Origin of the sequence: Photobacterium japonica (genome assembly GCF_050337005.1) — a bacterium.
Classification (GTDB): Bacteria; Pseudomonadota; Gammaproteobacteria; order Enterobacterales; family Vibrionaceae; genus Photobacterium; species Photobacterium japonica.
On the sequence record NZ_JAKJSN010000037.1, the window covers coordinates 1 to 57671 of the forward strand.

Sequence of the window (57671 nt, forward strand, 5' to 3'; positions counted from 1 at the left end):
CACTAAGGCATGTTCCCAGGCATTACTCACCCGTCCGCCGCTCGTCAGCAAAAGAAGCAAGCTTCTTTCCTGTTACCGCTCGACTTGCATGTGTTAGGCCTGCCGCCAGCGTTCAATCTGAGCCATGATCAAACTCTTCAATTAAAAGTGTTTGCTGCTATAAATAGCGACTCAATGAAAAACTGTTTTTGTTCATTACCGAAGTAACGAACGAATTGACTGTGCCAAATCATAAGTAAACTTATCATTTGTATTGGTCACTCAGTATCATTGATAATTCTTTTGTTGACTATCATTTCACGAGTGCCCACACAGATTGCATGGTCAAATTGTTAAAGAACAATACTGAATTACGTCACCGGCTAGCGCCGCTGTCCGTGTCAGTGAGGTCGCATTATAGGGACTTCGCGCACGCTGACAAGTGTAAAAAGTAAAAAAAATGAATAAAAACGACCGACCGAGCAAAATACATACAAATATGATTTATCAGCATAAAAAATACAAAAAAAGGCACAGCGCATGCTGTGCCTTCGTGCCGCCATTACCCTTTTTTACCGCGAATAGATAATGACAACCACTATTGAGGTTTGTACTTCGTGTCCATTATCGTCACAGGTTCAAACGTCACACCTTTTTTCATCGCTTTTTTGGTTTCTTTCTTTAAATCGTTATCGATCCAATACTGCCCTAAGTCATACAGCCCACCAATGGTGAACAATAACTGAGATTTTTTTTGCATGGGTTGATCGGGGTATTTAATCCACCGCCAGTGCGCTTCTCGGGTATAAGGCGACATGACCCCTGGCACTATAACGGTAGCATCATGCACGATTTGTTGAATTTGACGTGATAAACGCGCTTTCTCTGTGGTAGAGAACGCGGTGCGAAACTCAATGATCAACTTATCAAGCTCTGGAGTCGCGAAATTTGTGAAGTTATTGTTTTGCGGCTTACCGGCATTATCACTGTGGAAATACCCCCAATATTGTGGTCTTGGGGATATGCCCATACCGTGATAAGAAATGTCATGCTTTTTTTCTAACACGTACTTGAAGGCAGACGAACCATCCACTAGGTTCATGACCAGTTCCAGTCCAGCGGCCTTAGCTTGCTCTCTCAAATACGCCAGTTGCGGGGTTTGCGTTTGATAACTGTACGTCACCGCAAAACTCAAACGTTGCTTCTTATCATTTTCACGAATGCCATCACTGCCAACAGTGGTAAAGCCTGCAGCTTCAAACGCCGCAATCGCTTTAGCGGGGTCAAACGGTAGTGGTGAAATACTCTCATTAGTAAAGGCGCCCGCCCCCACACCCAAACCATTCGGCTTACGGACAAAATCGCCGCGCAGCACATTTTTATTCAAACCGTCAACATCCAACGCCTGCGCAACGCCCTGACGGACCAAAATATCATCGAGTAATGGCTTATCCGTATTTAGCCAAAAGTTACCCGCCCCCACTTCCATCTGGTTATACCCCCAAAACTTGTGAATATAGCCTTTCTGGAACGGTTCGGTATTGGACTTATCATGCCAGAGCGCAGGGCGCCCCAATGAATACACATCCAGATCGCCCTTTTGAAAGTGCTTATAAGCAATATCGGAGTCACGGATCACTTTGACTCGTATTTTTTCCACATTATAACGGTTCTGATAGTAGCGGTTAGTGTAACCCCACCAGTCTTTCCCCGCGTGTTGCATTGTGATGGACTTGCCTTTCCTCACCTTACCGACATGGTATGCCCCGAGTGTCGGTTCTGCCTTAAAGTTAAATCGACGGACATAGTTGTCATCAACCCCGTCATTATTTTCATCTTTCGTTGGTTGATAAAAATGCGCAGGACGAGGTCGTAAACCATGCGCAAAGTACATTAAATCCGCTTTGTCTCTGGCCTTAGAAAACACCACTTCTAGCGTATGGTCATCTAACGCGGTAATACGATCGAGGTGTTCACTGTAGTAAGTGTTATACCATGGAGCCACGATATCTTTTGAACGATAAAAAGACAGCATATAGCTATAGTCAGAAGCCGTTAACGGCTTACCGTCAGACCACTTTGCAGCAGGGTTTAATTTAAAATAGATACTTTTGTTATCCTCCCCCACGGCCCAATGGGTCGCCACATCGGGAATGTACTTCAACGTATCAGGGTGACGCTGTAAAAGTTGCGGCTGGCCATCCAATAACCAAACGCGAAACGCCCCATTACTATCAGGGCCCGCTGTACGGAATGTTTGGGGGAAGCTGGGAATTTCCGTACGCAGTGTGCCACCAAATTGCGCCTCTGATGAAGCAAACAACGGTTCACTATTGTTGGTTTCCCACACGAGATTGTCAGGCACTGCCGCCCATGACAGGGCCGGCAATAGCATGGCTGTTACAAGTAAAGTCCGTCTCATCATCTTTTCTTCCTTTTCAGAGCCGCTTGTTATGCTGGCTTCTTGTCATTCTTATTGTTTTAACGCCGTGAACACCTTACGCGGGTTGATTCTCTGCCATTACACATGCTCACTAGGCGACATGGGGTTTCGTTTCCGCCCGTCGCTTACGTTTCCTGTCTTTCGGATGCGTGATCGGAATCGCCGAGAGCAATGTTTTGGTGTAATCCGCCTGAGGGTTAGCGTAAATCTCTTGTGCCGGGCCCATTTCAACGACTTTACCGAAGTACATCACCACCACATTATCAGAGATGTGTTTCACCACTGACAGGTCGTGAGAAATGAAGATGATCGCCAAGTTCATTTCTTTTTGCAGTTGCAGCAATAAGTTGAGGATCTGCGCCTGTACCGACACATCAAGTGCCGACACCGATTCATCACAAATCAACAGTTTGGGTTTAAGTGCAATCGCACGCGCAATACCGATCCGCTGACGCTGCCCGCCCGAGAACTCATGGGGATAACGGTTGACGGCGGTTTCTGGCAGCCCCACTTTTACCAGCAGTTCTTTCACCCATGTTTTACGTTCATTTGGCGTACCGACTTTGTGAATAATGAACGGCTCTTCCAGAATCATACCAATGGTATGGCGCTGATTAAGCGATTCCATTGGGTCTTGAAAGACAATCTGCATATCTTTGCGCAATGGGCGCATCGCTTTGGTCGATAAATCGGTGATGTCTTGGCCTTCGAAGAAAATCTTGCCTTCTGTCGGCTCATACAATTTTAAGATGGTACGGCCCAAGGTGCTTTTGCCACAGCCTGATTCCCCGACCAAGCCCAAGGTTTCACCTCGGGCAACGGAGAATGACACCCCATCAACGGCTTTCACGGTGTAGCCTTTTTTGAGGAGCCCTTTACCTGACACAAAATGCTGTTTGAGGTTTTCTATCCGTAATACTTCTGTCATAACGTCCTCTTTACATCGCCTCATTCCGTGGGCTTACCCTTTAAACTCAGGAAACAGTGACACATCAATCGGTTTAATCTCGATCGGCTGTTTTGGCTTGCTGTCCAAGCTGGGCATCAGCCCCATTAAGCGGGCGGTATAGGGGTGCTGCGGGTTATCGAACAGGTCAAAAATATCCGCAAATTCCACCACTTTCCCTGCGTACATCACGGCGACATCATCACAAATTTCCGCTACGACCCCCAAATCATGGGTAATAAAGATCATAGCCATGCCCGTTTCTTCCTGTAACTCATTCATCAGTTCCAGAATGGATGCCTGCACAGTCACATCCAACGCCGTTGTCGGCTCGTCACAAATAAGTATGTCAGGTTTACACGCCAGCGCCATGGCGATCATCACACGCTGACGCATGCCGCCCGACAAATTATGTGGGTATTCGTTGAGCCGCTTCTCCGGCATCGGGATTTTGACTTTTTTCAGCATCTCCAACGAATACGCATTGCGCTGGGCTTTATCCAAATCCGGACGGTGCAACTCCAGCACTTCATTGATCTGACGGCCAATGGTATGCACCGGGTTAAGCGCAGTCATCGGATCCTGAAAAATCACCGAGATCTTATTGCCACGCATGGCGTACATCTCTTCCGGCGGCAATGTCACCAAATCCGTACCGCGATATAAAATTTGCCCGTTGGTAATTTGCCCATACGGTTTCGGCAATAGCCCCATGATGGACATCGAGGTGACGCTTTTTCCACAACCGGACTCGCCCACCAATCCCAGTGTTCTGCCCTTTCGCACGTCAAAATTAACGCCATGAAGGATCTTCACTACGCCGTCGTCGGTGGTGAATTCCGTTTCTAAATCACGCACACTTAAAATGATATCGTCCTGCATCTCTCACCTCCCTACTGTTACGGCTTGTAGGTGTCGTCAACGACAACCACGGGTTCAAAGGTTTTCTTTTTCTTCATCGCTGATTTAGTTTGTTTTTTCACGTCCTTATCGATCCAGTACGTGCCCAGCGTGAGATACCCTTCATTAGAAAACAAGTATCGGGTGTCTTTCGTCATCGCGGGCGTAGGGAACTTCATCCAACGCCAGTACGCTTCACGGGTAAAGGGCGCCATGTAGCCCGGCACAATCACATGCGCGTCTGTCACCATTTGCTGGATCTCATGGGAGATCCTCTGCTTTTTAGCCGTGTTAAATTCCGCCAAATACGCTGCGATTTTTTCATCCATCACTGGCGAACGGAAGTTAGTGTGATTATTGGTTTGTGGCTTCGCATTCACCGAATGGAGGTATTCCCAATACGCTGGAATTTTCCCGCCGCCCATGGTCAGGTAAGCCAACTCATGTTTTTTCTCAAGAATGTATTTAAACGCCGATGAACCATCGACCAAGTTCAGTGTTAACTCCAAGCCAGCTTGCTTGGCCTGCTCTTTCAAGTACGCCACACGCGGCGTACGTGCGGGACGGCTGTATGTCACGGCGAAGGATAAACGCTGGCCTTCTTTATTGAGACGAATACCGTCTGCACCCATCTCGGTAAAGCCCGCCAATTCAAAGTATTCCACCGCTTTTTCAGGCTGAAAAGCCGGTGGGGTGCGTTCAGGGTGATCGTAGTCCCCATGTCCGGTGCCCAATCCATGCGATTTACGCAGGTAATCCCCTCGCAATACGTTTTTGATCAAACCATCAAAATCGGTCGCATAGGTGATCCCTTTCCGCACATTGAGATCATCGAGCATGGGCTTGGCGGTGTTCATCCACACGCCACCCGCACCTTGCACCACTTCGTTATAGCCCCACAATTTATGGATATAGCCATTTTGATACGATGTCGTGTTTGACTTGTCGTGCCATAACTCAGGTTGAATCAACCTAAAGGCATCTAAATCGCCTTTTTCAAAGTGCTTTTTCGCAATATCCGCATCACGGATCACGCGTAAACGGATCTTGTCCACGTTATAGCGATGCTGGTAATAACGATTGCTGTATCCCCACCAATCATCCCCGACGTGTTTAAAGGTCACACTCTTGCCTTTTTTCACTTTATCGAGGTAGTACGGCCCCGTGGTCGGCTCCGCTTTGAAATTAAATTTACGGACGAAGTTATCGTCCATGCCGTCGTTATTCTCATCCGTGATATTGGTAAAGAAGTGATCGGGACGCGGCTGCAAACCATTGCTTGGCAAGGTCATCATATACAGCAACTCATCATCACTTTTCGCCACTTTCGATGTGATCACGATCGTGTGCTCATCGATCTTCTCGACAGTGTCAATCTGGTTGGTGAAGAAATCGGTGTACCACGGATCAATAATGTCTTTTGACCGATAATACTTCAGCATGAAGACATAATCCCCTGCCGTCACCTTCTCGCCATCCGACCAACGTGCGTTCGGATCCAACTGGAAGTACACCGTTTTATGATCATCGCCAAACGCCCATGCTCGGGCTAACTGTGGGATCCATTTTCCGGTGTTCGGGTGGCGCTGCGCTAACTTCGGGGTTTCATCCATGAAATATTGGCGTAATCCTGAGTTCGCATCCGGCCCGACTGAGCGCAGAGTTTGCGGGAAGCTGCGCATAGAGTTACGGTATGTCCCCCCGCGCTTCGCGTCCGGAGACGCAAATAACGGCTCATCGAGGTTTGTCTCCCACGCAATATCAGCAGGCAACTGTGCCGCCCATAAAGAGGGGCTCAACGCCGTGATTGCGATCGCCAATGCCGACAGGGCGTACTTATTGTTATTTTTCATATGACATCCTTGTTTCGCCAAGCGATTACACGTAGCGCGTGAATTTTTTCGGATCAAACGCGGCACGGATCGCTTCACCGATAAACGTCACCATCACCAACACCAACACAATCGAGCTTACTACTGAGCCCACAATCCACGGTGAATCCAGGTTCGATTTACCCTGCTGCAACAACTCGCCCCAACTTGGTGTCGGAGGCATCAAGCCAAGTCCTAAATAATCCAACGCCGTCAGTGCTGTGATGTTAGCGGCAATGGTGAACGGCGCGAGCGTCACAATCATGACCATGGTATTGGGCAAAATATGGTTAAACAAAATACGTGCTGTTGACGCCCCCAATGCTTTGGCGGCCATGACATACTCACGTGCCGATTCTTTATAGGTCATGGTACGCATGTACCAAGTCATCCCCATCCACCCGAAGAGCACATTGATCCCGACAAACAATGAAAACGTGGGTTGGGTGATCGAGACGAGAATCATGATCACGTACAGGAACGGTACCATCGACCACACTTCAATCAGTCGCTGGACGAACAAATCAAACTTGCCACCGAAAAAGCCCATGGCACACCCGACAGCGGTACCAATGGCATAGGAGATCGCCATGGTCAGTAACGCAAAGCCCATCGCGGTACGGAAGCCATAAACAAGACGCGCCAAAATATCACGCCCGATAATATCGGTACCCAGATAATGCTTATTATCGGCACTCGGTGGATTGGGCGGATAATCACCGGAGAAATCCTGTTCATACGGGTTCCACGGCACAATCGGCATAATGACAAAGTTATCGCCACCTTCTGCCTCAAACGTCGTTTTCAGTAGGCGGTAATCGGCCTCACTGGCCTTGGGTTGACCAAATTCATTACCCAAGCGCACATCTGAAAAGACGGGGAAGCTGTACGACCCGTTATATTTCACCACCAGCGCTTTACTGTTGATCAGCAATTCAGCAAACAGCGATAACACGAGCAACACGGACAAAATAACGAATGACCAGTAACCACGCTTAATTTCCTTAAAGCGTTTGATCTTTTTTAGCGTTAGGGGATTAAGATTCAACATATTAAGCTCCAAACTTCACGCGAGGGTCGACCAAGGCCACACACACATCCGACAAAATATTCCCGATCAACAGCATCACAGCATTAATCGCCACAATCCCCATCACTACCGGATAATCACGTTCAATAATGGATTCATACCCCAGCAGGCCAATACCATCGATATTGAAGATCACCTCTATCAAGAAAGAACCGGTCATGAAGAACAACAATGAATTACCGAAATGGCTGGCAATCGGAATTAAACTATTTCGCAGTGCATGTTTACGTACGGCTTGCTGGAAAGGCAGGCCTTTAGCAATCGCAGTCCGGATATAATCTGAAGACAGATTTTCCATCAGGTTATTTTTCATGGTCATGGTGAGCGTAGCGAAGTCACCGATCAAATAACAGATCAGCGGTAATACCGCATGCCACATCACATCTTTGGCGCGTTCAAGCACGGTTTCATAGTCATCAAAATCATCCCCGACAAACCCGCCCATCGGAAACCATTCCAAGTGATAACTGAACAAAGTGATCAACAACACACCCACCACATAACCGGGCAAGGCATAGCCGACGAAAATCAGGATAGACGAACCAGAATCAAACACCGAACCGTGTTTAAGTGCTTTGTAATAACCGAGCGGAATAGAAATGAAGTAACTAATAAAGAAAGTCATTCCGCCATAAAAGAGAGAAACCGGGAGGCGCTCCGCGATCATATCGTAGACCGGCTCGTAGTAGCGCGTCGACTCACCAAAATCGAGCACCATCAATTTGCTGACCCAATCAATATAGGCTTCAGCCACTGGCTTATCTAAGCCATAAAACGCATTTAACTCTGCGATTTGATCTTCAGAGAGGGCAGAATTACCACCTGCAGAGGTCATTGCAGCAGCGCCATCCCCTTGTGCCTGCATATTCGCAAGCATTCTTTCTACTGGGCCTCCAGGCACAAATCGTGTGATAGTAAAAATTAAAATCGTAATGCCGAGAAACGTCGGGATCACCAACGCCATACGACGTAGAAAATATGACAACATACTTACATCAACTCCATGTCTATTCGGCGGAGACAGACAGATGCATGGCTTATTTCACCTTTGCCTGCTTATCAGCTCGCAATTCACCATGAATATTTGCTCATCCTGAACAATTTCACTTTCTCAGCATCCAACTTGAACACCATTTATTTTTCTTAACGCCATAATTACAGTGATTTGTACCTGCCATCAAGTTAGCTTAACTATTTTGACCCAATCGTGTCACATTTTGCGACCAATGTGCTTCAACGGTAAATAAAAGATAAAAATCTAAAAACACCCTCAAAAACAGCGCAATAACACCACATACAAACAAGGCCAATAGCGCAAAAACATGACAATTTGATGAACCCTTCCTCGTACCAGCTAATACCCTGTAAGCACAATGCACGGTAAAAAGCCCAACCCACAAGGGATGAGAATGATTAACATTATATACCCTTAAGGAATTTACCCATCAACTGACCAACTTGTTAATTTACGGTTAATAAAACCACCGGCAGCATAAAATACAGTGAATTGAACCATTATTTAGATCTAACACGACATTTACCAAGCCTTTCAACAAATCCATCAAAACCCATTCACAATTAATCAATAATCCCTCTATAAGTAACAGAGTCGACAATAAATTTTGTAATAGTTAAATACGCAGCATTTAATATTGTTTTATTATTTCTTGCACATAAAACTCACTGGTTTGACTTCAAGTTTCAGCTTCATGTATATCTTCCATACAACGTTAACGAAACGTTAATGTTCGCTTCGGCAATTGACTGCCGGGTACAGGAAGAATAATAAAGAAATGGAGCAGCAAGGATGAATAAAAAGACAACAGCCTTATCTGTTGCTATCAGTCTGGCGCTGGGATCGAGTTTTGTCGCCTCAGCCGCTTATGCTGAAGAACAGCAAGTAGAAAAACTTCAAAAGATGAAAGTAACCGGTTCTCGTTTGACGCGAGCTTCCATGGAAGGAAGTACACCCGTTGCTGTTATTGGCCGCGCAGAAATTGAACGTGCGGGTGATGTGTCGATTGCCGATGTACTGCGCAAAACCTCTTACAACTCATTCGGCTCTTACAGTGAAAGTTCGGGTAGCTCATGGCAGAGTCAGGCGACCGTCTCCCTACGAGGCCTAGGCGCATCACGTACCCTCGTACTGGTAAACGGTAAACGTCTTCCTGGTTCTGCGACCATGGGTGGCGGTGCTGCGAACATTAACGTGATCCCTGCTGCTATCGTTGAACGCGTTGAAGTCATGGCCGACGGCGGCTCTGCGGTCTACGGTTCTGATGCTGTAGCCGGTGTCGTCAACATCATCCTGAAAGATGAATTTGATGGCCTGAACGTCACCGTGGGTGGCGGTATCCCTTCTCGTGAAGGCGGCGATGAGAAGAATGTCTCCTTCGTGGCGGGTACGTCTGGCGAAAAAGGCAACATTTATTTCTCGTTTGAGCATGACTCAAAAGATGAAATCTACCTGCGTGACCGTGATTACCTCCGCTCGACAAATACCGACTCTTCAAACTTTTTTGACATGTCTGGCGTGAGTATCTTTGGCCGCAATGTGTACCACAATGGCGAACTAAAGCCGATTGCAGGCTCATTCGACGCAGCTACAGGCAAGTGTAACGGTGACGGTTTTGTTGGCGTAACTAACTACCCAGGCCTGGGCGACATGTGTGGTTACGACTACACAGCAGAGGCTGCACAGAGTGCCTCTCTAGAGCGTAATACCGTCTTTGTTAACGGTAACTTGTTCCTGACTGACACAACGACCTTTAACTCGCAAATTTTGCTAAGCCGTAACGAAAGCTTTGGTCGTTTCGCCCCTGCGGCAGGCCTTTTCTCTGTAGACCCCACCACGGCCGGTGGTGCGGACTTCTTCGCTGATAATGGCTTAGATCCTGCAGCAGGTCCGGCATCGGTGTACTACCGTTTCACAAACGTAGGTACTCGTGATACCAGCGTGACGGACTTTCAGGCCGACATGAAATTTGGTCTCGATGGCAGCGTTGAGACTGACGCTGTGGGTGAAATCATCTGGGATGCGGGCTACCACCTGAACTTCTCTAACAGCCAAGAGCGCGGTACCGGTTACGTCCTTCGTCCTGCGGTTGAAGCCTTGGTGGATGAAGGTGAATTCCAAAACGGTGAGTTCAGCGCCAGCGCTACCGACGACTTAGCCGCGAACACCTCGCGTGAAAGCCAGATGGAAATGCACCAGTTCAATGCCGGTTTGCAGTTCGATGTAGCTGAAGTGGGTGATATCACCATCCCACTGTACGTCGGTACGGAATACACGACTTATGATTATTTCGACCATTACGATGCACAAAGTGAAGCGGGCAACATTATCGGCAGCGCGGGTAACTCTGCCGGTGGCGACCGTACGACTTATGCGTTCTTTGCAGAATCATTGATTGCCTTCACCGATGAGCTGGAAATGAACATTGCCGCGCGTTATGACCACTACAGTGATTTCGGTAGCTCTGTATCACCAAAAGTCTCGTTCCGCTACCAGCCACTGGACAACTTGATGTTCCGTGCCGGTGCAGGCCTAGGCTTCCGTGCGCCATCCCTGTCTAACCTTTACGGTGCAGACAGCGAATCAAACGACTACGCCAAAGACTACGTGTACTGTGAAGCCAATGGCATTTCCGATGCCGATTGCCCAGAGAAACAGTACAGCACCACACGTACCTCGAACGAAGATTTGGATGCGGAAAAGTCACGCTCATTTAACTTCGGGATCAGCTACTCGCCGGTTGATGATTTGGATCTGACATTGGATTACTACAACATCCAAATTGAAGACACCATCGTCATGAACACGCTGCAAAGCATGATTGATCAAGAACGTAACACGGGCTCGACTAATCCAAACGTTGTTCGTGATGATAACGGTAACATTGTCAGTGCGACAGTACCGCTTTCAAACATTGGTACGCTGAACACTTCCGGTATCGATTTTAAAGCGAACTACATCTACGACCTAGACTGGGGTTCAATTCGTTACGACTTTAGCGGTTCATATGTACTTGAATATGAATCACCAGAGTTTGTTAACGGCCCAACCAACAACAAAATTGGCCGTAATGGCCTACCACAGTACCGTTTCCAAACCGGTGTTGGCCTGAATGCGTTCGACGATCATGACGTGTACCTGTCGGCGGATCACATTGCCGACCAAGCACAAGATGTTGACAAGGACTACAACCAGACGGGTCACATTTCAAGCCAAACGGTTTGGAACGTTGCCTACAACTACCAAGCCCCATGGGATGCACGCTTCACCGCAGGTGTACGTAACATGTTTGATGAAGATCCAAGCTTTGAATCTGACGACGTCACTTACAACAGTGATCTCTACAGTATCCAGGGTCGTGTCTTCTTCGTGAAATACTCACAAGACTTCTAATAATAAACACCTGACGCGGGTCATCGTGCCCGCGTCCTTTTTACCGACTGACTAACACAATGACAAGGATGCAACTATGACGTTAAAGGACTTTGGCGTAAGTGCAATCACTGCCGCCATTCTCACCCTCAGCGCCAGCGCACTGGCTGCCCCTTCTGGCACTGTCGTTGCGACACAGGCAAAAGCCGACAAAACCGCGGCGGCCTCGCAGGCAAAAGTGGACAACTATGCAGACAGTACCGAAGCCATGCTGGCAGAGTACAAAGGCATTTTGCGCCAACTGGACAGCATGAAGGTCTATAACGAGCAGATCGGCCGTATGGTTGATTCGCAACAAGGTGAACTGGATTCACTGACACGTCAAATCGCGCAAATTGACCAAACCGCGATGGAAATTGTGCCACTCACTCTCAAGATGATCGATGCACTTGATGAGTTTGTCGCACTCGACCTCCCTTTCCAAAACGACGAGCGCAGTATTCGCATCAACGAACTGCGTAAATTGATGGATCGTGCTGACGTCACCACGTCAGAAAAATTCCGTAAAGTGATGGAGGCTTACCAAATTGAAGAAGGCTTCTCACGCTCGATTGAATCTTACAAGGCCAGCCTAGAACGCGATGGCGAAACCTTGACCTATGACTTCCTTCGCATTGGCCGTACTGCACTCCTTTACCAATCTCCGGACGGCGGTGAAACAGGCATGTGGAACCAAACCACGCGTCAATGGGAAATCCTGCCACAAAGTTACCGTATCGCGGTACAACAAGGCCTACGTATAGCGAAGAAGCAAGCGCCACCGGCCTTGATTAAGCTACCTGTATTTGCTGGGGAGGAAGGATAATGAAAGGATTCAAATCATTGGCTGCGGCCCTATTGACCGCACTGGTTATCGCCGCACCGGCTCAGGCCGACACACCGGCATCATTAGCCGAACTGCTTAAATCGGTGAAAGCCGAAAGTATTGTTGAGTCAAAAGAAAACAAACAACGTGAAGCGGAGTTCCGTTCCGATCGTAATCAGCAAGCCGCGCTGCTTAAACAAGCCCGTGCTGAACTAAAAGTCACCACTGAACGCGGCGAGCAACTCAAGGCGGCCTTTGACGACAACGATAAGCAACTCACTGAACTGACAGACACTCTGCGCCAGCGCTCTGGCACCTTAGGCGAAATGTTTGGTGTGGTTCGTCAGTACGCAGGCGAGTTTAAAGGCCTGTTTGCGGCGTCACAAAACGCCGTCCAGTTCCCTGAGCGTAACGCCCTACTGACCAAACTGGCTGAAAGTAAAGAGCTGCCATCAACGCAAGAGCTGGAAGGTTTCTGGCACACCATTTTGCAGCAAGTGATTGTATCGGGTAACACCACCACCACACCGGCTACCGTCGTGTACGGTGAAGGCAAAGAAGCCGTCAGTGATGTCACCATCATTGGTGAATTTAACGCCATTGCTGATGGCAAGTATGTCACTTACGTCCCGCAGACCGGCAAGTTTGAAGAACTGTCTCGTCAGCCAACCAAAAACATCATGCGTAACATCCCTGGCTTTGAAGCCGCCAACGGTAGCTACGAGCCATTGTTTATTGACCCGTCTCGCGGTGTGATTTTGTCGCTGCTGGTACAAAGTCCAACCGTACAAGAACGTATCGACCAAGGGGGTATCGTGGGTTACGTGATCCTAGGTATGGGTGCGTTAGGTGCATTGATTGCTCTCTTCTGTTTCCTACGTCTGACGATCATCGGCGCCAAAATGCGTAAGCAAACCAAGACTGACAAAGTGCTGAAAGACAACCCTCTGGGTGAGATCATGGAAGCCTACTTAGGTCATAAAGGCGATAACCTTGAAGATCTTGAAGCGAAAATGGATGAAGTCATCCTGCGTAATGCCCCGAGCATTGAGCGTTTCGTTGTCTCGATCAAACTGTTTGCCTCGGTGGCTCCGCTACTCGGCCTACTGGGTACGGTAATGGGGATGATCGGCACCTTCCAGGCGATTACCTTGTTTGGTACCGGTGACCCGAAACTGATGGCAGGGGGTATCTCTGAAGCCCTTGTGACAACCATGCTAGGCCTTGTTGTCGCTATTCCACTGCTGTTCTGCTACACCCTCGTACACAGCAAGAGCCGCCGTCTGGTGCAAATGCTGGAAGAGCAAAGTGCAGGCTTTATCGCGCGTTACCAGGAAAAACTGCACGCTGCCGACAGCTAAGGAGGCACTATGTGGTGGTTAATTGAAGAACTCGAGTCAATACGACGCTTCCTCGGTATGGGTGGGGATGTCTTAATGGCCATCTTCGTCCTCAGCTTTATGTTATGGACGGTGCTGCTAGAACGCTGGTTTTATTTTGCCGCCGTGCTACCCAGAGCCATCAAGAAGGCAGAGGCTGCTTGGGCAGCCCGTACTGAACACAAAAGCTGGAACGCCAAAGCCATCCGTCAGGAAATGGTTTCCTTGCAGGATGTTGAAAACAAACGAGGATTGCCGATTGTCAAAGTGCTGATTGCACTGTGTCCACTACTGGGGTTACTCGGTACCGTGGTCGGTATGATTCAAGTATTTGATATTTTGGCGGTAACAGGAACAGGAAGCCCCCGCGCCATGGCGTCGGGGATCTCAAAGGCAACAATTCCAACGCTGGCAGGTATGGTCGCTTCTCTTTCGGGGCTGTTTTTCAGCTCACGACTCGACCACCTGGCTAAGGTCTCCACGCAGAAGCTGGAAGATAAGTTGAAGCATATTGCCTGAGTAAACGGAATGAGAGGGATAGGTCATGAAAAGACGCTACAGCAGCGATAGCAGTGACGAAGCAGCGATCGATATGACACCGATGCTCGACATCGTATTTATCATGTTGATCTTCTTTATCGTAACAACATCATTTGTCAAAGAAGCCGGTATCGACGTCAACCGCCCAAGCGCCAATACCGCACAAACGGTGAAGAAAGGGAACATCATGGTCGCCGTCGGTGCATCGGGTGATGTATGGGTCGACAAACGCCGTGTAGAGGTGGATGCCGTACGTGCCAACATTGAACGTCTGCGCGCTGAAAGCCCAGATGGTGCCGTGGTGATTCAGGCTGATGAAGAAGCCAAATCCGGTATTGTCGTGAAGGTGATGGACCAGATCAGAATGGCAGGTGTACAAAGCATCTCCATTGCCGCAACCAATAAGGATTAAGCCTATGCGGTATCTGGCCTCATTAGCACTGGCGCTCGTTGTCTCCCTGGCATTGTTCTGGGGGATGGACAAGCTAGTAAACAAAGAGCGCCACGAGCTAACGTCGAATGAAGACTTACGCATGGTCGACTTCATTCGCGTTAAACCCGATGAAAAACTACAGGAGAAAAAACGCGAGCTGCCAAAGCCGCCGCCACCCAAACGTCCACCACCACCGCCTGAGATGAAAGTCATGTCAACGGTCAAACCGGTGATGGAGCAGATGCCTATGGACATGCCCAAGCTGGATTTGCCGGTCAATGTCACAGGGGGTTCCGTACTTGGCCATTACAGCCAAGGCGGTGGCGCACAAGTTAAAGGCAGCGGTGGTCCAATGCCACTGGCGACCTTCCAGCCACAAATGCCACGTAAAGCCGCCCGTTCAGGATTGGAAAAAGGCGTGGTACTGGTGGAGTTCACGGTCAATGCCCGTGGTGGTGTCGAAAATGTGAAGGTACTCAAAGAGTCCCCGCGCAAACTGGGCTTGGGCAAAGCGGCGCGTAAAGCGGTATCGAAATGGACCTTCAAACCGAAACAGGTCGATGGCAAACCCGTTAGCGCACGTCTTTCACAAGAAATTGAGTTCTCGGTAAACTAGGAGTCAACAATGAAGAAATATTATCAACATTTGCTGGCTTCTTTCATCTTGCTATCCGGTGCCCTCGCGGCGCCGGCACTGGCCAGCACCCCAGAACTGAGTGATCGTACCTTCCGTACCGTCAACAAAGTGCAAGAGTTGATTGCCAAAGAACGCTACAGTGATGCCATCGCAAGACTGAACAAAGCGATCAATAGCTCAGGCAAGAAAGAGTATGATCGTGCTGTTTTACTGCAACAGATGGGCTTTTTATATTCACTGCAAGATAATTACCCAAAAGCGGCGGAGTATTTCACGAAGTCGCTAAAAACCAATGCCCTGCCGGTGCCCGTGGCCCAGCAGGTGCGCTACAGCCTTGCGCAGTTGTTATTGGCAGAAGGCAACTTCAAGCAGTCCGTAAAAACCATGAAGCAGTGGTTTGAGGTGGCAAAAACCACCGATGAAAAACCACAGGCCCATGCGTATATCACACTCGCCAGTGCGTATGTACAGCTCGAAGATTACCGTAACGCCATTGCCCCGACGAAAAAGGCCATTGCCATGAGCAAGAAGCCGAGTGAGTCGTGGTATGTGCTGCTGATGGCCGCTCACTATGAGCTTAAGCAGTTCAAAAGTGTCGCGGGGGTACTTAAAACCCTGACCACCAAGTATCCGAAGAAAAAGCAGTATTGGATGCAGTTGTCAGGGATTTACATGGAATTAAATCAGGAGAAAAACTCACTGGCTACGCTAGAGCTTGCCCATAAATTTGGCCTGCTTAGCGAGGAGAAAGAGTTACTTCGCTTGACCAACTTCCAAGCCTATTTGGGGATCCCGTATCGTGCGGCCAAAACGCTAGAAGATGAAATGGGGAAAGGCACCATTGCCCGTACCGCGAAAAACCAAGATAAATTGGGTAACTACTGGCAACAAGCCAAAGCGCTCGACGATGCCATTATTGCGTATCGTAAAGCCTATGACATGAAGCCAACGGTAAAAACGCAGATGAAGATTGCCCGTCTGATGATTCAAGACAAGCAATACAAATCAGCCACACAATTTACCTTGAAAGCGGCACCCGATGCGAAAGGGGATGACAAAGCGGAATTAGCCTACCTACGTGGCATGGCCTATTTCGAGTTGGAACAACCGACTAACGCACTGAAAGCGATGAAAACGGCGGCACAATCAAAAGAAATGCAAGCGATCGCCGGTCCTTGGATCAACTTCTTACAAGACCAAAGCTAAACCGGTTATCGGTTCATCCTCGGTCAATGCCCCAGCCAGCGCCACTTATACATTGCGCGCTGGGGCTCTCAACACATTATTGAATCTCTGTGTGAGTCAGTCACACTGTTTTGGGAAGCATACGCTTCCCTTTTTTTATGCGTGAATGTCCTGACTTTCTTCAGCATGACGCCCTCTCAATATCACCCCGTCACCTCTTCGCCTCATTATGCAGTTTACGGCTTATTGCTCGGCTTCGCGGCGTACACTGGCGATCACTTCCGGGTGGTCATCGGTATCCATCATCTCAGTGGCGCCTGAATGGACAGGCTGCGTGTCTGCTAATTGGATTGCTTGACGCTGTGTCATGTCCTCTAAGGTCGACACATTCGCTTGCGTCACCGTTGAAGCAATCTGCCCCTCTAATTCAGCCGTGATCGTGCTTATCGCTTCAACCTTTTGCATCTGCATTTGTGTATCCAAATCATGTTGCCACCCCCTATCGGCTTGGGCATGCACAGGCGCACTCAATACCATTGCCATCCATACACCCACCACTGTACCCACAATTGTCTTACTCATCGCTCGCTCCTGTACGCTGCTTATCACCTGCTTATCCCCCTACTGCCTGTCATGGTGGGCAGGTATGCCTAGTTACCTTGCAGACTAACTATTGCAGTATACGTGCCAGAAAATATACCCTATAAGATCATGCGCTTACCTGTTCTGGCCTCTTTGCAATATAAGAAGGGTGGCAAAATTGTTCGCATTTTGGCTAAATTCGCCAACACGCCGTCGCTCTCTGCGCTGTCAAACCGCAGGCATAAAAAAGCCGCCTAAATAGGCGGCCTCATCGCATTCATTCAATGCTGAGTATTATTGATGGGCGTTACTGATGGTCATGACGAATGAACGTTACGCAGAACGTGCTGCCAACCATGCAGGGACATCCGCGACGCTATTTAGCACCACATCCGCCAACGCTTCGCCAGCGTCTGTCACCGGCTTACCCGTACGCACCAAAATTTTCGTGCCTACCTCTGCCGCTGCGGCCGCTGTCATGTCATCGGTTTTATCACCGATCATCACCGAGTTGGCCATGTCGATCTTCAGGAAATCACCAGCAGACTTAAACATACCCGCTTTAGGTTTACGGCAGTCACAGTCTTGCAGGTAATCACCCTGCCCTTCGGTTGGGTGGTGTGGGCAGTAATAGATACCGTCAAACTCCACGCCGTTATCGACAAAGTTCCAATCCATCCACTCGGTCAGGGTTAGAAATTCATCTTCCGTGTACATGCCACGCGCAATGCCAGCTTGGTTCGTCACAAGCACCAGTAGGTAGCCCATGTCTTTAAGCTTTTTACAGGCGTCAAACACCCCATCGATGTATTCAAAATCATCAACGGTATGTACATAACCGTGATCCACGTTGATCACGCCATCACGATCGATAAAAACTGCTGGTTTGGACAAGGTCAGCCCTCTGATTTACTGTCTCTATGTGAGGTCAAATTATGGCACGCCTCAGGTTCGGATTCACCTGTTTCTCTCTGCCACCCCACAATATCACCCTAAAGCGCCGTTCAGGCGAGGCGTTCTGACAGGGACAACAGACCATGTTTCAGGGCCGCTCTCAGGGCAAAACAGCGGCAGAGCCATTTAGACGTCCAGACGTAAAAATATCTATTGACTTCACATATGTTAACCCATAGCATCAAACCCATAGATGTGGTTAACACTCCGTGAACACACAATATAAAAATAACGAAAAATTGCAAGACAACACAACAATATACCGGTAGCGACCAATGAAGGGTCGGCTGATCATCAACACGGTATAGGATGCAGGAATGACGATGATTGAAATAAACCGAGTCAATAAAATCTTCTATCAGGGCACCAAAGCGATTCATGCCTTGCGAGATATCAACCTGACCATCCCTCAAGGCACTATCTTTGGGGTGATTGGTTCATCAGGTGCAGGCAAAAGTACCCTGATCCGCTGCGTAAACCTGCTTGAACGTCCTACGGATGGCCAAGTCATTGTCGATGGCACCGACTTAACCCAGCTTAATGGTAAAGCCTTATCTCAAGCACGACGTAAGATCGGGATGATCTTCCAACATTTTAACCTCCTCTCTTCCCGAACCGTGTTTGACAATGTTGCGTTGCCTTTAGAGCTTGCTGGCACAGATAAAAGCGCGATCAATACCAAAGTCACCGAATTACTGACACTGGTCGGCCTGGCAGAAAAGCACGATACCTATCCGGCCAATTTAAGTGGCGGACAAAAACAACGCGTGGCGATTGCCCGTGCGTTAGCCTCTGATCCTAAAGTGCTGTTATGCGATGAAGCCACCAGCGCCTTGGATCCGGCTACGACCCATTCCATTCTGACGTTGTTAAAAGAAATTAACCGTCAGCTTAACCTCACCATTTTGCTCATCACTCACGAAATGGATGTGGTGAAAAACATTTGCTCGGAAGTTGCGATCATTGGTGATGGCGAGCTCGTCGAAAAAGGCCCGGTCGGTGACATTTTTGCCCACCCAAAAACCGCGCTGGCACGGGAGTTCATTCGCTCGACGCTGGATCTGTCGATCCCCGAAGATTACCGCCAACGCATGGTGGCTGAGCGCCAACCCCTGACTTACCCGCTGGTGCGTTTAGAGTTCACCGGGGCGTCGGTGGATGCGCCGTTAATCTCGCAAGTTGCCCGCGAGTTTGATATCGACATCAGTATCTTAAGCTCTGATATGGATTATGCCGGTGGCGTAAAATTTGGATTGATGCTGGCCGAACTGCTCGGTACGGAGCACGCGGCTGAGCAAGCCATTGCCTTCCTGCGTGATCACAAAGTCAACGTGGAGGTATTAGGGTATGTCGCTTGAGTCATTGAGTACATGGTGGGCGGAAAACGAACGCCTGATCCAATTGTTGATGGATGCATTAGGACAAACGCTGGTGATGGTACTGGCATCCGGTTTAATCGGCTTTCTGATCGGCATCCCGGTCGGGGTCGCTCTGCATCTGACCAAAGATAACGGCTTGCTAGCCAACCGCAACGTGAACCGTATCCTGAGCGTGATCACCAATATCGGGCGATCTATTCCGTTCATTATTCTGTTGGTGGCAATTATCCCGTTTACCCGCTTTGTGGTGGGCAGCTCCATCGGTACGGCGGCGGCCATTGTACCGCTGACCGTTGGCGCCATTCCGTTTATCGCCCGTCTGGTTGAAGGGGCGCTATTGGAAGTTCCTAATGGTTTGGTGGAAGCGGCACAAGCGATGGGCGCAACACCCACCCAAATCATCAGCAAAGTGCTACTACCAGAAGCCTTGCCGGGCATTGTGAATGCCGTGACGATCACCTTGGTGACCTTGGTCAGCTATTCCGCCATGGCAGGGACAGTCGGTGGTGGCGGCCTTGGGGATGTTGGTATCCGCTATGGCTACCAACGCTTTGATGGCACCGTCATGTTGATCACGGTTGTCATGCTGATCATCTTGGTGCAAGCGATTCAATCAGCCGGGGATTATTGGGTCAAACGCCTGGATCACCGCTAACCACAACACATCGTCAGCCCCATTCGGTATCGCGGCAGGATCGCCGCGAACCCAATACACGATTGCAAACACAACACACTTATAACATCTAGTATTACGGAAAACCCCAGTTTAAGGAGAAGTATCATGGCGTTTAATTTAAAGAATTTGGTTGTCGTAGCAGGCCTCGCCTCAGCCCTTGCCCTCACCGGTTGTGGCGAGAAAGAAGCGACCGTAGACAATAACAAAGTGAAGATTGGGGTTATGGCTGGCGCAGAAGAGCAAGTCGCTGAAATCGCCGCCAAGGAAGCCAAGGACAAATACGGCTTAGACGTGGAGTTAGTGTCGTTCACTGACTATGTCTCACCGAATGCAGCACTGGAAGAAGGCTCGATTGATGCCAATGCGTTCCAACACAAACCGTATTTGGATCAACAGATCAAAGATCGCGGTTACAAGTTTGCCGTTGCCGGTAACACCTTTGTGTACCCGATTGCTGCTTACTCAAGCAAAATCAAAAATATTGATGAGCTAAAAGCCGGCGATCAAATTGCAGTACCGAACGATCCAACGAACCTTGGCCGCTCATTGCTACTGCTTCAGCAAAAAGGCTTACTGAAGCTAAAAGACGGTGCTGGCCTAACGGCGACAGTACTGGATATCGTAGAAAATCCAAAAGATCTGAAGATTGTGGAACTGGAAGCCGCGCAGCTGCCACGTTCATTGGATGATGTACAACTTGCAATCATCAACAATACCTACGCCAGCAGCATCAACCTGACGCCAGAGCGTGACGGTATCTTCGTTGAAGACAAAGAATCCCCGTACGTGAACCTGATTGTGGCCCGTGAAGACAACGTGAATGCGCAGAACGTACAGACTTTCATTAAGGCGTACCAGTCTGATGCGGTCTACAACGCGGCACAAGAAATCTTCCAAGGTGGTGTAGTGAAAGGCTGGTAACCCTCCTCGCCCATCTCTCATCAAATCCACGTAACGTAAAAAAGCTGGCACTTGCCAGCTTTTTTATACCTTCTCTTTGTGCCCAAAGCACGCACACCTTGTCTCGATTCAGCACACCTTATTTCTGCACCGCTTTAAAGCGCGGATTCGACTTGCAAATCACGTACAAACGGCCACGGCGTTTCACGATTTGGCAGTCACGGTGACGCTGCTTCGCACTTTTTAACGAACTCACGACTTTCATTCTTTCTCTCCTGATTCACGGCCAAACTGGCCAAAACGACGAGTGAAGTTAGCCATACGACCTTCACTGCGTACCACACGCTGTTTACCGGTGTAGAAAGGGTGCGAGGCCGATGACACATCCAAGGTGAAATACGGATAGGTCTGCCCGTCTTCCCATACAATGGTACGGTCGGTGTCTAATGTCGACCCCACCACAAAGTATTGATCCACACTGGTGTCATGAAACACCACTTTACGATAATGCGGATGAATGCCAGCTTTCATATCGCTCTCCTCTCTCTCTGATTATGGGGATCATCGTCCATGCATGTCTTCATCACGATGAACGCTTACCTTGCGTTATGTTATAACATATCATTTGATAGCTATTCTCAATAAAGATCAAGCACTATTTTTATGCTAAGGTCAGCGCAACACTGTTTAGGGTCCACAACCATGCCATACCAGATTGAACCGATTGGGGTGATCCGCTCCCCGTACAAAGAAAAATTTGCCGTGCCCCGCCAGCCGGGTCTAGTCCCGAGTGCGCGATCTGAAATCGTGTTGCAAGGCGATGCCAACGCCCTTGAAGCCGTACGGGGCATCGAACAATTCAGCCACTTATGGCTGCTGTTTTTGTTTGATCAGAATTTGGATGCAGGTTGGCGACCAACGGTGCGTCCACCGCGTTTAGGCGGTAATGAGCGCATTGGTGTGTTTGCCAGTCGTGCCACGTTCCGTCCCAACGGCATTGGGATGTCTGCGGTAGAATTAATCGGCGTACGCCAGCAAGACGGCAATGTCATTATTGAACTGGGTGGGGTGGATTTGGTCGATGGCACCCCAATTGTCGATATCAAGCCTTACATCCCTTATTCTGACAGTTTACCCCACGCACAAGGCGGCTTTGCCAGTGACGAACCGGACACCTTACCCGTGCAGTTCAGTGAACACGCTGAATCACAATTGACGGGTAAACACATGGCACGTCAGCGGGCGGTGATCGAAGAAGTGTTAGCCCAAGATCCGCGTCCTGCGTACAAAAAAGGCAAAGTCGATAACAAGGAATATGCCGTCCACCTGTTCGACTACAATGTCCGCTTCACCATCAGTGATGCAGGGGTGACGGTTTTGGCCCTGCGCTAATCGCACAAATATCTGCCAGCGCCAGTCTGATCCCTTTGGCGAAAGGGGATTTGGCTGGTAAACTGTATCGTTAACGCCTCAGTGGCGGTGGGTTAATCCCAATCCCCCTTATTTACCTATCAACAAACGGATACCATCAATGCGTACCAGTAAATATCTTCTTTCTACCCTGAAGGAGACTCCAAACGACGCAGAAGTAGTGAGCCACCAGCTCATGCTACGTGCAGGTATGATCCGTAAGCTGGCTTCAGGTCTATACACCTGGCTACCTACAGGTCTGCGTGTTCTGCGTAAAGTCGAAAACATCGTTCGCCAAGAAATCGACAATGCCGGTGCAATCGAAACCTTGATGCCCGTTGTTCAGCCGTTTGAACTATGGGAAGAGACAGGCCGTTCTGAAAAGATGGGCCCTGAGCTACTTCGCTTTACTGACCGCCATGTTCGTCCGTTTGTACTCAGCCCAACAGCTGAAGAAGTGATCACTAGCCTTGTGCGTAACGAAGTGAGCTCTTACAAGCAACTGCCGATGAACCTGTACCAAATTCAGACGAAATTCCGTGATGAGCGTCGTCCACGTTTCGGCGTAATGCGTGCACGTGAATTCTGCATGATGGATGCGTACAGCTTTGATATCGATAAAGCCGGTCTAGAGAAATCTTACCAAGCGATGCACGATGCTTACTGTAAAGCGTTCGATCGCATGGGCCTAGAATACCGTCCAGTACTGGCGGATTCGGGTGCTATCGGTGGTAACGGCTCACAAGAGTTCCACGTACTGGCTGAAAGCGGCGAAGATTTGATCGCATTCTCTACAGAATCTGATTACGCAGCGAACATCGAAAAAGCAGAAGCAATCGCCCCTGCGGTTGAGCGTGCAGCGCCAACGCAAGAGATGACACTGGTTGACACACCAAACGCGAAAACTATCGCGGAATTGGTTGAACAACACGGTCTGCCAATCGAGAAAACCGTTAAGACACTGTTCGTTAAAGCGTCTGATGAGATCGATGCTTCTATCGTTGCACTGATCATCCGTGGTGATCACGAGCTCAACGAAATCAAAGCCGAAAACCTAGCAGAAGTAGCTTCTCCGCTTGAGATGGCGACAGAAGAAGAAATGCAAGCGCTCATCGGTGCGGGTGCAGGTTCTCTTGGCCCTGTGGGTCTTGAGCTACCATTCATCGTTGACCACTCTGTGGCAGTGATGAGCGACTTCAGCGCAGGCGCGAACATCGACGGCAAACACTACTTCGGTATTAACTGGGGTCGTGACGTTGAGCTAGGTACTGTTGCCGATCTGCGTAACGTAGTAGAAGGCGATCCAAGCCCATGTGGTCAAGGTACGCTAATGCTTAAGCGCGGCATCGAAGTTGGCCATATCTTCCAGCTAGGTACCACGTACTCAGAAGCGATGAACTGTAGCGTTCTCGATTCAAACGGTAAGAACTCTATCCTAGAGATGGGTTGTTACGGTATCGGTGTGTCCCGTGTTGTTGCATCAGCTATCGAACAGAACAACGACAAATACGGCATCATCTGGCCTGACGCACTGGCGCCTTTCCAAGTCGCTATCGTACCGATGAACATGCACAAATCTGAGCGCGTTCAAGAAGCCGCAGAGAAGCTATACGCTGACCTGACGGCTATGGGTATCGAAGTGCTATTTGATGACCGTAAAGAACGCCCAGGTGTAATGTTCTCTGATATGGAACTGATCGGTATCCCTCACACTATCGTGATCGGTGACCGCAGCCTAGACAACGGTGAGATGGAATACAAAAACCGTCGCGCTGGCAGCAAAGAAAACGTTGCGGCTGAAGGTATCGTTGAATTCCTTAAGCAAAAAATGGCTTAATTGATTCAATCAGCACATAAAAAGCCTCCCTCGCGGAGGCTTTTTTTATGGGGGCGTTTTCATATATAGTTAACTAAGGACCATCACGCTAGGAGGGCAAATGGCCAGATCGTCACCCAAGATCAGTTTGCTGCTGACCGGTGGTGGAGCACGGGCGGCCTACCAAGTCGGCGTACTGAAAGCCATTGCCGAGTGGTATCCCCGCGTTCACCATAGCCCCTTTGCCATCTACAGCGGTACGTCTGCCGGTGCCATCAATGTCATTGCACTGGCCAGTTATGCGTCTTGTTTCCGCTTAGGCGTCAAAAAACTGGAATGGATCTGGTCGCGTCTGCACAGCCGCCGCATCTTCACCACCACCCCGCTGGGCACAACAAGCTATCTTGCGAAACAAGGTTTTGCCCGCCTGCAAGCCACGCACCACGACAGACCTCCCTTTGGGTTACTCAATAATCGCCCTTTACGCCACCTGCTAAACCAAGTAAACAATTACCCACGATTAGAAAAACAAATCGCCGCGGGCAATTTACACGGCATCTCGATTACTGCCTCCAGCTACAAGAGCGGCCAATCGGTCAGTTTTTTTCAGGGTCATGTCTCTATTCCCGAATGGGATCGCGCGAAATCAAAAGGGCGTCGTTCATTAATTGCCACCGATCACTTACTGGCTTCAGCCGCCATTCCCTTGGTGTTCCCCGCCACTCGATTAGGCCAGAGCTACTATGGCGATGGATCCATTCACCAATTAGCCCCGTTACGGCCCTCACTGAAAATGGGCGCCGATAAAATCCTGATCATCGATCTCATCAATCAACAGGAAAATCAGCCTGATCACCGAAAAGCGCCGGGACTGGCCACGTTGGGTGGACACCTTATGGATACCATTTTCAGTGATACGCTGGCCGCCGATTTAGAAAACTTGACCCGAACCAATACCCTGCTGACCCAGCTTGCTCACACCGCATCCTCGCACAACAGCAACATAGACATGCGCCAAATTGAACATATCCACCTCTCCCCTCGCCATTCCTTTGAACCGCTCGTGCAGCAGTATTACAGCCACCTTCCCCCGATGACCCGCGCCTTAATGCGTCTGATTGGGATCAGCCCAAAAAATGACGCCGCCATTACCAGCTACCTCTTATTTGAACCGGCTTACATTCAAGCCCTGATCCAAATGGGTTATGAGGACACGCTGGAAAAAGAAGCGGAACTTCGCACTTTTTTAAATAAATCAGCAGGCTATTGATATATTTATTTATTATCTATTGAAATGTATTCACAACCCTCTATAGTGACCGCCCTAACATTTTTTTGACGCTAGTATGAAACCGGACATTGCGATCGCGCAAAATACAGCACAAAATAGCAAGCCTCGTACCAAGCCGCTTGGAGCGGATCAGCGCCTGCTTATTTTGCAAAGACTGCAAGGTAAACTCGACCTGCATCTCTTGTTTGAGGTTTTAGCCCGTGAGATCGAAAAGCAAATCGATCTTAACCGCTTAATCTGGGAACAAGATGAAACCGCCACCTTGGTTCGCCGCGGCCCAGCCACGGAGTATCGTCAGGCTTTTTTGCTGCGCTTTAATCAAAATGAATTAGGCAAATTGCAATACCACACCCCTTATCCGCTCGATAAAGACGAAGTGAATCTGCTTCATACCTATCATCGCCTGTTTGCCGGTCCACTGATCAATGCGCTGGAATACCGCCGTGTAAAACAAATGGCATTACGTGACTACTTGTCAGGATTGGGCAATCGCAGTCGTTTTGAGCAAGATCTGCATCATGCGCTGGCCATGAGTGAACGCCGCCAAGTGGGGTTAGCCTTGGCGATGTTTGATCTCGACAACTTCAAGCAAGTGAACGATCGCTTTGGTCACCCAGATGGCGATAAAGTGATCCGCCATTTTTCAACCTTGCTAAAACAAGCGGTTCGCGCATCGGATCGCTGTTACCGTATCGGGGGCGATGAATTTGCCGTCTTACTGCAACCGGCCAGCGACACCTCGGCACAGCATGTGATCAAGCGTATCCAGCGATTGATGCTCACCGACAGCACATTGCAAGCCCTCAATATTGGCTGCTCGTGTGGCTTTACCAACCACCAACCCGGCGACACCACAACAACCTTGGTTGATCGTGCAGACCGCCATCTCTACCAGCACAAACGCACGAAGTGATTTTCCCCTCATCGCTAACCTCTGGTATAGTGATTCCTGTTCTCATACACATCCTCAACACGCGGTACCTGTGCCTTGGGACTGTGATTTCATCAATGCCTTTGACCGGTTTAATAACGGGACAGGCATTAATAAAATCACTGTTTAAGGAAGAAAATCGATGAAAGTTTATGACTGTTGTGAATTGATCCGCATGATGTACGCACAAATTGGAAGTGGTGATCAAGGCTATATCCCTAATGCCATCCATTGCACGATCAAAACCCTGAATGACATCGCAGCCAATGATAACTTGCCACTCGACGTACGTGAGCGCGCGGCTTTCGCTGCCGCTAACCTACTGATGAGCGATCACGAGGACGCCTAATGAACCTAAGCAACTTTGAAAAGATGGATCCGGTGATGCTGATGAGCATCGTTAACATGAAATTGCGTGATGAGTTTACCGAACTCGATAACCTCGTGGCGTTCTATGATATCGACAAAGACGCACTGGTGGCCAAACTGGCCGCAGCAGGATTTGATTACCTGCCAGATGCCAAACAATTTCGTTAATCGCTCGCGTTTTATTTTCCGCTGACCTCACGCACTCAAAGCAGCACAAACAAAAAACGGAAGCCAAGGCTTCCGTTTTTTATTGCACGTTACACTGATAACTTGAGGGCTTAGATGTTAGATACTAGGTATTCGCGATTAGCCTTTGAATACCGGTAATATGTTAGCCATTGCTAGCACATGGAAAGCAGCGGTCAAAACACCAAAAGTGATCACAACATTTATAGTCAGGTTCCCGCCCGGTACCACAAAGCCCGTTTGTTCAGGCTGGCGTTGACGCAAGGTTTTCGCCAAGGTAGCCGGAATAATACACGCCCAAATCGTTGCTGCTGCACCCGCTAAACCAATCGCGGCCACAAAACCAAATGGCGCCACCAATGAGAACAATAATGGCGGAAGGAAAGTGACCACCCACGTTTTAAATCGACCTTCTTTGGTATCTTCAAAGCCAAAGAAATCAGCTAAATAATCAAACACCCCCAGCCCAACACCAATGAAAGAAGACACCACGGCAGCAATAGAGAAAATATTCAGTGCTTGCTTAATGCTGTTAGAGTCAACCCCCGTCGTCAAGGCTGATAACAAGGCATCCACACTGCCACCCGCACTCACTACCGGGCCAAAAGATTCACGCGGTAAGTTGCCGAAAATACAAATCACCCACACCAAATAAAAGGTCAGCGCAATGGCCGTGCCCGCCAAAATCGCTTTTTTCGCTTGCTGCTCGTCCTGATAGTAATCACGCATGGTACTCACAGAATGGTGATAACCAAATGACGTCAACGCCACCGGCAGTAACGCAAGGGCATAGCTGGAATATTGCGGCACTTCCCCTTGGCTTTGGCCAAAGAGTACCGGCACACTGATTTGTGAAGCCAAACCTGAAATCCCCAGTACGAAACTGATGATCATAAATAAAATCAGCACAATGGAGATACGATCGACAGCGCGGGTTGAGTGCAATACAAACGCCGAGCACAACGCCACAAATAAAACCGACGCGGGTTTCGTGCCGATAGAAAGCATGCCTCCAAAAATATCCCCTGCGGTTGAGATGTACGCATACAATAAAATCCCACCGACAAAATACAGTGACAAGTTATTGATAAAATTCACCTTACTGCTAAGAACGTCTTTGGTCACCGTATTGAATGAGGCTTTAAACTCATAATGTTTAAGAGCTTCAAGTAATAACCAGCCCGATAGCGTCATCATGATCATCGTGAAAGAAATGGCAATCACACTCCATAGCGTCCACGCACCCGCACCGGCGCTGGGTAGGCCCAACATGCCTGCACCGACGCAAACACTGGCGATTATACAGGCTCCCCCGAGTGTGGATGGTTTACTCATAATGACTCCTAAATATGATTAATGTATCAGCGTGCTAGTACGATAATATGTTCTGATTATTTAAGCAACTGAAGATTATCTTTTTATTAAAAAAGCCCCTATGCAGTGATTCGTTGTAGGAGAAAATTATGCGCCACATAAAAAAAGGCACAGCGATCACCATCAAGGTGTGATCGCCATGCCTTCCCTATGTCTTTTTATTGCACCAACAGGCACTACTTCAATTGTGAATAGTACGCCGCGAGGTTCGCGATATCCTGATCATTGAGCATACCTGCCATCGGCTGCATCACCTGTGCCATCGCACCAGTGCGCTCTTTGTTCTGGTACGCTTTCAAGGCACTGGTCAAATACTGGGCATTTTGACCTTTCAAATTCGGATAGCTCGGGATCGCGGCAATCCCCTCCGCCCCATGGCATGCCGCACAAATGGCAGATTTGGCTTTTCCTGCGGCAGGATCGCCCGCAGCCATAGCAGGCGCGGCCATGACCGCCGTTAACAGTACACCAGCGAACAGTCTCTTCATTGCATCCTCTTTCTTCTTGTTCATTATCCTAATTTATCGCGCCCTAAGCAGACGTCACCGTTATAGTGTGCCTGTTTTCCCGCCCCCCTGCACGCTTGTCGCTTCTGTGTGCCAAACGATCGCGCAGTCATCCCCCGCAAATGCTGCCACCACAAAGACGCCAGCCACCGCCACCAGTTGTTCGCCATAAAAAATCAGCGGTAAGCGGCGACGCTGCCAACTCGGCACGCCGTATTCCTGATACAGCTTTTTCAATTTCCGCTTACCCGCTCGCCCCACCGGACGCACTTCCAGCCCTGCAGGTGCAGCAAACCGCACCGTGACCGCTTCATCTTTCTCGGGTGCACGCAAGGTCGTATGAGCCGATTGGGGTAACACGTTTGCCCCCGAAATACGTTGCAGCGACAGGGTGCCCAACCCGGTAGGCAGCACACACAGGGTCTCTAACAAACACGGCAACACCACCTGATCGATCGCCGCATGCGGTTGCACCACATACAACCGCTGCTGAAAACGGCGCAAGGTATACTGATGCCAGCACACTTGCGGATTCGCATCGACCTTGGCACCGACCACACTGTCCCACATCTCGGCCAATTGCGCCTGTGAGGGCATCAGCAGATCTTGTTTGGCGAGCCATAATCTGATCAGGGCTTTGCCTTGCCGCTCGCTGCCCAACGACGCTATCGCTAAACTACCATCGGGTTGTATTGCCTGTGCCAATTGCACGGCCAATAACTCTTCCAATAAGCGTTCTTGTTCGCCACACAACGCCGCACTGCGCGCCACCGCTTTGCGGATCCCCGGCCAGCGAGCTGTCAATAATGGGGTAATTTGATGACGCAAGAAATTCCGGTCATAACGCGTATCTTGGTTACTTTCGTCTTCCACCCACGCTAACTGGTGAGCATGGGCATACTGCTCAATCGCTTCTCGGGGGACATCCAGTAACGGACGGCAATGCTGTCCGGCAGCAAAGGCCATCGTCGCGGGCATCGCCGACAGCCCTGCCGGTCCACTGCCGCGCTTCAAGGCCAGCAGAAAAGTCTCTAGCTGATCATCGGCATGTTGCGCCGTCAATAACACGGTATTGGCATCCACATACTTCGCTAATGCCTGATAACGTGCATCACGCGCCAGCTGCTCAATGCTTTGTCGAGGCCCGTCAGGCAGCGTCACGCGCTCCACCACACAGTCGATACCCGCCGCGGTTGCCCATGCCACACATTGCGCTGCCCACGTATCTGCATGGGCGCTCAAACCATGGTGCACATGCACCGCCTGACAGACAACATCAGGATGCGCGTGTTGATAGCGGGCCAGCAAGTGCAACAAGACCCGTGAATCCATGCCCCCGCTGAGGGCCAACACATAACGGGTATCAGGCGTTTGCTGCGTCTGAAGAAAACGGTGCAGGGTGGCATAAAGCATTGAGATCATTCCAAAAACGGTGATAAAGTAAAGTATATCAAAAGGCGGGCATCACCGCGCAGAGTCGAAGAAGCGCAGAAACAAAAAAGGCCAGCCGCTGGCTGACCTCTTTATACGACGGTTGACGCTGACAATCAGCAGTAACCGTAGCTCATCAAACGCTCATAACGACGTGCCAATAGCGCTTCTGTGTCCAGCTGATCTAAATCGGCTAACGTCGCCACAATTTGCTGCTTCAATGACGCTGCGATGACTTCCACATTGCGGTGTGCACCGCCTAATGGCTCTTCCACGATGTTGTCGATCAACGCCAACTCTTTCAAGCGCTCTGCCGTCATACCCATCGCTTCTGCCGCTTGTGGGGCTTTATCCGAATCACGCCACAGGATAGACGCACAGCCTTCTGGTGAAATCACCGAGTACGTAGAGTATTGCAGCATGTTCACGCAATCACCCACGCCAATCGCCAACGCACCGCCTGAGCCGCCTTCACCGACAACATTACAAATCACAGGCACTGTCAGGCCAGCCATGGCTTTCAAGTTTGTTGCAATCGCTTCTGACTGACCGCGTTCTTCTGCGCCCACACCTGGGTAAGCACCCGCGGTGTCAATGAAGGTTATGATTGGCATCTTGAAACGCTCTGCCATTTTCATCAAACGCAGGGCTTTACGGTAACCTTCCGGCTTTGGCATCCCAAAGTTACGCAGTACTTTCTCTTTGGTCTCACGGCCTTTTTGGTGACCAATGATCATCACAGGGCGACCGTCCAAACGAGCAATACCGCCCACTAACGCTTTGTCATCCGCAAACGCACGATCACCCGCCAGTTCATCAAACTCAGTGAAAATGTGTTCGACATAATCAAAGGTATACGGACGCTGTGGATGACGCGCCAGCTGGGCAACCTGCCAAGCGCCAAGATCGTTGAAGATCTTTTTGGTCAGCTCGAGGCTTTTCTTTTCAAGTTGCTCAATTTCTTTATGTAAATCAACCGATTCAGAATCATCACGGCTAGATACATCACGCAATGCTTCAATTTTGGCTTCCAGCTCTGCAATCGGCTGTTCAAACTCAAGGAAGTTCAGGCTCATACCACTTCAATCCTTTTGCTCATCATCATTCATCTATGCAATAACGATGGGCTAACTTAATTAAACTCAAGCTCGACCTGCTTCTCACCCAGTAATATTTTGAGATCTGAGATAAGTTGATCTGCGGGTGTGACACGCCATTCTGTCCCTAAGGTCAATTTGGCACGTGCGTTCGAGCGCTGATAATACACGTAAACAGGTACAGTACCTGCACGGTGCGGTTCCAGCACAGTGCTGAAACGTTCAAAAAACTGTTGATCGATCTGCTCTTCTGTCACGGAAATGGCCAACCCTCGCAGGTGCTTTTCTCGTGCATCAGAGATGTCGAGTACTTCTCTGGCTGACATTTTAAGGCCACCATTGAAATCATCAAAGCTGACCTGTCCAGAAACGACCACTATTCTATCTTTTTCAAGCAGATCCAGATAGCGATCAAGCGCCTCAGAATACAGCATAACCTCCATTCGACCAGAACGATCATCCAGGGTCAACAGGCCAATGCGTGTTCCGCGCTTGGTGGTCATCACACGGGCAGCAATGACCAAGCCCGCCACACTCACCACTTTGTCGCGTCCGGTCGGATGTGCATCCTTCAAACGCCACGTCGTGTAGTGCTTCAACTCCGACACATAGGCGTTGATCGGGTGACCGGTAAGGTACAACCCTAGCGTCTCTCTCTCCCCTTCTAACCAGACTTTTTCCGGCCATTCTGGGATGTTAGCGTAAGCATGCTCCACTTCTTCCGGTGCTGCTGTCAGGACACCGAACATGTCAGCCTGACCAAACGCTTCCGCTTGGTGATGCTGGCTGGCGGCGCGAATCGCATCGTCCAACGTGGCCATCATAGCGGCACGGTTGGGTCCCAATCGGTCCATCGCACCGGATTTAATCAATTTTTCCAATACGCGCTTGTTGACCTTTTTCGTGTCAATACGCGCACAAAAATCAAACAGGTCTTTAAAGTAGCCACCTTTTTCACGCGCGGCGATGATGTTTTCAATCGGGCCTTCACCCACCCCTTTCACCGCCCCGATACCGTACACAATGGCGCCATTGTCATCCACGTTAAAGCGGTACAGGCCCTTGTTCACATCCGGCGGCAGCAAGGCGATCTTCATGCGCAAGCATTCGTCCACCAAGCCAATGATCTTGTCGGTGTTATCCATATCGGCGGTCATTACCGCTGCCATGAATTCTGCCGGATAGTGGGCTTTCAGCCACAACGTTTGGTAAGACACCAAGGCATACGCGGCGGAGTGGGATTTGTTGAAACCGTAGCCGGCAAACTTTTCCACCAAGTCGAAGATTTTCATCGCCAACTCGCCATCAACGCCATTGTCCATCGCGCCTTGCTCAAAGGTCTCGCGCTGCTTGGCCATTTCTTCCGGTTTTTTCTTACCCATTGCACGACGCAACATGTCGGCACCACCCAAGGTGTAGCCTGACAGTACCTGTGCGATCTGCATAACCTGTTCCTGATACAGGATAATGCCGTACGTGGGATCCAGAATTTCTTTTAACGACTCATGCTGCCACGTCGCATCCGGGTAAGAGATCTCTTCACGACCGTGCTTACGGTCGATAAAGTTATCTACCATGCCCGATTGCAACGGCCCCGGACGGAACAAGGCCACCAGTGCGATCATGTCTTCAAAACAGTCGGGCTGAAGACGTTTGATCAAATCTTTCATGCCGCGGGATTCGAGCTGGAATACCGCCGTCGATTCTGAACGTTGCAACATGGCAAAGGACTTCGCATCCGCCATCGGGATAGCCGCGATATTGACGGGCTCTTTCCCTTCGGCTTCTCGGCGGGGGTTGATCATCCCCAATGCCCAGTCGATGATCGTCAGGGTACGCAGACCCAAGAAGTCGAACTTCACCAGACCGGCCGTTTCCACGTCGTTCTTATCGAACTGAGTGACCGGGTTGCCCCCTTCGGCGTCACAATACAGCGGCGCAAAGTCCGTGATGGTGGTCGGTGAGATCACCACGCCCCCGGCGTGTTTACCGGCGTTTCGCGTGACCCCTTCCAAGATCCGACACATGTCGATCAGATCTTTGACTTCTTCATCCGAATCATACATCTGCGGCAATTGCGGTTCAGCCTCAAACGCTTTCGCCAACGTCATACCGGGTTCTGCTGGGATCAGTTTGGACAGACGGTCAACAAACCCGTACGGATGCCCGAGCACACGACCCACATCGCGAATAACGGCTTTGGCGGCCATCGTACCAAAGGTGATGATCTGCGATACCGCATCACGGCCGTACATTTCAGCCACGTGATCAATCACCTGATCACGCTTATCCATACAGAAGTCGATATCGAAATCGGGCATGGAAACACGTTCTGGGTTCAAGAAACGTTCGAACAGGAGGTCAAATTCAAGCGGATCCAGATCGGTGATATCCAGCGCATACGCCACCAATGAACCGGCACCTGACCCTCGACCCGGCCCGACCGGCACACCGTTGTCTTTCGACCACTGGATAAACTCCATAACGATCAAGAAGTAACCTGGGAAACCCATTTGGTTGATCACTTTCAATTCGATCGCTAAGCGTTCATCGTATTCGGGACGACGCTCAGCCCGCACAGCCTCATCGGGGAACAAAAATGCCAAACGGCGTTCAAGGCCCTCTTCCGACACTTTGACCAAAAAGTCTTCAATACTCATGTCGCCGGTTGGGAAGTTCGGCAGGAAGTATTCGCCTAAGCGGACCGTGACATTACAGCGTTTGGCGATTTCGACACTGTTTTCCAGCGCTTCAGGGATATCTGCAAATAACGCACACATTTCTTCTTCGGTGCGCAAGTATTGCTGGTTACTGTAGAGTTTCGGGCGGTTGGGATCGACCAGTGTGTAGCCATCGTGAATCGAGACACGAATCTCATGTGCGTCAAATTGATCGGCCGTCAAAAAACGTACGTCGTTGGTCGCGACAACGGGCAGATCGGCTTGCTCGGCTAAGGCGACAGCAAAGTGTAAATAAGCGTCTTCATCGGGACGCCCCGTGCGCACCAGCTCCAGATAATACGCATCCGGGAAGTAGGTTTGATAAAACGCCACGCATTTATCAACCAGTTGCTGGTTACCTTTCAATAGCGCTTTACCCACGTCGCCGCTTTTGCCGCCAGAGAGTAAGATCAGGCCTTTGGCATGCTCCACCAGCCACGCTTTGTCCATCACCGGCATATGCTGCACATGGCCACGCTGATAGGCTTTGGAGATCAGCATGGTCAGGTTCTGGTAACCTTCATTGTCGGCGGCCAGTACGGTCAAATCCCACAACTCGTCGCCCATCTCTTCTGACATGACTTTGAAGTCAGCACCGATGATCGGCTTCAAACCTGCCCCGTGGGCAGAATAGTAGAATTTCACCAAACCACACAGGTTGGTAAAGTCGGTCAATGCCATCGCAGGCATGCCCATGCCAGCCACGGTTTTAACCAGCGGCCCAACTTTGGACAAGCCATCGACCATTGAAAAGTCACTGTGGACACGAAGATGAATAAAGCGAGGATCAGCCATGACTAACCAATATTATGTGTGGGTAAAACAAAGAAGGTGATTATAGCCCAAAGCGCTCACGCTGTTGACTCTAATCACCTTGATAGGGCATTTGCTGTGCGACAAATTTTACATCGCTGTCTTTTCAGTCGCTTATGCCAAGCCGTTTATGTTCAGCGACTCAATCCAAACCGAGAATACGCTTCACTGGCTTAAAGCTCTTACGGTGCTGCTCAATGGCACCGTGGGCTTCCAAGGCGTCAAAGTGCGCTTTAGTCGGATACCCTTTGTGCTTGGCAAAGCCATACTGCGGGTACTGTGCATCCAACACTTCCATTTCACGGTCACGGGTGACTTTCGCTAAAATGGACGCCGCACTGATCTCGGCCACGCGCAAGTCGCCTTTCACCACAGCTTGCGCTGCCATCGGTAAAACAGGGACTTTGTTGCCATCAACCAATACAAAATCAGGCTGAACGGGCAAGCCGGCAACCGCACGCTGCATCGCGACCATGGTCGCTTGCAGAATATTGAGCTCATCAATTTCTTCCGGCTCGCAACGGCCTGATGACCACGCTAACGCTTTTTCTTTGATTTCATCAAACAGCAGGTTGCGTTTTTTCTCGCTGAGTTTTTTCGAATCCGTCAGCCCTTCAATCGGGTTATTCGGATCCAAAATGACCGCAGCGGTCACAACCGCGCCCACTAACGGGCCACGGCCGACTTCATCCACGCCTGCAATGCAGGACGCAATGGGGTATTCAAACGGGGGAAATTCTGTTGCCATCATCTTTATCTACTTACAGATTGAGGGAATGACGGCCAACGTTGGCCGTCACTGATCGATCACTTATTGATGAGCGCTAGCACGGCGTGTGCGGCTTTCTTATCAGCATCGCATTTGATCAGCTGATGCAAACGGGTGAACTCGGCCAGCAAGGCTGCGTTCTCTGCTTGGTACTCTGGCGACAAGAAGCGGTTCACTTCACGCGCAAGATTCTCAGGGGTGCAGTCTTCTTGCAGCAGCTCCGGCACCAACTCTCGATCCGCCAGAATGTTCGCCAGCGACACATACTTGGTTTTAAGCAGACGCTTGGCCAGCCACGCGGTCAGCGGTTTCACTTTATAGCCCACCACCATCGGACGCTTCACCAGCATGCATTCCAGTGCGACCGTACCGGATGCCAACAAGACGGCATCAGAAGCGATCATCACATTGCGTGCGGTGTCGTCCACCAGCACAAAATCCAGCTCAGGGGCGGTGGCTTGCCATGCTTGTTCAAACTGGGCACGGCGTTTTTGATTGACCAGTGCCACCACAAAACCCAAATCCGGGTGCTGCTGTTTCAGCAAGCGACAGGTTTCAATGAACGGCGGGGCTAATAGTTCCATTTCCCCCCCGCGGCTGCCTGGCAACACGGCCAACCAACGGCGGTCGCTCTCCAGCCCTAACAACTGCTGGGCTGCTCGTTGATCCGTTTCCAGCGGAATGCTATCGGCCATGGTGTGGCCAATAAACTCACACGGCACATTGAATTTGTCGTAGAAGGCTTTTTCAAACGGCAAAAAGGCCAGCACCAAATTGGTGGCTGCGGCAATACCGTGAATGCGATTTTGACGCCACGCCCACACGGAGGGGCTGACATAATGAACGGTTTTGATCCCGGCATCTTTCAGGTTACGCTCAAGACGCAAATTGAAATCCGGTGCATCAATGCCCACAAACACATCTGGCGGGTTATCGGTGAAGAATTTGACCAGCTCGGCTTTGACTTTGAACAGGCGAGGCAAACGGCCAAGGACTTCAACAATCCCCATCACCGCCAGCTCTTCCATGTCAAACAAGGTCTCGCAACCTTCTGCCTGCATACGCGGCCCGGCAATGCCGACAAACTCCGCATCCGGATACTGCGCGCGCACGGCTTGCATAAAACCGGCACCTAAAATATCGCCGGAGATTTCCCCGGCGACAATTCCTATACGAAGTGGCTTCGTCATATTAACGAATGATTCCGCGTTCTGAATTATTGATAGCATCCAGGAAGTGACCGACCGATGGCCAGTCTTCGGCCATCTCAGCCAAAATAGGCTTCACTTCAGCCAGTGTTTTACCTGAGCGGTACAGTTCTTTGTACGCACGGCGCAGGGCGTGCAGTTCAGGCTTTTCAAAACCATTACGCTGCAAACCGACCAAGTTCAGGCCAAACGGCGATGCGTGGTTGCCTTGTGCAAGCACGTAAGGCGGCACATCTTGCACCACGGCAGAACACCCACCGATGTAGCTGTATGCCCCCACCGAACAGAACGGGTGGATGGCAGACAGGGCCATTACGCCCGCGTAATCGCCCACGCTCACATGGCCACCCAGAATCGAGTTATTACCAATGTGGGTGTGGTTGCCGATCACAACGTCGTGCGCCACGTGTGCATTCACACACAATAGGTTGTCGTTACCGACAATGGTCACGCCTTTGTCTTGTACGGTACCACGATGGATCTGAACGCTTTCACGGATCACATTACGATCGCCGATTTCAAGGCGGGTCGGCTCACCGTTGTATTTCTTGTCCTGACACTCTTCACCAAGAATGGCATACGGGAACACGCGGTTATCATTGCCCATGGTCATCGGGCCCTTCATCACCACGTGGGACATGATTTCGTTACCGTCACCGATCACCACATCTTTGGCGATATAGGTAAACGGTCCCACGGTGGTGTTGGCACCAATCACCACACCTTCTTCAATCACCGCAGAAGGATGAATTTGCGCAGTTTCGTGGATCATTAGAATTCTCGTCTTGCACATTTTAGCTCAGCAGAACACACCACTTGGTCGTCCACTTTTGCTACACCGTTGAACAACGCAATGCCACGGCGCTCTTTTAGAAATTCAACTTCAATGATCATCTGATCACCCGGCACAACCGGCTTACGGAACTTCGCGTTGTCGATGCTGGCGAAGTAGTAAAGCTCGTTTTCTGCTGGCGCACCAAAGGTTTTAAAGGCCAACAGACCGGTCGCCTGTGCCATTGCTTCAAGGATCATCACGCCAGGGAATACCGGCATTTTCGGGAAGTGACCCGTAAATTGCGGTTCGTTGACCGATACGTTTTTAATCGCTGTCAGGGTTTTACCTTCTTCATAATGCGTCACGCGATCAATCATAAGGAACGGATAGCGGTGCGGAAGAAGCTCTTGAATTTCTGTGATATTCAGCGTTTTATTTTCGCTAGTCAAAACTGAATTCCTGTCTAGTCAAATAGGAGAAATGCGTGTGTTATGGACACGCAAAGCGGCCACCCTAACGGGGCCGATTGCCACTTAAAGGCGCGATTATTCGCCTTTTTTGGTCAATTGTTTTTCAACGGCTTTGAGACGTTTGTTCATCTCATCAATCTTCATCACGCGGGTCGCGGTTTTACGCCACTCACGGTTTGGCTGCAAGGGAATGCCAGAAGAGAACATGCCTTTTTCTTCAATACTGCGCATCACCATACCCATACCGGTAATGGTCACGCCATCGGCGATTTCAATGTGGCCGTTAAGCACAGACGCACCGCCAATAATGCAGTATTTACCGATTTTAGTACTGCCAGCAACAATTGTACCACCCGCCATCGCCGTACCATATCCGATCTGCACGTTGTGGGCGATCTGCATTTGGTTATCGATGATCACGTTATCATCAATGATGGTGTCGTCCAGCGCACCACGGTCAATGGTGGTACACGCGCCAATTTCCACGCGGTTACCGATGCGTACGGTACCTAACTGTGGAATTTTCACCCACTCGCCTTTCTCGTTGGCATAACCGAAACCATCTGCACCAATAACAGTGCTCGACTGAACCAAACAGTGATCGCCAAGTACCACGTTGTGGTAAATCGTGACGTTCGCCCACAGCTTGGTGTTCACGCCAATCTCTGCGTTTTTACCGATGAAACAACCCGCGCCAATTTGTACGTTGTCGCCCAGACGCACACCCGCTTCAATCACGGCATTGTGGCCAATTGACACATTCTGACCCAACACAGCGGTGGGATCGATAAACGCAGACGGTGCAATATCACTGGCCGCTGCAGGCGTGCTATCCAGCAGCTGTGCCACGCGTGCGTAGCACACGTAAGGGTCATTCACGATCAACGCATTACCGGCGAAGTATTCTGCATCGCCCGCGCGTAGCATCACCGCAGAGGCTTTACATTCTGCCAGCATCTTGCGGTACTTACTGTCGGATAGGAAGGTGATTTGTCCTTCGCCCGCTTTCGCCATGCCAGCTAAAGAGTGGACTTCCACAGCGCCTTCACCACGAAGCTCTGCACCCAATTTTTCTGCCAGTTCAGCAAGCGTTATAGCAACCATTATTAACCTTTTTATCTATTCTTCTGTTGGTGCGAGTTATTGTCTACCCATTGTCTACCAACCGGTAATGGTATCCAGCGTCACCAGAATCGCATTCCGCTTGGTAAGACCAGTCAAATTAACCAGACACCCATATAAAACAAGCCGAAAGACGGGAGTTTACCAAAGTTCACCCCCTTCTTTCGACTTCTGTTTTGTGTTTATGTGTGAGAAAGGCGAGGCCTTACTTCACAGCAGAAATCACTTTTGACGATAGATCATCTTTTGGATTGGCGTACAACACCGCGTTCGCGTCAACCACCAGATCATAACCTTCGCGCTTTGATACATCCTGAATCGCAGTACGGATTTTCTTCACCAGTTTCTGCTCTTCTTCTGCACCACGGCGACGTTGATCTTCCTGCAGGGCTTTTGCTTTAAGTTTATAGTCAGATTCTAATGCTGCCATTTCACGCTGCAGCTTGGTGCGATCGCTCGCGCTCATTAGCTCGCCGTCACGCTTCATCTTGTCAACTTTGGTTTTCATGCGGCCTTCAATGCCACGCAATTCATCGATGCGGTCTTTAAACTCCTTACGCAGTTTTTCTGCCACATTGTAACGCTGTGCCAATTGCTGCATCGCTTGGCCCGTTGCAACATAACCGACTTTTTGCGCTGCTTCCGCTGCTTGAGCGTAGATTGATGAAGTCAAAATCACTAGGCCAAGACCAGCCGCTTTAATCCACTGTTTCAAAGGTATCTCCTTAAATTTTTTAGAATGTTCGACCGATAGTGAAGGTAAAGAACTCTTCATCATCGCCTTCGTATTTCTTGATCGGTTTCGCTACCGAGAACACCAAAGGCCCCATCGGTGACATCCACTGTAACGCGGCACCATAAGACGCTCGAATCAAAGACGGATCAGAATAGTCATGAAGGTATTTACCTTCAGATTCACTCAAGTCGTATTCTGTATCCCACACCGTACCGGCATCCACAAAGAAACTGGTACGAATTTGGTTACGGATTTCTTCCGATGCAAATGGCGTTGGAACAATCAATTCCATACTGGCCAATGCCACGGCGTTACCGCCGGCTGCATCGTCGGTTCCGATCAATTCTGGGTTATTACCACCGTTGGTGTAGTCCAGGTAAACCGCTTTTGGACCGACCGTGTTAGAACGGAAACCACGCAAGGTAGAGAAACCACCCGCATAGTAGTTCTCGTAGAACGGTAGCAACTGATCGCTGCCGTTATCGGTGGTGCCATAACCGTTCCCGTAACCTAAACGGCCACGGAGCAATAAGGTGTAGTCATGCTTCTCGGTGATCGGGAAGTACTGACGCACATCGTACTGCGCTTTGAAGAACTGGGCATCCGACCCCGGGATCGTCATACGGAATGACGCACGTTGGTGGTTACCGGCGGTTGGGAAGTAGCCACGGTTCAGGTTATTACGGGTCCAAGAAATCGACCAGTTTAAGTCATCCAGTTCAATCGCGTTATCACCACGGTTAAAGCCGTGGATCGCTTTGAATTTTTCGATCTGGTAATACTCTTGCGTATTCGAGATCTTGTTGTGGTCGTAACCCAAACCGAATTCAAAGAAGTTCAGTTCATCAAACGGGAAACCCCACGTTAGACTGGCACCATAGCTTTGGTTGGTGTAGTCCGAGATATTCGCATCAGAGGCTTCAAACTCGTTGTAGTACACCTTACCGCCCAGACTGATCCCATCAATGGTGAAATACGGGTCACGGTATTCCAAGCTCAGGTTTTTCTGGTAATCGTTGATCATGGCATTGATGCCGAAACGGTTACCGGTTCCTAAAAAGTTATCCTGCAAGATACCGGCCTGGAAGCTGATCCCTGATTCCGTACCATAGCCCACGCCAAAGTTAACGTTACCGGCGTTGGCTTCTTTGACCGTGTATTTCAGATCAACTTCGTCATCACTGCCCGGTACACGAACGGTCTGCACGTCAACGGTTTCAAAGAAACCGGTACGGTTCAAACGTTCTTTACCCTGCTCGACGGTGCGCGAGTTCAGCCAACTGCCTTCCATCTGACGCATTTCACGGCGCAACACTTCATCTTTGGTGGACGTGTTGCCTGAGAAGCCAATATCACGCACGTAAATGCGCTTACCCGGTTCAACGTTCACAATCAAGGTGACTTGTTGGCTCTCGTCATCGAAGTCCGGCAAAGTATTCACCTGCGGATAGGCATAGCCCATCTCACCCAGCTTACGCTTAAGGGACTCTTCCAACGCCGTGACTTCAGCACCGTTGTAAACATCACCGGTGTCGATCGCCACCAAGCTGTCTAGCTCAGCATCTTTACCCAGCAGGTCGCCGCGCAGCTGAACGTTTTCAACGTTGTACTGCTCGCCTTCATTCACCTTCAGGGTAATGTACACGCCTTTTTTATCCGGAGAGATCGCCACTTGCGTCGCATCAAGACGGTATTTCAGGTAACCGTTATTAAGGTACATCGAGCGCAAGGTTTCGAGGTCACCCGCCAAGACTTGCTTCTGGTATTTTCTTTCACCAAAGAAGTTCCACCACGGCAAATCATCTTGCAGATTAAACTTGTCCAGCAACTCTTCGTCGGTGAACACAGTGTTCCCCACAAAGTTGATTTGCTGAATTTCCGCAGACACCCCTTCGGTAAAGACAAACTTCAAATCCGCACGGTTACGTGGCAATGGCGTGACCACTGCTTGTACCGAGGCATTGTACTTACCGACGCTATAGTAGAAATCTTCCAACCCTTTTTCAATCTTGCTCAGGGTGGTACGATCGAGAGATTCCCCCACACGAACGCGGGAGGCATCGAGATTTTCTTTGAGCTGCTCTTCCTTGATAGCCTTGTTACCAGAGAAGGTAATGTTGGCAATCGTTGGGCGTTCTTGCACGGACACCACTAAGGTCGTGCCGTCACGATATACCTTGATATCTTCAAAGTTGCCCGACGCAAATAACGACTGGATCAATTCGGAGACATCGCGATCATCAATTGTGTCACCCACTCGGACGGGCATTTTTAACAATGCTGCCCCCAGCGTCACACGCTGTAGGCCGTCAAAGCGGATATCTTCCACCACAAATTGATCCGCACTCTGCGCAACGCTGCTTCCGAAAAGCAGTGATGCGATCAACAGTTTCTTCATCGCCATTACTGTTCTGATTATTCCTTGCTAAAACGCTCTTATTTAAAAGCGGGTAAAATCATTGAATAGCGCGACGGCCATTAACGCAACCAAAATGGCTGAACCCACTCTATAGCCCATTTCCTGAACGCGTTCAGAAACAGGACGACGTGTTACTGCTTCGATGGCGAAGAACATCAAATGTCCACCGTCCAGCACAGGAAGCGGTAATAAATTCACAATACCCAAATTCACACTGATAAGGGCCAAAAAGCCGAGGAACGACAATAAACCAATATCGGCCGTCATCCCTGCCCCTTTAGCAATGGAAATAGGGCCGCTCAAGTTTTTCAACGCCACATCGCCAGTGAACAGTTTGGTGACCATATCAAACGTAATGGTCACTAACTGCCACGTGCGCTCAGACGCTTTGCCTATGGCCTCTATTGGGCCATATTGCATGTGGATCAGGTTTGCTTCTGGCCACGGGTCGCGGGCTGAAGCAAAACCTGCATAACCAATGACATCACCATTGTCGAGGGTTTTCGCCGCTGGCGTCAATGGCAGTGAGACTGTCTCCTCACCGCGCTTCACGGTCATGGTCAATGTTTGCTCAGGGTGTGAACGAACACGATCCACCACTTGCTGCCAGGTCGTGACCGGTTGGTCGTCCACAGCCACAATTTTGTCATTTAACCGTAATCCCGCGTGAATTGCTGCTCCATCTTCCACAAGTTGTGAAATGATTAGCGTAAATTTCGGGTAAAACGGGGTGATCCCCAAGGTGGTCAGTACTCGCTCACTCTCTGGATCATACGACCAATGGGTCAAATCCAACGTGCGATCGACCACCATACCGCTTTGTGGGTCGCGAGCTGTCAACGACATACTCGCATCACCAATATGGGAAATCATGGCCATATTGACCGATTCCCAATCTGCAGTTTTGAGTCCCGATATGGATTTTAGTTCCATCCCCGAGACAATTCCTGCGTCTGCCGCAATCGATTGGGGCGCCACTTCGCCAATCACGGGCTTCACCGCTGGCAAGCCAATCAGGAAGACCACCCAGTAAGCAAAAATGGCAAACAGGAAGTTCGCCAATGGCCCCGCCGCAACAATGGCACTACGCTGCCACAGTTTTTTATTGTTAAACGCCATGTGACGGCGCGCTTCTGGCACCGCCTCGACACGTTCATCCAACATCTTGACGTAGCCGCCAAGCGGGATCATCGCAAGCGTATATTCTGTGCCATCTTTACCGACTTTGCGCCATAACGCTTTACCAAAGCCGATCGAAAACTTTTCGACAAACACGCCACAACGGCGCGCAACCCAAAAGTGGCCATATTCATGCACGGCAATCAACACACCCAACGCCAGCAAAAAGGCGCCAAGGTTCCACAATATTCCCATCATAGCGTTACCTTTTGAATCAAGGCTTGAGCCGCAATACGCGCCAAGCGGTCAAGCTCTAGCACGCAGGCCAAGTCCGTTGGCTCCGTCAGGACTGCTGTCGCTAACACGTCGCTATTAATGCGCGCGATGTCAGTAAAGCCCAAACGGTGCTCTAAAAATGCCGCTACCGCGACTTCATTCGCAGCATTCAACGTGGTTGTCGCCGCTTGTCCACTATAACAAGCATCCATGGCTAATTTAAGGCATGGGTAGCGGCTAAAGTCAGGCTTAAGGAAGGTAAACTCACCAATCTGACTAAAATCTAAGGGCGCGACACCCGCGTCTACCCTGTCAGGATAGGCCATCGCACAGGCGATAGGGGTGCGCATGTCCGGCAAGCCCATTTGGGCAATCACGGATCCATCTTTGTACTGCACCATGGAGTGGATCACCGATTGCGGGTGGATGATCACATCCATCTGCTCACGCGCGGCATTGAACAGCCAGCGCGCTTCAATGTACTCCAGGCCTTTGTTCATCATGGTGGCGGAATCGACAGAAATTTTCGGCCCCATCGACCAGTTCGGGTGAGCAATCGCCATCGCTGGCGTCACAGCCGCCAACTCAGCCACATCGGTATAACGGAACGGACCGCCTGAGCCGGTCAGCAAAATTTTGCTCACGCCTGCACCGGCTAAATCACAGTAACCCATCTGACGCTGTACATCAGCAGGTAGGCTTTGGAAAATCGCGTTGTGCTCACTGTCCACCGGTAGCAGTTCTGCCCCGTATTGACGGCACGCATCAATGAACATTTGGCCTGACATGACCAAGGCTTCTTTGTTTGCCAGCAAAATGCGTTTGCCCGCTTTTACCGCAGCCATGGTCGGCAACAACCCCGCCGCGCCGACAATCGCCGCCATCACGGTGTCCACTTCGTCCAACGCTGCCACGTGGCACATGCCAGCATCACCGGCCAGCACTTCCGTTGCGATCTGGTGTTGCTTTAGCAGCGCGGCCAATTCTTGGGCGGCCTGCTCTGACGCCATCGCGGCGTACTTTGGCTGCCATTGCTGGCACAGCTCAAACATTTTTTGGCTATTGCTGCCTGCCGCTAATGCGACCACGTCAAACAAATCAGGGCTCTGAGCGGCGACGGCCAGCGTGCTGCTCCCGATAGAACCTGTTGCACCAAGAATCGTTAACTTACGCATACTATCACTTAACACTAGAATGTTTTGTCAGGCCATTTAAGCATGGCAACCTTGCCGGTTTATTGCCTATCAATCGTGATTGGGCACCGGCAAGGCACAAGAAAAGCAAAGAGGGATTACACCAACCACAAATACAGAAGGGCAAACACAGGCAGGGCAGCCGTCAGGCTATCAATACGATCAAGCACTCCACCGTGACCTGGCAGGATCTGACTACTGTCTTTGATCCCAGAAACACGTTTGAACATGCTTTCAACCAAATCACCCAAAACTGACGCCACCACGGTCACGACGGCAATAAACAGTAAACTGCCCACGCTCGCAAACGGAATGTCCATCAGTGCAGCACCGCCCCACGTCACAACAATCGCCAACAATGCGCCACCCACTAACCCTTCAATGGTTTTGTTTGGGCTCACCGCGGGGGCCATTTTGTGCTTACCAAATCGCTTACCCGAGAAATACGCCCCTGTATCCGCCGCCCAGACGAGCAAACAGACCAACAGCACCAATTTGGCACCATGGTAAGGGGTTTCAAGGTAATTTACCGCGCGAAGCATCAAGATGCTCCAAAAGAAAGGCAGGAGGGTCAGTAAACCGAACAGGTATTTTAAAGAGGAGATCCCTGACCACCCAACCGCACTGCGCGGATAGGTAATGGCCAATGCGGAGGCTACCAGCCACCACACGCCACCGATAAGGAGCATGCCTTGGTGTGACGAGGTTAATGCGGATAACGCCTGTGGATCGGTCGGCATGAAGCAGAGCGAGGCCCCTAAGCTGATAACAGGAACAATCATCGCCACAACGCGTGATTTCGTTTCAACAAATTGTGTCCACTCCCAAAACCCAATCAGGGTGATTGCCGCTAACGCCGCAATGAAGGCAGGAAAAGGTAAAAAGAAGATTCCTGCAATAACTAAGGGAGCGAGGATGACTGCGGTGATAATACGTTGCTTAAGCAAACTGCGTCCTCTCGATTTTTCTTCTGTTGCTGGTTAGACGCTCAGTGCTAACCAGAGTGTTGCCATTCCAGGCAAACAGCAAAAAAGGCATCAAGACCTAAGTCAGATGCCCCAAATAAAGATACCCATTATGCCATGGCATACTGGGTATTAATGTTCTAATAACGCTTGAATTTGCTCGCCCGTACAGCCAAATCGGCGTTCACGGTTCACAAACCAGGCGACAGCTTGGGCAAAACTGGCTTCGTCGAAATCCGGCCAATGCTGTTCAGTGAAATACAACTCCGCATAGGCAGTCTGCCATAGCATGAAGTTACTGATCCGGCATTCGCCACTGGTGCGGATCAACAAATCCACATCCGGTAAATCGGCGGTGGTTAAGCCTGCTGCCAGCATGTCTTCCGTAATATCGGATGCTGTCAAGCCTTGCTCAGCCACTTGTATGGCGAGGCGTTTGGTGGCCTGTAGGATATCCCACTGTCCGCCATAGTTCGCTGCCACATTCAGCACCATACCGGTATTGTTCGCCGTTAACGCTTCCGCATCCGCAATTTTTTGTTGTAAGCGGTCACTGAAACGTTCGGTGTCGCCAATAATGCGCAAACGGATATTGTTTTTATGTAGACGCTTCACTTCACGACTTAATACTGTCATGAAGAGTTCCATCAGCAAAGACACTTCATCTTCAGGGCGACGCCAGTTTTCGCTACTGAACGCAAACAAGGTCACTGCCTGAATCCCTAGGCGATTGGCCGTTGAGACGGTCTTGCGTACGGCATCCACACCGGCTTTGTGGCCAAACACTCGAGGCTTGCCCTTGGCTTTTGCCCACCGACCGTTACCATCCATAATAATGGCAACATGTTTAGGTAAGCTGTCCGCGCAAAGTGCAGAATCGATTGTATCTGCCATACCTCTCCCTCAAAAAAAAAGCGCTGTGCTGTACGCACAGCGCCCTGAATCACATTAAGCGTTTAGCAAGTTAAGGCGAACCTTATACTTCCATTAGCTCTTTTTCTTTGACTTCAAGAATCGCATCGATGTTCTTCACAGCCGCATCAGTTAGCTTCTGGATTTCATCTTGGCTACGACGATCGTCATCTTCGGAGATTTCTTTCTCTTTTAGAAGACCTTTGATGTCGGCGTTCGCGTCACGGCGAATGTTACGAATAGCAACACGGCCTTGCTCTGCTTCTGCACGTACGATCTTAACCAGATCACGACGACGCTCTTCAGTTAGCGCTGGCAATGGTACGCGAATAACGGTACCGGTTGACATTGGGTTTAGACCCAAGTCAGACATCATGATCGCTTTTTCGATTTTTGGCGTAAGTTCACGGTCAAATACTGTGATAGCCAGTGTACGAGAATCTTCAGCAACAACGTTCGCTAGCTGCTTAAGCGGCGTGTTTGCGCCGTAATATTCTACGTAGATAGTATCAAGTAGGCTTGGGTGAGCACGGCCTGTGCGCACTTTAGCTAGCTGACTTTTTAGCGACTCAACGCTTTTGCCCATGCGCTCTTGCGCATCTTGTTTGATTGCATCAATCACGATAAATACCCTTAATGATTCGGTAAATGCGGGACTGTGATCCCATATAGCGCCAGCTAAGACTGGCACTACGGTTAAACGTTAGTGATTCGCGATTAGCGTGCCTTCTTGCTCACCCATCACCACACGGCGAAGCGAGCCAGGCTTGTTCATGTTGAACACGCGAATTGGCATACCGTGGTCACGTGCCAAGGTAAATGCCGCAAGATCCATCACTTTCAGTTCTTGTTCAAGAACATCTTGATAGCTAAGCTTATCATAAAGCTTCGCGTCTGGGTTTTTAACTGGATCTTCTGTGAAGACGCCATCGACTTTTGTCGCTTTTAGGACAACGTCGGCTTCGATTTCGATACCGCGTAGACACGCAGCTGAATCTGTTGTGAAGAATGGGTTACCGGTACCCGCAGAGAAAATCACAACACGACCTTGACGCAACTGGCTGATTGCATCGGCCCAGTTGTAGTTATCACACACGCCGTTTAGCGGAATTGCAGACATCACTCGAGCGTTCACATAGGCACGATGTAGTGCGTCACGCATTGCCAAGCCGTTCATCACGGTTGCTAGCATACCCATGTGGTCGCCCACAACTCGGTTCATACCTGCTTCTGCTAGGCCAGCACCGCGGAACAAGTTACCGCCACCGATAACCAGGCCAACCTGTACACCGAGTTCAATCAGTTCTTTGATTTCCTGAGCCATACGGTCAAGAACTTGTGCGTCAATACCAAAACCTTCGCTGCCTTGCAGTGCTTCCCCACTGAGCTTAAGCAGAATACGTTGATAAGTCGGTTTAGGATTTGTGGTCATTAGTGATACCTTCCAGGCTTACTTTAAGATATGGAGTTGTAAAAAGACCGCAGCCTAGGCCACGGTCTTCTAAGAGCAATTCGCTAAGGATTAACCTTTCTGCACAAGTGCTACTTCTTCTGCGAAGCTTAGAGCAGCAACCTTCTCGATGCCCTCACCCACTTCTAGACGAATAAAGTCAGAAACTGATGCGCCGCTTTCTTTTAGAACGTCAGCAACCGTTTTCTTAGGTTCCATGATGAATGCCTGGCCAGTTAGAGAAACTTCGCCAGTGAACTTCTTCATGCGGCCTTCAACCATCTTTTCAGCGATTTCTTTAGGCTTGCCTTCGTTCATTGCGATTTCAACCTGAACTTCACGCTCTTTTGCTACTACTTCAGCAGGAACGTCAGTTGGGTTCACGTACTCAGGCTTAGAAGCTGCTACGTGCATTGCAATGTGCTTAAGCATTTCGTCGTCGCCGTTACCAGCAACAACTACTGCGATACGTGCGCCGTGCGTGTAAGCAGACACTTTCTCGCCCGCGATGTATGCTACGCGACGGATAGAGATGTTCTCACCGATCTTAGCAACAAGCGCGATACGCTGCTCTTCAAACTGAGCTTGAAGTTCTTCAACTGAAGCTTGGCTAGCAAGTGCTGCGTCAGCAACTTCGTTAGCGAACGCAAGGAAGCTACCGTCTTTAGCAACGAAGTCAGTCTGGCAGTTTACTTCAACAAGTGCTGCTTTACCGTCAGCGTTCTTGATGATGATAGTACCTTCAGCTGCTACGTTACCTGCTTTCTTAGCAGCCTTAGCAGCACCGCTTTTACGCATGTTTTCGATTGCTAGCTCGATATCAGCATTCGCTTCAACAAGTGCTTTCTTACAATCCATCATGCCTGCGCCAGTACGATCGCGCAGTTCTTTAACTAGGGCAGCTGTAACTGTTGCCATTGTTATATCCTCAGTTTTGAATACTTTGTATAAAAATCAGGGGCCATGATCGGCCCCTGGTAACCATTCTTAGTTTACACAAGGTAACTTAAGAAGCTCAAAGGAGCTGGTTATTATTCAGCTTCTACGAAACCGTCTTGCTCAGCTAGAGCAACGATGTCTTGGTTACGAGCTTCAGTTACAGTCTGAGCTACAGCACCAGTGTAAAGCTTGATTGCACGGATTGCATCGTCGTTACCAGGGATAACGAAGTCAACGCCGTCTGGGTTAGAGTTAGTATCTACTACTGCAAATACTGGGATACCCAGGTTGTTAGCTTCTTTAATTGCAATGTGCTCGTGATCAGCATCGATTACGAACATTGCGTCTGGAAGACCAGCCATGTTCTTGATACCGCCAAGTGACTTCTCAAGCTTTTCCATTTCACGAGTACGCATAAGCGCTTCTTTCTTGGTTAGCTTGTCGAAAGTACCGTCAGCAGACTGTACTTCAAGGTCTTTTAGACGCTTGATTGACTGGCGAACAGTTTTCCAGTTAGTCAGCATACCACCCAACCAACGGTTGTTTACGTAGTACTGGTCACAGTTTACTGCAGCTTCTTTGATAGATTCGCTGGCTGCACGCTTAGTACCAACGAAAAGTACTTTACCTTTGCGAGCTGCAATCTTGTTGATTTCAGCTAGCGCTTCGTTGAACATTGGTACAGTTTGCTCAAGGTTGATGATGTGAACACGGTTACGAGCACCGAAGATGAATGGCTTCATCTTTGGGTTCCAGTAACGAGTTTGGTGACCGAAGTGTACACCAGCCTGAAGCATGTCGCGCATTGATACAGTTGCCATTGAATAATCCTCTATGGGGTTAGGCGTCCACATATCCCATCTTAACCGACCCGAAGAACGCCATTGACGTTACAATCTTGCGAAAGATTGCCGAGCACCCCGGAAGATGTGCCGATATGTGTGAGTAATTAATAAAAAGTTTAGTTGTAATATGAATAACTGAATCGAAATCCAATTACCCAATTACGGCGCGCTTTATACCATATTTTCTGAGTGAAAATCCAGTCAAAATCTTTATCTGACGATCAAACTCGGTTTCCATCTATCGTCCTCACTGTTACCATATAAGGAAGATAAAACCGTCAATGCAGAGAAGATTGAATGAGCATCAAGATCAAAACGGCTGAAGAAATTGAAAAAATGCGCGCCGCGGGTCGTTTAGCAGCCGAGGTGCTGGAAATGATTGAACCGCACATCCAAGTGGGTGTGACGACGGATGAGCTGAACCAAATTTGTCATGATTATGCCCTAGAAAAAGGCGCATACTCGGCACCGCTTGATTATCACGGCTTCCCGAAATCGATCTGTACCTCAATCAACCACATCGTTTGTCACGGTATTCCTGCTCAAGCAGATGAAATGGGCAGCAACGGCCTGATGAAGCCGGGCGTCCTTAAAGATGGCGACATCCTGAATGTCGACATTACCGTGATCATCCCGAACGACCCAAGCGCCGATCTTAGCGTGCGTCCTGAAGGCTACCACGGCGATACCTCTAAAATGTTCTTCGTGGGCGACGTCTCTCCAGCAGACAAGCGTCTGTGCCGCGTGACACAAGATGCGCTATATGAAGGCATGCGTCAGGTGAAACCCGGCGCGACCGTGGGCGATATAGGTACCGCGATTGAAAAATACATCAAAGCCAACAACAAGAAAAACCCCCTGCAGAAGTACTCCATCGTGAAAGACTTCTGCGGTCACGGTATTGGCTTTGAGTTCCACGAAGAGCCACAAGTGGTGCACTACCGCAACAGCGATCGTACCAAGCTAAAAGCAGGTATGTGTTTCACGATTGAACCGATGATCAATGCAGGTCGTTTCGGTTGTACGGTCGACATGGCGGATGACTGGACGGTTTACACCGCAGATGGCAAAAAATCGGCTCAGTACGAACACACGCTTGTGGTGACCGAGACCGGTTGTGAAGTGCTAACACTGCGCAGTGATGACACCATTCCACGCATCATGAATAACTAATGCAGCATGCCGTAAGGCATTGCGCCCAACGCATCACGAAGCCGGCCACGATGCCGGCTTTTTTTTTGCCTTGAATGTTGTGCCTTAAATAGGCGACTTACACCGAACCGTGTTAGGGTTAGTGCATGCATCTTTGATTCTGCACGGACAGCTATGAGTACACCAACCCCACTCGCCGACACCCCCCTCACCGATCCGTTTGCTCCCGAGCAACTGCGTGAGGCATTAGCCCGCTTTACCCAACAACAACAAACCGGCTTTTTAGCGCACGAACCGATCACCCAATTGGTGGAGGCACGCGCGCACTACATGGATAACTTGCTGGAACAGCTATGGCAACATTTCGGGTTAGATCAACACCCCACGCTGGCGTTGGTCTCGGTCGGGGGCTATGGCCGAGGGGAACTGCATCCACTCTCTGACGTGGATATTCTGGTACTCAGCGTCGACCCTGTCGATGATGCCACCGGCACACAGATCAGCACCTTTCTGACGCTGTTATGGGATCTCAAGCTGGATGTCGGGCACAGCGTCCGTACCCTTGATCAATGCGTTGAAATCGGCACCAACGATTTGACCGTGGCCACCAACTTGCAAGAAGCGCGCTGGCTATGCGGTCAACACAACACCTTTTTGCAACTAGAAGAACGCCTGAACGATGGCAGTTTCTGGCCCAGCGAAGTGTTCTTCCAAGCCAAGATGGATGAGCAGAAAACCCGCCATGCGCGCTATCACGACACCACTTATAACCTCGAGCCGGACATCAAATCCAGCCCGGGCGGCTTACGGGATATCCATACCCTCAGTTGGATCGCCCGCCGTCATTTCGGCGCCACCAGCTTACTGGAAATGAGCCGCTTTGGCTTTTTAACCGATGCCGAATACCGTGAATTAGTGGAGTGTCAGGATTCCCTGTGGCGGATCCGCTTTGCCTTGCACAGCGAACTGCGCCGCTATGACAACCGCCTGACCTTCGGCCACCAAGCCTCGGTGGCGGAATTGCTCGGGTATCAGGGCGAAGGTAACCGCCCGGTAGAAATGATGATGAAAGATTTCTACCGCACCCTGCGCCGCGTGGCCGAATTAAACAAAATGCTGCTGCAGCTGTTTGACGAGGCCATTCTCAACAAAGGTGCCGAGCAAACCACCGTCATGTTGGATGAGGATTTCCAATTGCGCGGAGGACTGATCGAAGCGACGAAACCGGCGTTGTTCCAAGCCCGCCCCGACACCATCCTCGATATGTTCCTGCATATTGCTCGCAATTCAGACATTGAAGGCATCGCGGCACCGACGCTGCGCCAACTGCGCACGGCCCGCCGTCGCTTGAATCGCTTTTTGGTCGATATACCGGAAGCGCGAGACAAGTTCATGGCCTTGGTTCGCCAACCAAATTGTTTACAGCGGGCATTCCGACTCATGCATCGCCACGGCGTGCTGTCGACCTACCTGCCGCAATGGAGCCAAATTGTCGGCCAGATGCAGTTTGACTTGTTTCATGTCTATACCGTGGATGAACACACGGTACGACTGATCAAAAACCTCAACAAATTTGCTGACCCCGATAATCGCGATCGCCACCCGATTTGCTGTGAAGTTTATCCCCGCGTGATCAAGAAAGAAATCTTGTTACTGGCCGCCATCTTCCATGATATCGCCAAAGGGCGCGGCGGGGATCACTCCGAACTCGGTGGTGTCGATGCCTATGATTTCTGTTTACTGCATGGCTTGTCTAAGCCAGAAGCCAACTTGGTCAAATGGCTGGTCAATCAACACCTGCTCATGTCGGTGACGGCGCAGCGCCGTGATATTTATGATCCGGAAGTGATCACCGCGTTTGCCAAAGAAGTCCGCGATGAAGAACGTCTGGATCACCTGATATGCCTGACGGTGGCCGACATTTGCGCCACCAACCAAGATCTGTGGAACAGCTGGAAACGCACCTTACTGGCAGAGCTGTACTACTCCACCCAAAAAGCCTTGCGTCGCGGGCTGGAAAACCCGCCGGATATGCGCGAACGGATCCGCCACAATCAGCAGATGGCCTCTGCCCTGCTGCGCAGTGAAGGCTTTGCTCCGCGGGATATCGAAGTGCTCTGGCAACGGTTTAAAGCCGATTACTTCCTCCGTCATACCCACAAACAAATTGCGTGGCATGCCGAAGCGATCCTCAATCACGACGATCATGACAAGCCGCTGATCTTGCTGAGTAAGAAAGCCACCCGCGGCGGCACCGAAGTGTTCGTTTATTGCAAAGACAAAACCAAGCTGTTTGCGATTGTGGTCTCTGAGCTGGACAAGAAAAACCTCAGCGTGCACGACGCACAGGTCATGACCAGCAAAGACGGTTACGCGTTAGATACCTTCATGGTGCTCGACCCGACCGGTAACGCCCTGAGCGAAAACCGCCATAATACGGTACGCCGCGCACTGGTGAATGCCCTGACCCACATGAAGTCAGACAGAAAGAAGAAGCGCCCACCGCACAAGTTGCAGCATTTCAACGTCAAAACGCGGGTGGACTTCTTACCGACTAAATCGGGCAAGAAAACCATGATTGAGCTGGTCGCGCTCGACATGCCCGGCCTGCTGGCACGGGTCGGCTCTGTGTTTGCACGACAGAAAATCAGCTTGCAAGCCGCCAAAATCACCACCATTGGCGAACGCGCAGAAGACTTTTTCATTGTGATAAACCAAGACGGCGAGCAACTCAATGATGAGCAGCAAACCCAGTTGCGTGACGCACTCATCAGCAGGTTAGAGAAAAAGTAGCGATCGAAGCCCTTTCATCGCGGCTCTATCGTCACCACAAAAAAAAGGCGGCCCATTGACACGGCCCGCCTTTTTTATGTGTTTAACTATTGGTCATTAATCGCTGATGATTGATGGTGACACGCTAGCTCGCCGCCCACGTTTGTACCCATGGCATAACCACATCGAGGGCATCAAAATTAACGCAGGCATCCACATCCAATCGTGGCGCCACGGGCCGTGCCTGCAATTGCAGTAACAAGCTCTCAAATTGACGACCCGCACCACAATAGCGTTCTTCCCCGTAACTGGAATCCCCCATGGCCACGACGCCAAAACGTAATGTGGGCACCTGTGGCAAGGTGTCTTCCAAGGCGAGGTACATCGGCAAGGCATTATCAGGGATCTCCCCTTGCCCCGTGGTCGAGGTGATCACCAACACGGTTTCATCTTGGTAAGACAAGAATTCCTCAGACGTAGGAATATCAAACACCGCCGCATCATGGCCTTCGTCATTGAGATAACTGGCTACAGCATGCGCCACATCTTCTGCGCCACCGTAAACAGAGCCTACAAAAATACCGATTTTTGCCATTTCAATTCCCTCTTGATGACAGATACCTACGATCTACAGTAGACGATCAACGCGCCCAACAGCAAGCGCCGACTCAGCTTTCCGCTTCTGCAGGCGTCAGTAAGGCGGCATCCCATTCAAACGCCGTCATCACATGCTGCCAGGTGTCATCCACCGAGGCACGAATGTCCAAAACGGCTTCAGTGATCGGGTGTGCCAACTGCAAGCGAGAGGCATGCAACATCAAACGGTGACACGCAAAGTTCTCGCGGAACATGCGATTATGGCGGCCATCACCGTGGTTCACATCACCGATAATGTGGTGGCTCAAATGGTGCATATGGCGACGCAACTGATGCTTACGGCCCGTTTCTGGCTGCATTTCAACCAAGGTATAACGACTGGTCGCATAGCGCCCGACCGGAATGTTCGTTTCAACCTTGGCAATCGGGGCATACGCGGTCACCGCGGGTTGCGCCTCTTTCTCTTGATCGGCGTGCTTATCCGCAATTTTATCCAACTCTTGTTTCAACGGATAATCGAGTACTGCCGCTTCTTTCACCCAACCACGCACGACCGCATGGTAAGTTTTCTTGATATCTCGACCGGCAAATTTTGGCATCATCAGCGCGGCGATCTCTTTGGATAACCCAAACAGCAACACGCCAGATGTAGGACGATCAAGGCGGTGAAGCGGAAACACATGCTGACCGATTTGATCACGCAGCGTTTGCATCACAAACACGGTTTCATGGCTATCCAACCACGAACGGTGCACTAACATGCCCGCCGGTTTGTTCACCGCGACTAAATACTCATCACGATAGAGTATTTCAAGTTCAATCGGCTTGTGACTGAACAGCTGATCAATTTCTCGCGTTACCATCACTAACGGTTGGCTGCTCGCGAGGCCTTTCATTGCCTCTTCAACATAAGGGGAAATTTCCAATGCCTCAGGCAACGGTAACTGAGCTTGCAACAATTGCCCCAATTTCGGAATAAACACCCACTGTAGCCACTGCGTACACGTTAAGGTGTCGATAGCAAACGGCTCGACACTCTGTAATGCCGCACGGTCTGGGGACGTCGTTTCCCATAAATCATGCGCTTGCATTACGGCTTCAAGTTGCAGCAACAATTGCTGGCAATGACGGTTTCTGTTCACTCGGCTTCCCTTGTTCTAGGCAGTAATCGATCAACTGGATAATGGCGACGGAGCATACCACCTTGCTCGCTATCCCCCAAGCAAGGCTGATGCACGGGCATGGCTTCACGTGGGAGGATCGTTATATACTGAGGCTCTTAACAAGGAGCATAGAGACTGCCCATGGAGAACTTTCATACGCTAACCCAGTTGCTAGACAACGCGGGTTGCCACTATCACATTTACGATCTGGGTCGCCGTGTGAACGCGATCGATATCGACCAATTCAAAGCGGTGGAAGAAAACCGTCAACCGTATCCATGCCCGCTACAGCAACATGCCCACTTGTCGATTGCGTTTTGGCAAGCGGATCAGCCGCCGTGGATCTGGTTCTTACGTTTACCGCTGGATGAACGTGGCTTACTGAAACAAGCCGCGGTCGGGGGCTTCATTCAATACGTGATTGAAGCGATGGGCGCGACCCTGAACCGAACGCCAACGGAAGAAGAACAGGAAAAACTGGCCAAGAACCCCTTCACGTTCAAGCCCAATGACGACAAGATGGCGATGTTTCACGCACAGTTGCGCCATCAATTGAACCTGCCGGCCAGCCACTACTATGAGCATGCACAGCACTACCTGAGTGGGGATCTAGGCTGGGAGCAGTGGCAAGGCATTGGTCTACAAGGATTGGCTGATGTGTGTGCCCGCTTAAAGCAAGGCAATAACACGACTTTAGTGCGTAAAGCACTCAATAACCTGCCCCTGACGCCACTATACGCCCTGTTAGGTTGCCTTGAGCACTGCACGTTGCCTGACACCTTAACCCAACGTTTAGTGGAACGTCTGAACGACGAGTGCCGTGTCGATGCACCGGACTTGTTTTTGCTTTCCGCCCTGCTGCGCGCGCTATCCGGGGCTGATCCATTGATTTTGCGCGACACGCTCAAGCACGTTTTTGCCGAGCCGACACTGTGTCACCCAGAGGTACTGGTTGCCGTGGCCGGACGCTGTTGGAGTGGATTGGCTGATACCGACATGGCCAGCCTCTTTTTATTACGCCTGGCACAAACCCAAGATCAAGCATTGTTTAATCAATTGTTTGCCGATCTGGTAATGCTACCGGCGTTACGCGGGCTGATGCTGCAAGTGCTGCACGGTCAAGCCAGCCCAGAGTTAGTGGCGGCGATTGAGCGCTTACAACAACACGCGCACAAGACCCACTAATCCCCCTGATGATCCTGCGTGCCAATCGACCCTTGGCACGCGTATGAACAAGGAAGACACCGCACTCATGGAAAACCTGTTTGGCATTTTACTTTTAGCCATTGTCGGCTACCTTTTCTGGCAACAGCGCCGACAAACGGAGTTGGCACAAGCCTTTATCCACCAGCGCTGCGAACAATTGGGCTTACAGTTGCTCAATACCGCACGCGGCGCCCATCAGTGGCGTGACCTACAAGGCCGCTGGTATTGGCATACCTTATATTGGTTTGAATTTTCTGCCGATGGGGTCGATGCCTATCAAGGCCATGTGATCATGCGAGGATTCAGGCCGGCGAGCTGGCATATTCCGCCCCACCGCATGCCGGACTAAACCCGCATACGTCGCGTGACGTTAAGTACGTGGAGCATAGGGGCCTTGAAAATCGGTGTTGAAGATAGCTATTGGAGATAGATGTTGTTGGAGACAGGCGTTGAAGAAAGGCGTTGAAGAAAGGCGTGACGCACAAAGGGGGAA

Annotated in this window: 52 protein-coding genes and 1 rRNA gene; 20 read left to right on the top strand and 33 right to left on the bottom strand. The window is 50.2% G+C overall.

Annotated elements, in window-relative coordinates; all coding sequences use genetic code 11:
• From L4C36_RS14910 to L4C36_RS14940, 7 genes are all read right to left on the bottom strand, one after another.
• A 16S ribosomal RNA gene (locus L4C36_RS14910) occupies window positions 1-144 on the bottom strand; the annotation flags it as partial.
• Between the two features lie 433 nt (window positions 145-577).
• Complete coding sequence (locus L4C36_RS14915) at window positions 578-2404, bottom strand: extracellular solute-binding protein (RefSeq protein ID WP_428478597.1); 1827 nt, start codon at window positions 2402-2404, stop codon at window positions 578-580.
• 109 nt (window positions 2405-2513) lie between these two features.
• The gene (locus L4C36_RS14920) at window positions 2514-3350 is read right to left on the bottom strand and encodes an ABC transporter ATP-binding protein (protein ID WP_428478598.1); all 837 of its coding nucleotides are present in this window, start codon (window positions 3348-3350) and stop codon (window positions 2514-2516) included.
• 33 nt (window positions 3351-3383) lie between these two features.
• A complete protein-coding gene (locus L4C36_RS14925; protein ID WP_428478599.1) occupies window positions 3384-4250 on the bottom strand; it encodes an ABC transporter ATP-binding protein in 867 nt (288 codons plus the stop codon).
• Between the two features lie 17 nt (window positions 4251-4267).
• Window positions 4268-6121 (bottom strand): extracellular solute-binding protein, encoded by a 1854-nt coding sequence (locus tag L4C36_RS14930; protein ID WP_428478600.1) that lies wholly within the window; start codon window positions 6119-6121, stop codon window positions 4268-4270.
• Window positions 6122-6146: 25 nt separating this feature from the next.
• Entirely contained in the window at window positions 6147-7190 is a 1044-nt protein-coding gene (locus tag L4C36_RS14935; protein ID WP_428478601.1) for an ABC transporter permease, read from the bottom strand.
• A gap of 1 nt (window position 7191) precedes the next feature.
• Entirely contained in the window at window positions 7192-8217 is a 1026-nt protein-coding gene (locus tag L4C36_RS14940) for an ABC transporter permease subunit (RefSeq protein ID WP_428478602.1), read from the bottom strand.
• Between the two features lie 819 nt (window positions 8218-9036).
• Here L4C36_RS14940 and L4C36_RS14945 point away from each other — a divergent pair.
• The 7 genes from L4C36_RS14945 (at window position 9037) to L4C36_RS14975 (ending at window position 16676) form a co-directional block, all read left to right on the top strand.
• On the top strand, window positions 9037-11637 hold the full coding sequence (locus tag L4C36_RS14945; RefSeq protein WP_428478603.1) for a TonB-dependent receptor plug domain-containing protein: 2601 nt from the start codon (window positions 9037-9039) through the stop codon (window positions 11635-11637).
• Between the two features lie 76 nt (window positions 11638-11713).
• A complete protein-coding gene (locus L4C36_RS14950; protein WP_428478604.1) occupies window positions 11714-12481 on the top strand; it encodes a DUF3450 domain-containing protein in 768 nt (255 codons plus the stop codon).
• Window positions 12481-13842 carry a MotA/TolQ/ExbB proton channel family protein gene (locus L4C36_RS14955; RefSeq protein WP_428478605.1) on the top strand — a complete coding sequence of 454 codons (1362 nt, stop codon included), beginning with the start codon at window positions 12481-12483 and terminating at the stop codon, window positions 13840-13842. Before L4C36_RS14950 ends, L4C36_RS14955 begins: the two co-directional genes overlap by 1 nt.
• A 9-nt stretch (window positions 13843-13851) precedes the next feature.
• On the top strand, window positions 13852-14379 hold the full coding sequence (locus L4C36_RS14960) for a MotA/TolQ/ExbB proton channel family protein (protein WP_428478606.1): 528 nt from the start codon (window positions 13852-13854) through the stop codon (window positions 14377-14379).
• Window positions 14380-14404: 25 nt separating this feature from the next.
• Window positions 14405-14812, top strand: a complete 408-nt coding sequence (locus L4C36_RS14965; RefSeq protein WP_428478607.1) for an ExbD/TolR family protein — start codon at window positions 14405-14407, stop codon at window positions 14810-14812.
• A gap of 4 nt (window positions 14813-14816) precedes the next feature.
• Complete coding sequence (locus tag L4C36_RS14970; RefSeq protein ID WP_428478608.1) at window positions 14817-15449, top strand: energy transducer TonB; 633 nt, start codon at window positions 14817-14819, stop codon at window positions 15447-15449.
• A gap of 9 nt (window positions 15450-15458) precedes the next feature.
• Window positions 15459-16676 carry a tetratricopeptide repeat protein gene (locus tag L4C36_RS14975; protein ID WP_428478609.1) on the top strand — a complete coding sequence of 406 codons (1218 nt, stop codon included), beginning with the start codon at window positions 15459-15461 and terminating at the stop codon, window positions 16674-16676.
• Between the two features lie 222 nt (window positions 16677-16898).
• On the opposite strand, the gene L4C36_RS14980 is transcribed toward L4C36_RS14975, so the two are convergent.
• Together L4C36_RS14980 and gmhB are read right to left on the bottom strand one after the other, a co-directional pair.
• A complete protein-coding gene (locus L4C36_RS14980) occupies window positions 16899-17237 on the bottom strand; it encodes a hypothetical protein (protein ID WP_428478610.1) in 339 nt (112 codons plus the stop codon).
• Window positions 17238-17570: 333 nt separating this feature from the next.
• Window positions 17571-18131, bottom strand: coding sequence for a D-glycero-beta-D-manno-heptose 1,7-bisphosphate 7-phosphatase (gene gmhB / locus L4C36_RS14985; protein ID WP_428478611.1), 561 nt, complete (start codon window positions 18129-18131; stop codon window positions 17571-17573).
• A gap of 383 nt (window positions 18132-18514) precedes the next feature.
• Here gmhB and metN point away from each other — a divergent pair, with 383 nt between their 5' ends.
• The 3 genes from metN (at window position 18515) to L4C36_RS15000 (ending at window position 21167) form a co-directional block, all read left to right on the top strand.
• The gene (metN, locus tag L4C36_RS14990; RefSeq protein WP_428478646.1) at window positions 18515-19549 is read left to right on the top strand and encodes a methionine ABC transporter ATP-binding protein MetN; all 1035 of its coding nucleotides are present in this window, start codon (window positions 18515-18517) and stop codon (window positions 19547-19549) included.
• Window positions 19539-20225: a methionine ABC transporter permease gene (locus L4C36_RS14995; RefSeq protein WP_428478612.1), complete on the top strand. Its 687-nt coding sequence runs from the start codon at window positions 19539-19541 to the stop codon at window positions 20223-20225. Before metN ends, L4C36_RS14995 begins: the two co-directional genes overlap by 11 nt.
• 126 nt (window positions 20226-20351) lie before the next feature.
• Window positions 20352-21167 (top strand): MetQ/NlpA family lipoprotein, encoded by an 816-nt coding sequence (locus tag L4C36_RS15000; protein ID WP_428478613.1) that lies wholly within the window; start codon window positions 20352-20354, stop codon window positions 21165-21167.
• 118 nt (window positions 21168-21285) lie between these two features.
• Here L4C36_RS15000 and ykgO read toward each other — a convergent pair whose 3' ends face one another.
• Window positions 21286-21411, bottom strand: coding sequence for a type B 50S ribosomal protein L36 (gene ykgO, locus L4C36_RS15005; RefSeq protein ID WP_047875828.1), 126 nt, complete (start codon window positions 21409-21411; stop codon window positions 21286-21288).
• Window positions 21408-21677 carry a type B 50S ribosomal protein L31 gene (locus L4C36_RS15010; protein WP_428478614.1) on the bottom strand — a complete coding sequence of 90 codons (270 nt, stop codon included), beginning with the start codon at window positions 21675-21677 and terminating at the stop codon, window positions 21408-21410. Before L4C36_RS15010 ends, ykgO begins: the two co-directional genes overlap by 4 nt.
• A gap of 171 nt (window positions 21678-21848) precedes the next feature.
• Here L4C36_RS15010 and tsaA point away from each other — a divergent pair, with 171 nt between their 5' ends.
• The 6 genes from tsaA to L4C36_RS15040 all read left to right on the top strand — a co-directional run bounded on the left by tsaA (window position 21849) and on the right by L4C36_RS15040 (window position 27131).
• On the top strand, window positions 21849-22538 hold the full coding sequence (gene tsaA / locus L4C36_RS15015) for a tRNA (N6-threonylcarbamoyladenosine(37)-N6)-methyltransferase TrmO (RefSeq protein ID WP_428478615.1): 690 nt from the start codon (window positions 21849-21851) through the stop codon (window positions 22536-22538).
• A 139-nt stretch (window positions 22539-22677) separates the two neighbouring features.
• Entirely contained in the window at window positions 22678-24393 is a 1716-nt protein-coding gene (locus L4C36_RS15020; RefSeq protein ID WP_428478616.1) for a proline--tRNA ligase, read from the top strand.
• Between the two features lie 100 nt (window positions 24394-24493).
• Window positions 24494-25642, top strand: coding sequence for a patatin-like phospholipase family protein (locus L4C36_RS15025; protein ID WP_428478617.1), 1149 nt, complete (start codon window positions 24494-24496; stop codon window positions 25640-25642).
• Window positions 25643-25718: 76 nt separating this feature from the next.
• Window positions 25719-26576: a GGDEF domain-containing protein gene (locus L4C36_RS15030; protein ID WP_428478618.1), complete on the top strand. Its 858-nt coding sequence runs from the start codon at window positions 25719-25721 to the stop codon at window positions 26574-26576.
• A gap of 160 nt (window positions 26577-26736) precedes the next feature.
• On the top strand, window positions 26737-26943 hold the full coding sequence (locus L4C36_RS15035; protein WP_428478619.1) for a YaeP family protein: 207 nt from the start codon (window positions 26737-26739) through the stop codon (window positions 26941-26943).
• On the top strand, window positions 26943-27131 hold the full coding sequence (locus L4C36_RS15040) for a DUF4250 domain-containing protein (protein WP_428478620.1): 189 nt from the start codon (window positions 26943-26945) through the stop codon (window positions 27129-27131). The genes L4C36_RS15035 and L4C36_RS15040 overlap by 1 nt, the downstream gene beginning before the upstream one ends.
• A gap of 138 nt (window positions 27132-27269) precedes the next feature.
• Here the strand turns inward: L4C36_RS15040 and L4C36_RS15045 are convergent, their stop codons facing one another.
• From L4C36_RS15045 to rpsB, 20 genes are all read right to left on the bottom strand, one after another.
• On the bottom strand, window positions 27270-28484 hold the full coding sequence (locus L4C36_RS15045; protein ID WP_428478621.1) for an aromatic amino acid transporter: 1215 nt from the start codon (window positions 28482-28484) through the stop codon (window positions 27270-27272).
• A gap of 215 nt (window positions 28485-28699) precedes the next feature.
• The gene (locus tag L4C36_RS15050; protein WP_428478622.1) at window positions 28700-29011 is read right to left on the bottom strand and encodes a c-type cytochrome; all 312 of its coding nucleotides are present in this window, start codon (window positions 29009-29011) and stop codon (window positions 28700-28702) included.
• A gap of 60 nt (window positions 29012-29071) precedes the next feature.
• Window positions 29072-30442 carry a tRNA lysidine(34) synthetase TilS gene (gene tilS / locus L4C36_RS15055; protein WP_428478623.1) on the bottom strand — a complete coding sequence of 457 codons (1371 nt, stop codon included), beginning with the start codon at window positions 30440-30442 and terminating at the stop codon, window positions 29072-29074.
• Window positions 30443-30576: 134 nt separating this feature from the next.
• A complete protein-coding gene (accA, locus tag L4C36_RS15060; RefSeq protein WP_428478624.1) occupies window positions 30577-31536 on the bottom strand; it encodes an acetyl-CoA carboxylase carboxyl transferase subunit alpha in 960 nt (319 codons plus the stop codon).
• A gap of 56 nt (window positions 31537-31592) precedes the next feature.
• A complete protein-coding gene (dnaE, locus tag L4C36_RS15065; RefSeq protein WP_428478625.1) occupies window positions 31593-35072 on the bottom strand; it encodes a DNA polymerase III subunit alpha in 3480 nt (1159 codons plus the stop codon).
• Window positions 35073-35232: 160 nt separating this feature from the next.
• A complete protein-coding gene (rnhB, locus tag L4C36_RS15070) occupies window positions 35233-35838 on the bottom strand; it encodes a ribonuclease HII (protein ID WP_428478647.1) in 606 nt (201 codons plus the stop codon).
• A 59-nt stretch (window positions 35839-35897) separates the two neighbouring features.
• Window positions 35898-37049 carry a lipid-A-disaccharide synthase gene (gene lpxB, locus L4C36_RS15075; RefSeq protein ID WP_428478626.1) on the bottom strand — a complete coding sequence of 384 codons (1152 nt, stop codon included), beginning with the start codon at window positions 37047-37049 and terminating at the stop codon, window positions 35898-35900.
• Between the two features lies 1 nt (window position 37050).
• Window positions 37051-37839 carry an acyl-ACP--UDP-N-acetylglucosamine O-acyltransferase gene (lpxA, locus tag L4C36_RS15080; protein ID WP_428478627.1) on the bottom strand — a complete coding sequence of 263 codons (789 nt, stop codon included), beginning with the start codon at window positions 37837-37839 and terminating at the stop codon, window positions 37051-37053.
• Entirely contained in the window at window positions 37839-38291 is a 453-nt protein-coding gene (fabZ, locus tag L4C36_RS15085; RefSeq protein WP_428478628.1) for a 3-hydroxyacyl-ACP dehydratase FabZ, read from the bottom strand. Before fabZ ends, lpxA begins: the two co-directional genes overlap by 1 nt.
• Window positions 38292-38387: 96 nt before the next feature.
• Window positions 38388-39416: a UDP-3-O-(3-hydroxymyristoyl)glucosamine N-acyltransferase gene (gene lpxD, locus L4C36_RS15090; protein ID WP_428478629.1), complete on the bottom strand. Its 1029-nt coding sequence runs from the start codon at window positions 39414-39416 to the stop codon at window positions 38388-38390.
• A 223-nt stretch (window positions 39417-39639) separates the two neighbouring features.
• A complete protein-coding gene (locus tag L4C36_RS15095; protein WP_428478630.1) occupies window positions 39640-40149 on the bottom strand; it encodes an OmpH family outer membrane protein in 510 nt (169 codons plus the stop codon).
• 19 nt (window positions 40150-40168) lie between these two features.
• A complete protein-coding gene (bamA, locus tag L4C36_RS15100) occupies window positions 40169-42574 on the bottom strand; it encodes an outer membrane protein assembly factor BamA (RefSeq protein WP_428478631.1) in 2406 nt (801 codons plus the stop codon).
• Window positions 42575-42610: 36 nt separating this feature from the next.
• Window positions 42611-43966: a sigma E protease regulator RseP gene (gene rseP, locus L4C36_RS15105; protein ID WP_428478632.1), complete on the bottom strand. Its 1356-nt coding sequence runs from the start codon at window positions 43964-43966 to the stop codon at window positions 42611-42613.
• On the bottom strand, window positions 43963-45159 hold the full coding sequence (ispC, locus tag L4C36_RS15110; protein ID WP_428478633.1) for a 1-deoxy-D-xylulose-5-phosphate reductoisomerase: 1197 nt from the start codon (window positions 45157-45159) through the stop codon (window positions 43963-43965). Before ispC ends, rseP begins: the two co-directional genes overlap by 4 nt.
• Window positions 45160-45275: 116 nt before the next feature.
• Complete coding sequence (locus L4C36_RS15115; RefSeq protein WP_428478634.1) at window positions 45276-46124, bottom strand: phosphatidate cytidylyltransferase; 849 nt, start codon at window positions 46122-46124, stop codon at window positions 45276-45278.
• Between the two features lie 150 nt (window positions 46125-46274).
• A complete protein-coding gene (uppS, locus tag L4C36_RS15120) occupies window positions 46275-47036 on the bottom strand; it encodes an undecaprenyl pyrophosphate synthase (protein WP_428478635.1) in 762 nt (253 codons plus the stop codon).
• A gap of 82 nt (window positions 47037-47118) precedes the next feature.
• Window positions 47119-47676: a ribosome recycling factor gene (gene frr / locus L4C36_RS15125; RefSeq protein ID WP_428478636.1), complete on the bottom strand. Its 558-nt coding sequence runs from the start codon at window positions 47674-47676 to the stop codon at window positions 47119-47121.
• Between the two features lie 81 nt (window positions 47677-47757).
• Complete coding sequence (pyrH, locus tag L4C36_RS15130) at window positions 47758-48486, bottom strand: UMP kinase (RefSeq protein WP_428478637.1); 729 nt, start codon at window positions 48484-48486, stop codon at window positions 47758-47760.
• 90 nt (window positions 48487-48576) lie between these two features.
• Window positions 48577-49422 (bottom strand): translation elongation factor Ts, encoded by an 846-nt coding sequence (tsf, locus tag L4C36_RS15135; RefSeq protein ID WP_428478638.1) that lies wholly within the window; start codon window positions 49420-49422, stop codon window positions 48577-48579.
• A gap of 113 nt (window positions 49423-49535) precedes the next feature.
• On the bottom strand, window positions 49536-50264 hold the full coding sequence (rpsB, locus tag L4C36_RS15140) for a 30S ribosomal protein S2 (RefSeq protein WP_428478639.1): 729 nt from the start codon (window positions 50262-50264) through the stop codon (window positions 49536-49538).
• Between the two features lie 321 nt (window positions 50265-50585).
• Between rpsB and map the strand changes: the two genes are divergently transcribed.
• A complete protein-coding gene (gene map, locus L4C36_RS15145; RefSeq protein ID WP_428478640.1) occupies window positions 50586-51461 on the top strand; it encodes a type I methionyl aminopeptidase in 876 nt (291 codons plus the stop codon).
• 153 nt (window positions 51462-51614) lie between these two features.
• Entirely contained in the window at window positions 51615-54233 is a 2619-nt protein-coding gene (gene glnD / locus L4C36_RS15150) for a bifunctional uridylyltransferase/uridylyl-removing protein GlnD (RefSeq protein ID WP_428478641.1), read from the top strand.
• Between the two features lie 124 nt (window positions 54234-54357).
• On the opposite strand, the gene L4C36_RS15155 is transcribed toward glnD, so the two are convergent.
• Together L4C36_RS15155 and truC are read right to left on the bottom strand one after the other, a co-directional pair.
• Window positions 54358-54807, bottom strand: coding sequence for a flavodoxin (locus L4C36_RS15155; RefSeq protein WP_428478642.1), 450 nt, complete (start codon window positions 54805-54807; stop codon window positions 54358-54360).
• Window positions 54808-54880: 73 nt separating this feature from the next.
• Complete coding sequence (gene truC / locus L4C36_RS15160; protein WP_428478643.1) at window positions 54881-55951, bottom strand: tRNA pseudouridine(65) synthase TruC; 1071 nt, start codon at window positions 55949-55951, stop codon at window positions 54881-54883.
• A 162-nt stretch (window positions 55952-56113) separates the two neighbouring features.
• Here truC and L4C36_RS15165 point away from each other — a divergent pair, with 162 nt between their 5' ends.
• Window positions 56114-57157 (top strand): DUF3549 family protein, encoded by a 1044-nt coding sequence (locus L4C36_RS15165; RefSeq protein ID WP_428478644.1) that lies wholly within the window; start codon window positions 56114-56116, stop codon window positions 57155-57157.
• A gap of 67 nt (window positions 57158-57224) precedes the next feature.
• The gene (locus L4C36_RS15170; protein ID WP_428478648.1) at window positions 57225-57527 is read left to right on the top strand and encodes a DUF3301 domain-containing protein; all 303 of its coding nucleotides are present in this window, start codon (window positions 57225-57227) and stop codon (window positions 57525-57527) included.
• The last annotated feature ends 144 nt before the right edge of the window (window positions 57528-57671 follow it).

What these genes read in the sequence shown, in the direction of transcription:
- L4C36_RS14945 (WP_428478603.1), top strand. Translation starts at nt 9,037, where the DNA reads ATGAATAAAAAGACAACAGCCTTATCTGTTGCTATCAGTCTGGCGCTG.
- L4C36_RS15010 (WP_428478614.1), bottom strand. Translation starts at nt 21,677, where the DNA reads ATGAAAGCTGGCATTCATCCGCATTATCGTAAAGTGGTGTTTCATGAC.
- L4C36_RS14950 (WP_428478604.1), top strand. Translation starts at nt 11,714, where the DNA reads ATGACGTTAAAGGACTTTGGCGTAAGTGCAATCACTGCCGCCATTCTC.
- rnhB (WP_428478647.1), bottom strand. Translation starts at nt 35,838, where the DNA reads ATGGCAACAGAATTTCCCCCGTTTGAATACCCCATTGCGTCCTGCATT.
- L4C36_RS14970 (WP_428478608.1), top strand. Translation starts at nt 14,817, where the DNA reads ATGCGGTATCTGGCCTCATTAGCACTGGCGCTCGTTGTCTCCCTGGCA.
- L4C36_RS14960 (WP_428478606.1), top strand. Translation starts at nt 13,852, where the DNA reads ATGTGGTGGTTAATTGAAGAACTCGAGTCAATACGACGCTTCCTCGGT.
- L4C36_RS15040 (WP_428478620.1), top strand. Translation starts at nt 26,943, where the DNA reads ATGAACCTAAGCAACTTTGAAAAGATGGATCCGGTGATGCTGATGAGC.
- L4C36_RS15170 (WP_428478648.1), top strand. Translation starts at nt 57,225, where the DNA reads ATGGAAAACCTGTTTGGCATTTTACTTTTAGCCATTGTCGGCTACCTT.
- L4C36_RS14940 (WP_428478602.1), bottom strand. Translation starts at nt 8,217, where the DNA reads ATGTTGTCATATTTTCTACGTCGTATGGCGTTGGTGATCCCGACGTTT.
- L4C36_RS14980 (WP_428478610.1), bottom strand. Translation starts at nt 17,237, where the DNA reads ATGAGTAAGACAATTGTGGGTACAGTGGTGGGTGTATGGATGGCAATG.
- L4C36_RS15035 (WP_428478619.1), top strand. Translation starts at nt 26,737, where the DNA reads ATGAAAGTTTATGACTGTTGTGAATTGATCCGCATGATGTACGCACAA.
- L4C36_RS14920 (WP_428478598.1), bottom strand. Translation starts at nt 3,350, where the DNA reads ATGACAGAAGTATTACGGATAGAAAACCTCAAACAGCATTTTGTGTCA.
- L4C36_RS14975 (WP_428478609.1), top strand. Translation starts at nt 15,459, where the DNA reads ATGAAGAAATATTATCAACATTTGCTGGCTTCTTTCATCTTGCTATCC.
- L4C36_RS15000 (WP_428478613.1), top strand. Translation starts at nt 20,352, where the DNA reads ATGGCGTTTAATTTAAAGAATTTGGTTGTCGTAGCAGGCCTCGCCTCA.
- L4C36_RS15045 (WP_428478621.1), bottom strand. Translation starts at nt 28,484, where the DNA reads ATGAGTAAACCATCCACACTCGGGGGAGCCTGTATAATCGCCAGTGTT.
- accA (WP_428478624.1), bottom strand. Translation starts at nt 31,536, where the DNA reads ATGAGCCTGAACTTCCTTGAGTTTGAACAGCCGATTGCAGAGCTGGAA.
- lpxA (WP_428478627.1), bottom strand. Translation starts at nt 37,839, where the DNA reads ATGATCCACGAAACTGCGCAAATTCATCCTTCTGCGGTGATTGAAGAA.
- tsaA (WP_428478615.1), top strand. Translation starts at nt 21,849, where the DNA reads ATGCCATACCAGATTGAACCGATTGGGGTGATCCGCTCCCCGTACAAA.
- L4C36_RS15165 (WP_428478644.1), top strand. Translation starts at nt 56,114, where the DNA reads ATGGAGAACTTTCATACGCTAACCCAGTTGCTAGACAACGCGGGTTGC.
- L4C36_RS15030 (WP_428478618.1), top strand. Translation starts at nt 25,719, where the DNA reads ATGAAACCGGACATTGCGATCGCGCAAAATACAGCACAAAATAGCAAG.
- L4C36_RS14915 (WP_428478597.1), bottom strand. Translation starts at nt 2,404, where the DNA reads ATGATGAGACGGACTTTACTTGTAACAGCCATGCTATTGCCGGCCCTG.
- dnaE (WP_428478625.1), bottom strand. Translation starts at nt 35,072, where the DNA reads ATGGCTGATCCTCGCTTTATTCATCTTCGTGTCCACAGTGACTTTTCA.
- L4C36_RS14925 (WP_428478599.1), bottom strand. Translation starts at nt 4,250, where the DNA reads ATGCAGGACGATATCATTTTAAGTGTGCGTGATTTAGAAACGGAATTC.
- L4C36_RS15050 (WP_428478622.1), bottom strand. Translation starts at nt 29,011, where the DNA reads ATGAAGAGACTGTTCGCTGGTGTACTGTTAACGGCGGTCATGGCCGCG.
- pyrH (WP_428478637.1), bottom strand. Translation starts at nt 48,486, where the DNA reads ATGACCACAAATCCTAAACCGACTTATCAACGTATTCTGCTTAAGCTC.
- L4C36_RS15155 (WP_428478642.1), bottom strand. Translation starts at nt 54,807, where the DNA reads ATGGCAAAAATCGGTATTTTTGTAGGCTCTGTTTACGGTGGCGCAGAA.
- ykgO (WP_047875828.1), bottom strand. Translation starts at nt 21,411, where the DNA reads ATGAAAGTCGTGAGTTCGTTAAAAAGTGCGAAGCAGCGTCACCGTGAC.
- L4C36_RS15020 (WP_428478616.1), top strand. Translation starts at nt 22,678, where the DNA reads ATGCGTACCAGTAAATATCTTCTTTCTACCCTGAAGGAGACTCCAAAC.
- map (WP_428478640.1), top strand. Translation starts at nt 50,586, where the DNA reads ATGAGCATCAAGATCAAAACGGCTGAAGAAATTGAAAAAATGCGCGCC.
- L4C36_RS14995 (WP_428478612.1), top strand. Translation starts at nt 19,539, where the DNA reads ATGTCGCTTGAGTCATTGAGTACATGGTGGGCGGAAAACGAACGCCTG.
- tsf (WP_428478638.1), bottom strand. Translation starts at nt 49,422, where the DNA reads ATGGCAACAGTTACAGCTGCCCTAGTTAAAGAACTGCGCGATCGTACT.
- lpxD (WP_428478629.1), bottom strand. Translation starts at nt 39,416, where the DNA reads ATGGTTGCTATAACGCTTGCTGAACTGGCAGAAAAATTGGGTGCAGAG.
- L4C36_RS14930 (WP_428478600.1), bottom strand. Translation starts at nt 6,121, where the DNA reads ATGAAAAATAACAATAAGTACGCCCTGTCGGCATTGGCGATCGCAATC.
- ispC (WP_428478633.1), bottom strand. Translation starts at nt 45,159, where the DNA reads ATGCGTAAGTTAACGATTCTTGGTGCAACAGGTTCTATCGGGAGCAGC.
- metN (WP_428478646.1), top strand. Translation starts at nt 18,515, where the DNA reads ATGATTGAAATAAACCGAGTCAATAAAATCTTCTATCAGGGCACCAAA.
- L4C36_RS14955 (WP_428478605.1), top strand. Translation starts at nt 12,481, where the DNA reads ATGAAAGGATTCAAATCATTGGCTGCGGCCCTATTGACCGCACTGGTT.
- bamA (WP_428478631.1), bottom strand. Translation starts at nt 42,574, where the DNA reads ATGGCGATGAAGAAACTGTTGATCGCATCACTGCTTTTCGGAAGCAGC.
- rpsB (WP_428478639.1), bottom strand. Translation starts at nt 50,264, where the DNA reads ATGGCAACTGTATCAATGCGCGACATGCTTCAGGCTGGTGTACACTTC.
- lpxB (WP_428478626.1), bottom strand. Translation starts at nt 37,049, where the DNA reads ATGACGAAGCCACTTCGTATAGGAATTGTCGCCGGGGAAATCTCCGGC.
- rseP (WP_428478632.1), bottom strand. Translation starts at nt 43,966, where the DNA reads ATGATGGGAATATTGTGGAACCTTGGCGCCTTTTTGCTGGCGTTGGGT.
- glnD (WP_428478641.1), top strand. Translation starts at nt 51,615, where the DNA reads ATGAGTACACCAACCCCACTCGCCGACACCCCCCTCACCGATCCGTTT.
- L4C36_RS14935 (WP_428478601.1), bottom strand. Translation starts at nt 7,190, where the DNA reads ATGTTGAATCTTAATCCCCTAACGCTAAAAAAGATCAAACGCTTTAAG.
- uppS (WP_428478635.1), bottom strand. Translation starts at nt 47,036, where the DNA reads ATGGCAGATACAATCGATTCTGCACTTTGCGCGGACAGCTTACCTAAA.
- L4C36_RS15025 (WP_428478617.1), top strand. Translation starts at nt 24,494, where the DNA reads ATGGCCAGATCGTCACCCAAGATCAGTTTGCTGCTGACCGGTGGTGGA.
- L4C36_RS14965 (WP_428478607.1), top strand. Translation starts at nt 14,405, where the DNA reads ATGAAAAGACGCTACAGCAGCGATAGCAGTGACGAAGCAGCGATCGAT.
- tilS (WP_428478623.1), bottom strand. Translation starts at nt 30,442, where the DNA reads ATGCTTTATGCCACCCTGCACCGTTTTCTTCAGACGCAGCAAACGCCT.